Annotated in this window: 51 protein-coding genes (2 of these 51 only partly in view); 30 read left to right on the top strand and 21 right to left on the bottom strand. The window is 60.0% G+C overall.

What is annotated here, in order from left to right:
• On the top strand, nt 1-973 hold the 3' portion of the coding sequence (locus NL64_RS28360) for a sigma-54 interaction domain-containing protein (protein WP_034151373.1). 131 nt of this gene lie to the left of the window's left edge; only the last 973 of its 1104 coding nucleotides appear in the window; its start codon lies beyond the left edge, outside the window; the stop codon is at nt 971-973.
• Here the strand turns inward: NL64_RS28360 and NL64_RS28355 are convergent.
• The gene (locus NL64_RS28355; protein ID WP_034151372.1) at nt 970-1335 is read right to left on the bottom strand and encodes an antibiotic biosynthesis monooxygenase; all 366 of its coding nucleotides are present in this window, start codon (nt 1333-1335) and stop codon (nt 970-972) included. The two genes, NL64_RS28360 and NL64_RS28355, sit on opposite strands and share 4 nt — an antisense overlap.
• 95 nt (nt 1336-1430) lie before the next feature.
• Between NL64_RS28355 and soxR the strand changes: the two genes are divergently transcribed.
• The 10 genes from soxR to NL64_RS28305 all read left to right on the top strand — a co-directional run bounded on the left by soxR (nt 1431) and on the right by NL64_RS28305 (nt 9295).
• Nucleotides 1431-1892 (top strand): redox-sensitive transcriptional activator SoxR, encoded by a 462-nt coding sequence (gene soxR / locus NL64_RS28350; RefSeq protein ID WP_034151371.1) that lies wholly within the window; start codon nt 1431-1433, stop codon nt 1890-1892.
• Between the two features lie 329 nt (nt 1893-2221).
• Nucleotides 2222-2680 carry a VOC family protein gene (locus NL64_RS28345; RefSeq protein ID WP_034151370.1) on the top strand — a complete coding sequence of 153 codons (459 nt, stop codon included), beginning with the start codon at nt 2222-2224 and terminating at the stop codon, nt 2678-2680.
• 387 nt (nt 2681-3067) lie between these two features.
• Complete coding sequence (locus NL64_RS28340) at nt 3068-4267, top strand: PepSY-associated TM helix domain-containing protein (protein ID WP_034151369.1); 1200 nt, start codon at nt 3068-3070, stop codon at nt 4265-4267.
• Nucleotides 4264-4806, top strand: coding sequence for a hypothetical protein (locus NL64_RS28335; protein ID WP_034151368.1), 543 nt, complete (start codon nt 4264-4266; stop codon nt 4804-4806). The genes NL64_RS28340 and NL64_RS28335 overlap by 4 nt, the downstream gene beginning before the upstream one ends.
• The gene (locus NL64_RS28330; RefSeq protein ID WP_034151367.1) at nt 4803-5132 is read left to right on the top strand and encodes a hypothetical protein; all 330 of its coding nucleotides are present in this window, start codon (nt 4803-4805) and stop codon (nt 5130-5132) included. The genes NL64_RS28335 and NL64_RS28330 overlap by 4 nt, the downstream gene beginning before the upstream one ends.
• Entirely contained in the window at nt 5129-5701 is a 573-nt protein-coding gene (locus tag NL64_RS28325) for a DUF6162 family protein (RefSeq protein WP_034151366.1), read from the top strand. The genes NL64_RS28330 and NL64_RS28325 overlap by 4 nt, the downstream gene beginning before the upstream one ends.
• Before the next feature lie 35 nt (nt 5702-5736).
• The gene (locus NL64_RS28320) at nt 5737-6663 is read left to right on the top strand and encodes a metal ABC transporter substrate-binding protein (RefSeq protein ID WP_034151365.1); all 927 of its coding nucleotides are present in this window, start codon (nt 5737-5739) and stop codon (nt 6661-6663) included.
• Nucleotides 6660-7496: a metal ABC transporter ATP-binding protein gene (locus NL64_RS28315; RefSeq protein ID WP_034151364.1), complete on the top strand. Its 837-nt coding sequence runs from the start codon at nt 6660-6662 to the stop codon at nt 7494-7496. The genes NL64_RS28320 and NL64_RS28315 overlap by 4 nt, the downstream gene beginning before the upstream one ends.
• A complete protein-coding gene (locus NL64_RS28310) occupies nt 7496-8395 on the top strand; it encodes a metal ABC transporter permease (RefSeq protein WP_003226663.1) in 900 nt (299 codons plus the stop codon). Before NL64_RS28315 ends, NL64_RS28310 begins: the two co-directional genes overlap by 1 nt.
• Nucleotides 8396-9295: a metal ABC transporter substrate-binding protein gene (locus NL64_RS28305; RefSeq protein WP_034151363.1), complete on the top strand. Its 900-nt coding sequence runs from the start codon at nt 8396-8398 to the stop codon at nt 9293-9295. It abuts the gene before it with no gap.
• Nucleotides 9296-9598: 303 nt separating this feature from the next.
• Here NL64_RS28305 and NL64_RS28300 read toward each other — a convergent pair whose 3' ends face one another.
• The 5 genes from NL64_RS28300 to NL64_RS28280 all read right to left on the bottom strand — a co-directional run bounded on the left by NL64_RS28300 (nt 9599) and on the right by NL64_RS28280 (nt 14087).
• Nucleotides 9599-9823 (bottom strand): MbtH family protein, encoded by a 225-nt coding sequence (locus NL64_RS28300; protein WP_034151362.1) that lies wholly within the window; start codon nt 9821-9823, stop codon nt 9599-9601.
• 81 nt (nt 9824-9904) lie between these two features.
• Nucleotides 9905-11317: an aspartate aminotransferase family protein gene (locus NL64_RS28295; protein WP_034151361.1), complete on the bottom strand. Its 1413-nt coding sequence runs from the start codon at nt 11315-11317 to the stop codon at nt 9905-9907.
• 77 nt (nt 11318-11394) lie between these two features.
• A complete protein-coding gene (locus NL64_RS28290; RefSeq protein WP_034151360.1) occupies nt 11395-11880 on the bottom strand; it encodes a GNAT family N-acetyltransferase in 486 nt (161 codons plus the stop codon).
• A 204-nt stretch (nt 11881-12084) separates the two neighbouring features.
• Entirely contained in the window at nt 12085-13410 is a 1326-nt protein-coding gene (locus NL64_RS28285; protein WP_034151359.1) for an ATP-binding protein, read from the bottom strand.
• Complete coding sequence (locus NL64_RS28280) at nt 13407-14087, bottom strand: response regulator (protein WP_034151358.1); 681 nt, start codon at nt 14085-14087, stop codon at nt 13407-13409. The genes NL64_RS28285 and NL64_RS28280 overlap by 4 nt, the downstream gene beginning before the upstream one ends.
• A gap of 287 nt (nt 14088-14374) precedes the next feature.
• Between NL64_RS28280 and NL64_RS28275 the strand changes: the two genes are divergently transcribed.
• From NL64_RS28275 to dsbG, 4 genes are all read left to right on the top strand, one after another.
• Complete coding sequence (locus NL64_RS28275) at nt 14375-15070, top strand: hypothetical protein (protein WP_034151357.1); 696 nt, start codon at nt 14375-14377, stop codon at nt 15068-15070.
• Nucleotides 15071-15157: 87 nt separating this feature from the next.
• Complete coding sequence (dsbD, locus tag NL64_RS28270) at nt 15158-16894, top strand: protein-disulfide reductase DsbD (protein ID WP_034151356.1); 1737 nt, start codon at nt 15158-15160, stop codon at nt 16892-16894.
• Nucleotides 16894-17748 (top strand): TlpA disulfide reductase family protein, encoded by an 855-nt coding sequence (locus NL64_RS28265; RefSeq protein WP_034151355.1) that lies wholly within the window; start codon nt 16894-16896, stop codon nt 17746-17748. Before dsbD ends, NL64_RS28265 begins: the two co-directional genes overlap by 1 nt.
• Nucleotides 17724-18491 carry a thiol:disulfide interchange protein DsbG gene (gene dsbG, locus NL64_RS28260; protein WP_034151354.1) on the top strand — a complete coding sequence of 256 codons (768 nt, stop codon included), beginning with the start codon at nt 17724-17726 and terminating at the stop codon, nt 18489-18491. Before NL64_RS28265 ends, dsbG begins: the two co-directional genes overlap by 25 nt.
• A gap of 91 nt (nt 18492-18582) precedes the next feature.
• Here dsbG and NL64_RS28255 read toward each other — a convergent pair whose 3' ends face one another.
• Nucleotides 18583-19401: an alpha/beta fold hydrolase gene (locus NL64_RS28255; protein ID WP_034151353.1), complete on the bottom strand. Its 819-nt coding sequence runs from the start codon at nt 19399-19401 to the stop codon at nt 18583-18585.
• 137 nt (nt 19402-19538) lie between these two features.
• Complete coding sequence (locus NL64_RS28250) at nt 19539-32519, bottom strand: non-ribosomal peptide synthetase (protein ID WP_034151352.1); 12981 nt, start codon at nt 32517-32519, stop codon at nt 19539-19541.
• A gap of 372 nt (nt 32520-32891) precedes the next feature.
• Between NL64_RS28250 and NL64_RS28245 the strand changes: the two genes are divergently transcribed.
• On the top strand, nt 32892-33440 hold the full coding sequence (locus tag NL64_RS28245) for an RNA polymerase factor sigma-70 (protein ID WP_034151351.1): 549 nt from the start codon (nt 32892-32894) through the stop codon (nt 33438-33440).
• A gap of 97 nt (nt 33441-33537) precedes the next feature.
• Here NL64_RS28245 and NL64_RS28240 read toward each other — a convergent pair whose 3' ends face one another.
• The 3 genes from NL64_RS28240 to NL64_RS28230 all read right to left on the bottom strand — a co-directional run bounded on the left by NL64_RS28240 (nt 33538) and on the right by NL64_RS28230 (nt 36163).
• Nucleotides 33538-34551 carry a GNAT family N-acetyltransferase gene (locus NL64_RS28240; protein WP_034151350.1) on the bottom strand — a complete coding sequence of 338 codons (1014 nt, stop codon included), beginning with the start codon at nt 34549-34551 and terminating at the stop codon, nt 33538-33540.
• A 74-nt stretch (nt 34552-34625) separates the two neighbouring features.
• Nucleotides 34626-35444 (bottom strand): substrate-binding periplasmic protein, encoded by an 819-nt coding sequence (locus NL64_RS28235; protein WP_034151349.1) that lies wholly within the window; start codon nt 35442-35444, stop codon nt 34626-34628.
• A gap of 95 nt (nt 35445-35539) precedes the next feature.
• Nucleotides 35540-36163: a TetR/AcrR family transcriptional regulator gene (locus NL64_RS28230; RefSeq protein WP_034151348.1), complete on the bottom strand. Its 624-nt coding sequence runs from the start codon at nt 36161-36163 to the stop codon at nt 35540-35542.
• Nucleotides 36164-36341: 178 nt separating this feature from the next.
• On the opposite strand from NL64_RS28230, the gene NL64_RS28225 reads away from it, so the two are divergent.
• The 8 genes from NL64_RS28225 to NL64_RS28190 all read left to right on the top strand — a co-directional run bounded on the left by NL64_RS28225 (nt 36342) and on the right by NL64_RS28190 (nt 45662).
• Nucleotides 36342-38144 (top strand): acyclic terpene utilization AtuA family protein, encoded by a 1803-nt coding sequence (locus tag NL64_RS28225; protein WP_034151347.1) that lies wholly within the window; start codon nt 36342-36344, stop codon nt 38142-38144.
• 12 nt (nt 38145-38156) lie between these two features.
• Nucleotides 38157-39026 (top strand): SDR family oxidoreductase, encoded by an 870-nt coding sequence (locus NL64_RS28220; protein WP_034151346.1) that lies wholly within the window; start codon nt 38157-38159, stop codon nt 39024-39026.
• A 3-nt stretch (nt 39027-39029) separates the two neighbouring features.
• A complete protein-coding gene (gene atuC / locus NL64_RS28215) occupies nt 39030-40646 on the top strand; it encodes a geranyl-CoA carboxylase subunit beta (RefSeq protein ID WP_034151345.1) in 1617 nt (538 codons plus the stop codon).
• 25 nt (nt 40647-40671) lie between these two features.
• Nucleotides 40672-41829, top strand: a complete 1158-nt coding sequence (gene atuD / locus NL64_RS28210) for a citronellyl-CoA dehydrogenase (protein ID WP_034151344.1) — start codon at nt 40672-40674, stop codon at nt 41827-41829.
• Nucleotides 41826-42623 (top strand): enoyl-CoA hydratase/isomerase family protein, encoded by a 798-nt coding sequence (locus NL64_RS28205; protein ID WP_034151343.1) that lies wholly within the window; start codon nt 41826-41828, stop codon nt 42621-42623. The genes atuD and NL64_RS28205 overlap by 4 nt, the downstream gene beginning before the upstream one ends.
• A gap of 109 nt (nt 42624-42732) precedes the next feature.
• Complete coding sequence (locus tag NL64_RS28200; RefSeq protein ID WP_034151342.1) at nt 42733-44694, top strand: acetyl/propionyl/methylcrotonyl-CoA carboxylase subunit alpha; 1962 nt, start codon at nt 42733-42735, stop codon at nt 44692-44694.
• 71 nt (nt 44695-44765) lie between these two features.
• Nucleotides 44766-45308, top strand: coding sequence for an exonuclease domain-containing protein (locus NL64_RS28195; protein WP_034151341.1), 543 nt, complete (start codon nt 44766-44768; stop codon nt 45306-45308).
• Between the two features lie 69 nt (nt 45309-45377).
• Nucleotides 45378-45662: a pyrimidine/purine nucleoside phosphorylase gene (locus tag NL64_RS28190; RefSeq protein WP_034151340.1), complete on the top strand. Its 285-nt coding sequence runs from the start codon at nt 45378-45380 to the stop codon at nt 45660-45662.
• Nucleotides 45663-45732: 70 nt separating this feature from the next.
• Here the strand turns inward: NL64_RS28190 and NL64_RS28185 are convergent, their stop codons facing one another.
• Together NL64_RS28185 and NL64_RS28180 are read right to left on the bottom strand one after the other, a co-directional pair.
• The gene (locus NL64_RS28185) at nt 45733-46539 is read right to left on the bottom strand and encodes an MOSC domain-containing protein (protein ID WP_034151339.1); all 807 of its coding nucleotides are present in this window, start codon (nt 46537-46539) and stop codon (nt 45733-45735) included.
• Nucleotides 46540-46735: 196 nt separating this feature from the next.
• A complete protein-coding gene (locus tag NL64_RS28180) occupies nt 46736-47671 on the bottom strand; it encodes a chemotaxis protein CheV (protein ID WP_034151338.1) in 936 nt (311 codons plus the stop codon).
• Nucleotides 47672-48133: 462 nt separating this feature from the next.
• On the opposite strand from NL64_RS28180, the gene NL64_RS28175 reads away from it, so the two are divergent.
• The 3 genes from NL64_RS28175 to NL64_RS28165 all read left to right on the top strand — a co-directional run bounded on the left by NL64_RS28175 (nt 48134) and on the right by NL64_RS28165 (nt 50659).
• Nucleotides 48134-48604, top strand: coding sequence for a hypothetical protein (locus tag NL64_RS28175; protein ID WP_034151337.1), 471 nt, complete (start codon nt 48134-48136; stop codon nt 48602-48604).
• A gap of 508 nt (nt 48605-49112) precedes the next feature.
• Nucleotides 49113-50006 (top strand): sensor histidine kinase, encoded by an 894-nt coding sequence (locus NL64_RS28170; RefSeq protein ID WP_034151336.1) that lies wholly within the window; start codon nt 49113-49115, stop codon nt 50004-50006.
• Nucleotides 50003-50659 carry a response regulator gene (locus NL64_RS28165; protein WP_034151335.1) on the top strand — a complete coding sequence of 219 codons (657 nt, stop codon included), beginning with the start codon at nt 50003-50005 and terminating at the stop codon, nt 50657-50659. The genes NL64_RS28170 and NL64_RS28165 overlap by 4 nt, the downstream gene beginning before the upstream one ends.
• On the opposite strand, the gene yegS is transcribed toward NL64_RS28165, so the two are convergent.
• Nucleotides 50643-51560, bottom strand: coding sequence for a lipid kinase YegS (gene yegS, locus NL64_RS28160; protein WP_034151334.1), 918 nt, complete (start codon nt 51558-51560; stop codon nt 50643-50645). The genes NL64_RS28165 and yegS overlap by 17 nt on opposite strands.
• Nucleotides 51561-51787: 227 nt before the next feature.
• Here yegS and NL64_RS28155 point away from each other — a divergent pair, with 227 nt between their 5' ends.
• A complete protein-coding gene (locus tag NL64_RS28155) occupies nt 51788-52099 on the top strand; it encodes a hypothetical protein (protein WP_034151333.1) in 312 nt (103 codons plus the stop codon).
• A 60-nt stretch (nt 52100-52159) separates the two neighbouring features.
• Here NL64_RS28155 and NL64_RS28150 read toward each other — a convergent pair whose 3' ends face one another.
• Complete coding sequence (locus NL64_RS28150; RefSeq protein ID WP_034151332.1) at nt 52160-53386, bottom strand: molybdopterin molybdotransferase MoeA; 1227 nt, start codon at nt 53384-53386, stop codon at nt 52160-52162.
• Entirely contained in the window at nt 53370-53909 is a 540-nt protein-coding gene (gene moaB, locus NL64_RS28145; RefSeq protein ID WP_034151331.1) for a molybdenum cofactor biosynthesis protein B, read from the bottom strand. Before moaB ends, NL64_RS28150 begins: the two co-directional genes overlap by 17 nt.
• 81 nt (nt 53910-53990) lie before the next feature.
• Between moaB and mobA the strand changes: the two genes are divergently transcribed.
• Nucleotides 53991-54587 (top strand): molybdenum cofactor guanylyltransferase MobA, encoded by a 597-nt coding sequence (mobA, locus tag NL64_RS28140; protein WP_034151330.1) that lies wholly within the window; start codon nt 53991-53993, stop codon nt 54585-54587.
• An 83-nt stretch (nt 54588-54670) separates the two neighbouring features.
• Nucleotides 54671-54892, top strand: coding sequence for a YgdI/YgdR family lipoprotein (locus NL64_RS28135; protein ID WP_034151329.1), 222 nt, complete (start codon nt 54671-54673; stop codon nt 54890-54892).
• 81 nt (nt 54893-54973) lie between these two features.
• On the opposite strand, the gene NL64_RS28130 is transcribed toward NL64_RS28135, so the two are convergent.
• From NL64_RS28130 to NL64_RS28110, 5 genes are all read right to left on the bottom strand, one after another.
• Complete coding sequence (locus NL64_RS28130) at nt 54974-55255, bottom strand: hypothetical protein (protein ID WP_034151328.1); 282 nt, start codon at nt 55253-55255, stop codon at nt 54974-54976.
• A gap of 158 nt (nt 55256-55413) precedes the next feature.
• A complete protein-coding gene (locus NL64_RS28125) occupies nt 55414-56304 on the bottom strand; it encodes a pseudouridine synthase (RefSeq protein ID WP_034151327.1) in 891 nt (296 codons plus the stop codon).
• Nucleotides 56305-56375: 71 nt separating this feature from the next.
• Entirely contained in the window at nt 56376-56693 is a 318-nt protein-coding gene (locus NL64_RS28120; RefSeq protein WP_034151326.1) for a hypothetical protein, read from the bottom strand.
• 168 nt (nt 56694-56861) lie between these two features.
• Entirely contained in the window at nt 56862-57098 is a 237-nt protein-coding gene (locus NL64_RS28115) for a glutaredoxin family protein (protein ID WP_034151325.1), read from the bottom strand.
• A gap of 75 nt (nt 57099-57173) precedes the next feature.
• A protein-coding gene (locus tag NL64_RS28110) for an ammonium transporter (RefSeq protein WP_034151324.1) crosses the window boundary here: on the bottom strand, nt 57174-57671 show its final stretch. 711 nt of this gene lie beyond the right edge of the window; 498 of the gene's 1209 nt are visible here — the last part of the coding sequence; the start codon falls outside the window, past its right edge — the gene reads right to left on this strand; the stop codon is at nt 57174-57176.

The raw sequence follows: 57671 nt of genomic DNA, 5'->3' as shown, positions 1-57671 counted from the left end.
CGTGCTGATCATTGGCGAGACCGGCACCGGCAAAGAGTTGGTGGCGCGGCATATCCACAACCTCAGCGCTCGGCGCAACCGGCCGTTCGTGGCGGTGAACTGCGGTGCATTCTCCGAATCCCTGGTCGAGGCCGAGCTGTTCGGCCATGAAAAAGGCGCCTTCACCGGTGCCCTGAGCGCCAAGGCCGGCTGGTTCGAAGAGGCCGATGGCGGCACGTTGTTCCTCGATGAAATCGGCGATCTGCCGATGGCGATTCAGGTCAAATTGCTGCGGGTCTTGCAGGAGCGCGAAGTGGTGCGGTTGGGTTCGCGCAAGAGCATTCCGATTGATGTGCGGGTGTTGGCCGCGACCAACGTGCAGCTGGAAAAAGCCATCAACGCCGGGCATTTCCGCGAAGACCTGTACTACCGACTCGACGTGGTCAGCCTGGAGCTGAGCCCGTTGCGCGATCGCCCCGGCGACATCCTGCCGCTGACCCGCCACTTCATCGACGCCTACAGTCAGCGCCTGGGCTACGGCACCATCACCATCAGCAAAGAGGCCGAGCTGAAGCTGCGCAGCTACAGTTGGCCGGGCAACATCCGCGAGCTGGAAAACGTCATTCACCACACCTTGCTGATTTGCCGCAATGGCGTGATCGAACGCGACGACCTGCGCCTGTCAAACATGCGCATCGAGCGTCAGGACGACTACCACGCTCAGGTCGACGACTCCGCCGAGGCGCTGCTCGATCGAGCCTTTAAAAAGCTCTTCGAGGAACAGGCCGGCGCGCTGCATGAAAAAGTCGAAGACGCGCTGCTGCGCGCGGCCTATCGTTTCAGCCACTACAACCAGGTGCACACCGCTGCACTGCTGGGTTTGAGCCGCAACGTCACCCGCACACGCCTGATCAAGATCGGCGAACTGGCGGTGAACAAGCGCCGACCTACGGAAAACGTCCAGGGCGACCGCTTGATGCAGTTGTCGATTTAAGCCACCAGATTGCAGTGCAGCGCGCGATCGTGGCTGCGTTCCAGGCTGTGTAGCACCTGGAACGAGCCGAAGGTCACGGCTTTCGCCTGATGGGCACGAATCAACTGCCAAAAATCCTCCTCGCCGCTTTCAAAGCTCTGAAACGCGGCTTCCCCGGCCTCGCGGGTTTGCCATTGCAAGTAATTGAGCACCCGCCGGCCATCGTCACTGGCCTGGATGCTCGCACTGAGGAAACCGCTGTAGTGCTGGGCCAGACGCTCAGTCTGCCGGGACAGCGCCGACACCAGCGCCGGTTGCTGATGAGGCTCGATTTCGAATTCGATCAGTTGGGTGAAGCTGCGATATTTCTCTGAAGCTTGCATGAATTACCCCCACTTACCTGTAAGCCGAATCTTGCGATCCGAAGGCGTGCAGGGTAAAACCTCGAGCTAACTAGAGGTCAAGAGGCATTTTTCAAATGATCACCTCGGAAAATCTGCATCGAGAACTCAGCGTCGGCCAATTGGCCGAACGCAGCGGCGTTGCGGTAACCGCGCTGCACTTTTATGAATCCAAGGGTTTGATCAAAAGCAACCGCAATCAGGGCAACCAGCGGCGTTATCCACGGGAAGTGCTGCGACGTGTGGCGCTGATCAAGGTGGCTCAGCGTTTGGGCATTCCATTGGCGGAGATTGGCGAAGCACTGAAATCGTTGCCGGATAATCGCGCACCGACGGCGGCGGACTGGAAGGTGTTGTCGGCGCAATGGAGCCGGGATCTGGATGAGCGGATCAATCAGTTGACCCAGTTGCGGGACAAACTCAATGGCTGCATTGGTTGCGGGTGTTTGTCGATGGAGGCGTGTCCGTTGCGCAATTTTGGCGATGTGCTTGGGGAGCGTGGGCCGGGGGCGCGGCTTTTAGAGCCTGATCTGAAATAGGTGGTGTGGCTATCGCTGGCAAGCCAGCTCCTACAGGATTGCGTGATTTTCGAAACCCACACAAAACCTGTAGGAGCTGGCTTGCCAGCGATGGCGACTTATGTCACCCCAACATCAGAAACCCCGGTGCAACCTGCCCTTTATAGCGGGTCAGGATGAATTGACGCACGTCATCGGAATTCAACGCCTTGGCCAGTTTTTGCAGGGATCTTTTGGTGAACTTGGCGAGTGCCGAAAGTCAAAATCAAAAGATCGCAGCCTGCGGCAACTCCTACACTTGTTCGGCTGGAGAGCGATCTTCGTCTCACAACAATAAAAGGAGAACGATCATGAGCGTCAAACCCATTCCCGAGGGTTATCACAGCATTACCCCGTACCTGGGCATTGCAAAAGCTGCTGAAGCCATCGAGTTCTATAAAAAAGCCTTCGGCGCCATCGAAGTCATGCGCCTGTCCATGCCCGACGGCGGTATCGGCCACGCTGAACTGCGCATCGGCGATTGCCCGATCATGCTCGGCACGCCGTGCGATCAAGGGCCGTTGAGCAACCCGGACCAGTCGCCGTCCGTGGGTCTGCATCTGTATGTGACCGATGTGGACAAGTCCTATAAACAGGCGATCGACGCCGGGGGCACCCTGGTGTCGGAGGTCAAGGACCAGTTTTACGGTGACCGTTCCGGGACCTTGAAGGATCCCTACGGCCATCTGTGGTTTTTGGCCACGCGCAAGGAGGATCTGACTCAGGAACAGATTGAACAGCGGGCCAAGGAAATGTTTCAGCAGGGTTGAGGTAATCAGTGCCTGATCTGACGCCATCGCTGGCAAGCCAGCTCCCACAGGTATCCGATTGTTCATAGATGATGTGTACGCCAATAGTCCCTGTGGGAGCGGGCTTGCTGGCGATGTTCGTAAACGATAACGCGTGAGGATTGATCAAACGCGGGGGTCCCATCGCCAGCAAGCCGGCTCCTACAGGGTTGCGTTATCTGTGGCTTCCCGGAATTTACGGAACACGAAACATTTTCTTTCATATCCCCCTTCGGGATTTCACATGCTCATCCGTCTTATATAGATGCAGTCCTGTCGCGTAGGCAAAAGCCACGACCGGACTTTCGTCGACCTCATCGCTGCGAAGCCCGTAGCAGAGGCCTTCCCATCGAAACAAGACCCTTAATCATGTCGAAGAAATCCCGTTCAAAACTCTGGTTTCTGGTCCATAGCTGGCTGGCACTGCCAATCTGGTTTTTCGTGCTTATCGTCTGTGTGACCGGCACCCTGGCCGTGGTGAGCCAGGAAATCGTCTGGCTGGCCAACCCGCAAATGCGTGCCAGCCAGCCTTCGGACGATACGCCACGGCTCAACTACGACCAGATCGTCAGCGCGATCAAAAAGGCCGAGCCCGACATCATCATCGACAGCATCAGTCGTCCCGACGAGTCGCACTTTGCCCTGGACGTCAGGGTCAACTACCCCGACGGGCGTGAGCTGACGGTCTACGTCAACCCTTACACCGGCGCCATTCAAGGCCCCGCTCCGCAATTCAACTTCAAGGCGTTCACCCGCGCACTGCACGGCTGGTGGCTGGTGCCGTTCACCAATGGCTACAGCTGGGGCTGGTACCTGGTGTCGTTCCTCAGCCTGCCGCTGCTGGCCTCGTTGATCACCGGGCTGGTGGTTTACAAGCGCTTCTGGAAAGGTTTCTTGCGCCCGACCCTGCGCATTCGCCACGGCGCACGGATTTTCTGGGGTGATTTCCACCGTCTCAGCGGCATCTGGTCGATCTGGTTCATCGCGGTGATTTCCGTCACCAGTACCTGGTTCCTGATCGAAGCGTTCATGTTCGACAACCAGATCTCCATCTCCACCGCTCCGGTGGCGCTTGTGGTGCCCCGTGAAAACGTACCGCTCACCGCCGATGGTTCGGCGGCACCGATGATCAGCCTGGAAGCGGCGATCCGCGAAGCCAAGGAGCGCATTCCTGGTCTGGACGAAAGCTTTGTCAGCATGCCGGCCAACGCCTACAGCTATCTGTCGGTGGGTGGTCGCAGCTGGTATCCACTGATGTTCCAGACCGCCGAAATCAACCCGTACACCGGCGATGTTGCCGCCACGCGCCTGCTGTCGGATCGCTCGGGCCTTGAGTTCGTGACCGAATCCATGCGCCCGCTGCACACCGGAGATTTCGGCGGTCTGTGGATCAAGCTGATCTGGTTCTTCTTCGGCCTGCTGCTGAGCATGATGGTGCTCAGCGGCCTGTTGATCTGGACCAAGCGTACCGCCCTCGCTACGGCCAACGCCCTCAAGCGCAGCAACAAACGTCCACGCAACGAAAGCGCCCCGGTGACCAGCCGTGAAACCACGGAGGTCAGCCAATGAGCCTGTTCGCGGCGGAAAAACCGACTTCGAAACTCAGCCGTTTCTGGCACAAATGGCGCTTCCACATCAACGTCCTGCTGTTGCTGGTGCCGCTGGGTTTCATGCCTAAATACTTCGCCGACGCTGCGCTGTTTCGTGGGGATACCGGTTTGGGTGAACGGGAGATCGGTGAAGTGCAGGTCGGACCGTGGAGCGTGCGTCTTGCCGAACTGCGCAACGAAGCACCACGCCCCGATGGCCCGGCCGGCTACATGAAAAGCTTCAACGCCGCGCTGTGCAACAGCTGCCGCGATCAGGTCAAGGCGACTTACCTGCGCATCGGCAAACCGCGCAGCCTGCGAGCCGCCGGTGTGATTTTCTTTGGAACGCCGTACCGCATGGGCGCCATGTTGCCGATCCCGGAAAAGACCAAGGCCGACGCCGAACTGTGGATCACCATGGAAGGCTGGGACGGCTCCATGCATCAGGCATCCATTCCTCTGAGCCAGGCCTCCCCCGCCACCCTTGCCTGGCTGATCACTCAAGGAGGCAAACCATGATCAACGTTACTCGTCCTGTTAGCGCAGCGCTGCTGGTGCTCTGCACCGGTTTCAGCGCCAGCGCCCTGGCCCACAATCCGATGTGCGAATGCAAGGCGATCGACGCCGAGCAGATCAAATGCACCGGCGGTTTCTCCGACGGCAGCGGCGCACCGGGCGTGACCCTCGATGTGATCGGCTACGACGAAACCATTCTGGTTCCGGGCAAGCTCGGCAGCGATTCAACCCTGACCTTCAAAAAGCCCGGCGCCGAATTTTATGTGTTGTTCGATGCCGGCCCAGGCCACGTGGTCGAGATCGACCAAGCGGACATCGAAGCGCCATGAGTACGCCAACCACACAAGTTGTGCGCCCGGCCGGAGCCGGTCATGAAACCCTCTATGTGCTGCTGTTGTGCCTGATGATTCTGGCGGTGGCCGGTTCGGTGGTCGCCTGGCGCGGCGAGTCTCAGGAGGTGAGCAGCGTCAACAGCCATCAACTGGATGCCCGCCGCGACCTCAGCGCTTCCGAGCAAGGCATCTACGCCGATCTGCGGGTGACGCTGGACGAGATTCACTTGCTGCGCCAGGAACAGCAAACCCTGCCGACACCTCAAGCCCTCGCCGAGGAAGGCTTTGCGCCGTTCGCCCAGGACGCCAGTTCCGTAAGCCGAGGTAATCATGCCTGGCAATTGCTCGACGCCAAGGCGTATTTCGGCCATAGCGAGACGCCAGTCGTAGCGGGTTCGTTTCTGATGCGTTTGACCGCCGACGATGACGCGCCGGACGTCTGGCTCAACCGCAGCACTGACCTCAAAGCCCCGGCCGACCTCACTGACGCCGCGCTCGAAAGCGCTGGCTGGCAGCAGATCGTCGCGCAATTCGATGCCGGCGTGACCCGTCAGCACCGGCACTGAACCCTCGCCTTCACCCGAGAGAAGACCGCTTTCCCATGCCCATTTCATCTCTACGTTCTGTTCTGCGCCTGACGCTGGTCGGCTTGCTGGCCTGCCTGCTGACTCCCCTGGCCAGCGCCGACGAGGCCAAGCGCCTGCGCATCGGCATCACCCTGCACCCTTATTACAGCTACGTGGCCAACATCGTCGGCGACAAGGCCGAGGTGGTGCCGCTGATTCCGGCCGGCTTCAACCCCCACGCCTACGAGCCCCGCGCCGAAGACATCAAGCGCATCAGCGGCCTCGACGTGATCGTGCTCAACGGCGTCGGTCATGACGACTTCGCCGACCGCATGATCGCCGCCAGCGAAACGCCAAACGTGCCGGTGATCGAAGCCAACGAAAACGTACCACTGCTGGCCGCCACCGGGGTGGCCGCGCGCGGCGCCGGTAAAGTAGTGAACCCGCACACCTTCCTGTCGATCAGCGCCTCGATTGCCCAGGTCAACAACATCGCCCGGGAACTGGGCAAACTCGACCCGGCGAACGCCAAGACCTACACCGAAAACGCCCGCGCCTACGGCAAACGCCTGCGCAAGATGCGCGCCGATGCCCTGGCCAAACTGACCCAGGCGCCGAACGCCGAACTGCGCGTGGCCACAGTGCACGCGGCCTACGACTACCTGCTGCGCGAATTCGGCCTGGAGGTGACGGCGGTGGTCGAACCGGCCCACGGCATCGAGCCGAGCCCGAGCCAGCTGAAAAAAACCATCGACCAACTGCGTGAACTGGACGTGAAGGTGATCTTCTCGGAGATGGATTTCCCGTCCACCTACGTTGACACCATCCAGCGTGAATCCGGGGTGAAGCTGTACCCGCTGTCGCACATTTCCTACGGCGAATACACCGCCGACAAATACGAAAAGGAAATGACCGGCAACCTCAACACCGTGGTGCGGGCGATTCAGGAGTCCGGTGCATGACCGCAAAAGAAATCATCAGCGAATCCCCTGTTGGAGCGAGCCTGCTCGCGAAGGCGTCCGGTCCGGCGACATCTTCATTGAATGACATACCGCAATCGCGAGCAGGCTCGCTCCTACAGGGTTCGGGGCCGACGCTGGATTTTGCGCAGGTCAGCCTGACGCTGGGTCGCACGACAATCCTCGACAAGGTCACCTTTCAGGTCCAGCCAGGCAGCGTGCATGCGCTGGTCGGCCCGAATGGTGGCGGCAAGAGCTCCTTGATCAAGACCCTGCTCGGGCAGATGCCCCATCAGGGCCGTTTGAGCCTGCAATGGCCGGGCGAGCCGGGAACCATCGGCTACGTGCCGCAGGCACTGGAATTCGACCGTGGCCTGCCGATGACCGTCGACGATTTCATGGCCGCCATGTGCCAACGGCGCCCGGCCTTCCTCGGCTTGAGCAAGCATTACGCGGCGGCGATCGGCGAAGCGCTGGAGCGAGTCGGCATGCAGGACAAGCGCAAGCGGCGCATGGGTGCGTTGTCGGGCGGTGAGCGTCAGCGCGTATTACTGGCGCAAGGGCTGATCCCGACGCCGCAATTGCTGGTACTCGATGAGCCAATGTCGGCCCTTGATGAGGCCGGTATTCAGGTGTTCGAGCGCTTGCTCGGTGATTGGCGCGCGGCGGGCATTACCGTGCTGTGGATCGAGCACGATCTGGAAGCGGTCGGTCGGTTGGCCGATCACGTCACCGGGCTCAATCGTCGGGTGCTGTTCGACGCCACACCGCAACAGGCGCTGACCCCCGATCGTCTGCTGACGCTGTTTTCGACCCATCCACGGAGCCTTGCCTGATGAGTTACGAAGCCTTTCGTTTGATGGTTCAGGGCTGGGCCTCGTCGGGTTACCTGCCCGAGGCGCTGGCTTATGGATTCGTCGTCAATGCGTTGCTCGCCGGACTGCTGATCGGCCCGGTGCTCGGTGGATTGGGCACGCTCGTGGTGGTCAAGCGCTTCGCGTTTTTCTCCGAGGCAGTGGGTCACGCGGCGCTGACCGGTGTGGCCATCGGCATCCTGCTTGGCGAACCGTATACCGGGCCTTACGGCAGCCTGTTCGGCTACTGCCTGCTGTTCGGCATCTTGCTCAATTACCTGCGCAACCGTACCGGTCTGGCGCCGGACACCTTGATCGGCGTGTTTCTCTCGGTGTCGTTGGCGCTGGGTGCGAGCCTGTTGCTGATTCTGGCGGGCAAGATCAACGTGCATATTCTGGAAAACGTACTGTTCGGTTCGGTGTTGACGGTCAACGGCAATGACTTGCTGGTGCTGGCCATCGTCGGTTCGCTGGTGATGGCCCTGGCCCTGCCGTTGTACAACCGCATCATGCTCGCCAGTTTCAATCCGCAACTGGCGGCGGTGCGCGGTGTGGCGGTGAAGACGCTGGATTATTTGTTCGTGATTCTGGTGACGCTAATCACCGTCGCCGCCGTGAAAGTCATCGGTGCGATTCTGGTCGGCGCCCTGTTGGTGATCCCGGCAGCGGCCGCGCGTTTGCTCAGTCAATCGCTGAAGGGTTTCTTCTGGTGTTCGGTGTTGATCGCCACGGTGAGCACCTTGTGCGGGATTCTCGCGCCGATCGTCTTCGACCTGCCGATTCCGTCCGGTGCCGCGATCATTCTGGTGGCCGGTATCGCCTTCGCCCTGGCCGCCATTGCGCGCGGCGTCGTCCCCAGCCTGAAAGGGAACCTTGGATAAATGTCATTTTCTCTGCGTCAACTGACCCTGGCTGTGGCCCTGTGTGGTCTGGCCCACACTGCTTTCGCGGCAGACACCGCCAAACCGCTGCGCGTACTGGCGTCCTTGCCGATCACTTACGGGTTGGGCGAAGTGCTGCTCAAGGGCACCGATGTCAGCCTGGAACGTGCGGCACCGGCGAACTTGCCCGGCAGTCGGCAGACCGCTTACTTCACCGGCCGTGGTGCGCCGGCGCTGGCCAAACTCGCGACCGACGCTGATGCAGTGATCGGCCTGCGCTCGCTGTGGGCGGATGACCCGCTGTACCCGATCTCCCGACGCAGCAACATCCGCATCGTCGAAGTCGATGCCGCCCGCCCGGTGGACGGCGCCCTGCCCGGCATTGCCGTGCAACCGGGCAGCAAGGTCGATGGGTTGAACAGCCAGCCGTGGCTGGCCAGTAACAACATGGGGCGCATGGCGGACGTAATGGCGGCAGACCTGGTGCGTCTGGCGCCCAAGGCCAGGCCAGCGATCGAGGCCAATCTGGCGGCACTGAAACAGCGCCTGCTCAAACTCAGCGCCGACAGCGAGGCGCGTCTGGCGGCTGCCGACAATTTGAGTGTGATGAGCCTGAGCGATCATTTCGGCTACCTGATCGGCGGTCTCAATCTTGAGCTGGTTGGCCTGGATGCAAGACCGGATGCCGAGTGGACGCCTGAGGCGTTGAAGGGATTGGGGGCAACGCTCAAGGACAATGACGTCGCGGTGGTGTTGCACCATCGCCAGCCGTCGGATGCGCTGAAAGCGGTAATCGCCGAAGCCGGAAGTCGCTTGGTGGTGTTGAGCGTCGACACCGCTGATCCGGTGGCTGAGCTGGAGGGGAATGTGGATTTGGTGATCAGAGGCTTGAGTGGCTGATCATCACTTCCCCCCTGTAGGAGCTGCCGAAGGCTGCGATCTTTTGATCTTGCTCTAAAAAACAAATCAAAAGATCGCAGCCTCGTTTCACTCGTCAGCTCCTATAGGGGAAATTCGTACGAACCAGCGATCAGGCCACGCATTCCCTTGTAGGAGTCGGCTGGCGATGGCGGCCGTTCAGTCGACATCGCCGCGCCTGACTCGCCGCTATCGCCAGCAAGCCGGCTCCTACAAAGTTTACCGCTGGCCATGAAAAAACCCGCTGACCGTCACCAGTCCAGCGGGCTTTTTTTGCGTCGATGATTAGTGAGCGACAGCCTGCTCATCCATCTTGCGCCGCAAACTCAATGGCCGCATATCCGTCCAGGTTTCTTCGATGTAAGCCAGGCACTCTTTCTTCAGCCCGCTCTTGCCCACGGTGCGCCAGCCTTCAGGCACGGCTTTGTAGTCGGGCCAGATCGAGTATTGCTCTTCGTGGTTGACCACGACCTGAAATCGGATGTCCTCGCGGTCGAATACTGACGTCATGCTGTCTCTCCATCGTTGTAGGGTGGGCCGCACGCTGCGTACAGCCGCTATGTAGAAGGAACGTTTCGAGGGCCGGGAAATTTACAGATTGGCAGTAGCAGCGGCCATGGCCCGGCCGAAAATCTCCGCGACCCGGTCGATTTCCGCGGCGGTAATCACCAGCGGCGGCAGGAAGCGCACCACGGCGCCATGGCGGCCGCCCAGTTCGAGGATCAAGCCGCGCTTGAGGCATTCGCGCTGTACCAACGGCGCCAGGCGTGCAAACACCGGTGGATGGCCCAAGGCATCCGCAGCACCGTTTGGATCAACCAGCTCAACGCCGAGCATCAGCCCGCGACCGCGAATGTCGCCCAGTTGCGGGAAGTCCCGCTGCAAGATGCGCAGATGCTCGCTCAGGCGCTCGCCCATGGCCGCCGCGTGATCGCAAATCTTGTGTTCGATCAGGTAGCGCATCACCGCAGAACCGGCAGCCATGGCCATCTGATTGCCGCGGAACGTCCCGGCATGGGCGCCCGGCAACCAGGTGTCGAGCCAGTCGCGATACACCACCACCGCCAGCGGCAGGCTGCCGCCGATAGCTTTGGACATCACCACCACATCCGGAATGATCCCGGCATGCTCGAAGGCGAACATCTTGCCGGTGCGGGCAAAACCGCTCTGGATCTCGTCGACGATCAGCGCCACGCCGGCCTTTTCGGTGATTCGGCGCAAACCGCGCAACCAATCCAGATCAGCAGGTATGACCCCGCCCTCGCCCTGCACCACTTCAACAATCACCGCCGCTGGCAATTGCACGCCGGCCTCGGGGTCGTTGAGCAGGTTTTCCAGGTAATTCAGATTGGCCTTCACCCCTTGCGCACCGCCCAGTCCGAACGGGCAACGGTAATCGTAGGGATATGGCATGAACTGCACGCCGCTGCTGAGCAAGGCACCCAAAGGCTTTTTCGGCCCCAGGCTCCCCATCAGGCTCAACGCGCCCTGGCTCATGCCGTGGTAACCGCCCTGGAACGACAGCACGGTGCTGCGGCCAGTGGCGGTGCGCACCAGTTTCAGCGCCGCTTCCACGGCGTCGGTGCCGGTGGGGCCGCAGAACTGGATTTTCGCTTCAGCGGCCAGTGCCGGTGGCAGCAGGCCGAACAGGTCTTGAACGAATTGATCCTTGACCGGCGTGGTCAGGTCCAGGGTATGCAGCGGCAGTTCATCGCTCAGCACTTGCTGGATCGCTTCAATCACCACCGGATGGTTATGCCCCAGGGCCAAGGTCCCGGCGCCCGCCAGGCAATCAATAAACGTGCGGCCTTCGACGTCTTCGACATACAGCCCCTTGGCACGCTTGAGCGCCAGGGGGATGCGTCGCGGGTAGCTGCGGGCGTTGGATTCCTGCTGGCTCTGACGGGCGAGCAACGGCGATTCGTTGAATTGATAAAGCGTCTCGGCCGGTGCCGGAGTGTTCCGGACCGACTGATCTTCCATAAGGCTGGTAGCGACTGACATCTCTCGACCCCTCAATAAGGTTTTCCTGTTCTGGAAACGCATCAGGGCACCGGGGATTTAGACCCTCGATCGGCTTTCTATGAAGGCGGCACCAAGCCCTTGTGCATAGGGATGGCATGCAGCCCCGCGACCATGAAGGTTCGTGCACACGGCTCATAGCCCAGATGCCGATAAAAGGCTTCGCTGGTTTTGGTGCTGTTGAGTCGCGCCCGGCACAGGCCCCGTGCGATCAACCACCCTTCGAGGTCGTGCACCAGCGCCTGCCCGGCGCCTCGGCGAAACCACTCCGGTTGCACGTAACAGAACGCCAGCGCGCCGTTGGTCGCGGCCATGGCGACGCCAATTGGTTTGTCCTGCAGCAGGGCGATGTTCAGGTACAACCGCGGGTCGGTCAGCCACGGCTGGATGTGTTCGATGGTTTTGTTGTGGGTCCAGGTGGCGACGATGTGCGGATCGTTGCGATGGTCGAGCGCGCAGCCGACGCGAATGGAGCGTTCGATGATGCGGCTGATGATGCCGGCGTCGGCCGGGGTTGCCTTGCAGGTGTGTATGGGTTCGTCCATGGCGCTGTTACCTCAATCCATTGAGTGTGAGGAACGATAGTCGCGCGAGCTCTGGACGGCCAATGGAGAGACGTTACTTTTGATGTACACCAAAACCTGTGGGAGCGGGCTTGCCCGCGATGGCGGTGTAACAGTCAACATCAATATTGAATGTGACGGCCTCATCGCGGGCAAGCCCGCTCCCACAGGATCTTGTTGTGTTTTTCAAACCGATTGCAGCGGCAGGGTCAGTTCGACGCGCAAGCCATCCGGGCGGCTGTCGAAATGCAGGGTGCAGCCGCAGCGCTGGACGATGGCCTGAACAATCGCCAGGCCCAAGCCACACCCGGTGCTCTGGCCGTTGCGCCAGAAACGTTGGGTCAGGTGTTGCAGGTCGTCCTCGGCAATGCCCGGGCCATGATCGCGCACCACAAAGTGCGCACGGTTGCCGGTAGTTTGCAGGCTCAGTTCCACCGTTCCGTCGCCGGGTGTATGGCGCAGGGCGTTGTCCAGCAAGTTGCGCAGCGCAGCAATCGAAAGGACAGCGGGCATTTTCACCGGTGCGTGGGAGAACCTGTCCGGCACCGCAAACTTGATACGCTGGCGATCGCCACCGGCCGTATCCTGGATCGCCAGTCTGGCCACTTGCTCGGCACTGCATTGCACGCCGTCATCGAACGACAGACTGCCCTCGACCCGCGCCAGCAACAGCAATTGCTCAAGAGTCCGATGCAATCGGTCGGCGCCCTCCTCGGCCCGGGCCAGGGATTGATCCCGCGCTGCGCCGTCGGTCATGCGCGCCACTTGCAGGTGAGTCTTGATCGCGGTCAGCGGGCTGCGCAACTCATGGGCGGCGTCTCCGGTCAGGCGACGCTCGCGTTCAATGGTCTTGCCGATGCGCTGGAACAGCTGATTCTGCGTCTCCAGCAACGGTTGCAATTCGCTGGGTAATGGCTGGACCTGCAAGGGTTCCAGCGAATCGGGGCTGCGACGCATCAAGGCATCGCGCATGCGGTTGAGCGGCGCCAATCCCTGGCCGATGCCCAGCCACAGCAGGCACAGGCAACCGAGCAACGCCACACCCACCGGCACCGAGGCGGCCAGCAGGATCGACATGTTCAAGGCCTCGCGCTCGATTTGTCGATCGGCAGTGGTGATCCGCAGATCGCCCCTCGCCAGGGTGAAACTGCGCCACGGCGCGCCGTCGATCATCTGGTCGTGAAAGCCCATTTTCTCGGCTTCCAAAGTCTGGCCCGGATCACTGTGGCTACGGGCGAGGATTTCCCCGCGCAACGAACTGACCTGACAGGCCATGCCGCCGGGGATGTTCAGCTGTTCGGCACTGAAATGAGTGCCCTCGCCCTTGCTCGGCAACGGCGGCAATTGCTCCATCAACCCGGCGACCATCCGCGCCGACGCCACCAGGCGCTGGTCGAGAGAAAACATCATTTGATTGCGCAGGTCGCTGAGCATCCAGGCCGCCGCCAGCGCCCAGATCAGCGCAAACGCGGTGCCGAGCGTCAGGCTCAGGCGCAAACGCAAACTCATCACTTCGATTGATCTCCGCCGTCAGCCGGCCCCAGGCGATAGCCCAGACCGCGCACGGTCTCGACAATGCCGTTGCCGAGTTTGCGTCGCAGGTGATGGATGTGGACGTTGAGGGCGTTGCTTTCCAGTTCGTCGTTGAAACCGTAGACGCTGTCCTTGAGCTGCTCGGTGGACAACACCCGGCCACGGTTATGCAGCAAGGCCTGCAATAGCGATTGCTCGCGACGCGACAGGTCCACCGGTTGCCCGGCCAGGGTGGTTTCGCGGCTGCTTGGGTCGTAAGTCAGAGCGCCGTGTTCGATCAGGTTGACGCTGCGCCCCGCTACCCGACGCAACAGGGTGTGCAGGCGCGCAGCCAGTTCGCGCAGATCGAACGGCTTGAGCAGGTAATCGTCCGCGCCGGCCTGCAAGCCGTCGACGCGGTCAGTGACCGAATCCCGGGCGGTGAGGATCAGCACCGGCAGCTCAAGGCCGTTGTGGCGCAACTGCTGCAACAGCTTCAAACCGTCTTCATCGGGAAGGCCGAGGTCGAGCACCATGACGTCGAACTCCGCGACCTTGAGCATCGCCCGGGCAGCGGACGCCGTGGCGACGTGCTCCACGGTCAGGCCCTGGGCGGTCAGGCCGGCGACGATGCCACTGGCGATCAGCTCATCGTCTTCGCAAACGAGTACATGCATAGGGAGCTCCGCGGCAGGAAAACGTCAGTCAAGCAATCCAGGATTAAGGCTTAATTATGGCAAGTCGACAGGTAGCCGCAAAGGACTCGTTTCCAGGCTGAAGCGCTGATCGCCAGACAAACTGCTTACTGCAAAAAAACAAACTTCCATTTCCAAAACAGAAACATAGATATTGAAACAAATAACCCCTCCAATCCGCTTCCTAATAAACCTCATGTAGCGATACCTTTAAAACAAGAAAAACAAAGCCCCGCGCAACACTCATAAAAACCAAAAGGAATTAACCAATGTCAGGACTTCAAAACTTCGTAGCCGTCGACTGGCGCTCAGGCAAGGATAAAATTTACTTCTTCTTCAAAGACACCAATCGGTACTCACGATTTGATATCGCCTCCAACACGGTTGAAGACGGTTACCCCACCGACATCACATTTGATAATTGGGGAGCAGCGCATGTTGCACTAAAAAATCTGCGCTTCGGCTTTGCAGCTCCGGCGCTGGGAGGCTCCTGGGGTGGAGGGGACGATATTTTGTGGCTGTTTTATTACGACGGCGATACGCCTATGGTCTGCAAGTATGATCAGGATCGTGATACTACTGCGGGGTTTTATCGTCTTGAAAAATCCATTTGGCGCTCGTTAGTTCCGTACTTTGATAAAATCATTACCGGTACGTGGCGGGATACTTTTGCGCCGAAGAACAGATTTCATTTCTTGATGAATGACGGACACTACCTCATTTACAGCTTTACAGATAACACAATAAAACGGCTACCGATAACTTCTAACTCCTGGCCAGGCGTATCCCAATACAAAGATCGAATTATAACGGCGGTCCAAAACGACGCCCCCCTTCTTAGCACGTACTACTACATTTTTCTTACCAATAACGAATACATCAGATACAACCTCAAAAACTACAAAGCAGAGTCTGGCCCCATAAAAATCGATGATGAAAGCTGGCCCGGACTCCTGAGGAGTTGATGACGCAACGAGGTCAGGCGCGGTTAATCATTGGTTAATCGCCGCCCGCCATTGTGCACTTCACTTGCACAGGGATAAGGCCTACCCATGCGTCGACTGTTTTTGTTTTTTATTTTCTTGATCTCTGGGGTGGCCCAGGCTGGAGCGAATCCTTTCGAAACCAAACCTGATTTTTTGCCGGTGGAAAAAGCCTTTGTTTTCACCTCCGAGCGCCTCGAATCAGGTGAAACCCAGCTGTTCTGGCAGATTGCCGATGGCTATTACCTTTATCAGAAACGGTTGAAATTCGATGACTTGCCTGCCGACCAGCATCCCGTGCTGCCGGAAGGTGAAGCCCACAGCGACGAGTTTTTCGGTGAACAGCAGGTCTATCGCCAGGGCCTTGAACTGAAAATCCCGGCCGGTGCCAGCGGCCAGATCAAGGTGGGGTTCCAGGGCTGTGCCGATGCCGGTTTGTGTTATCCGCCGCAGACGCAAGTCGTGGATCTGGGTGGTAAAGCGGCCACCGCTGCGAGCAATGAAGCGCCGGACCAGGCGTTGGCCAGCGACTTGCAACAGCGGGCATTGGGTTGGAGCCTTATGGTGTTCTTCGGCCTCGGCCTGCTGCTGGCCTTTACCCCGTGCTCGCTGCCCATGCTGCCGATTCTGGCCGGGCTGATCGTCGGCAGCGGCGCCACGCCCAAGCGCGGTTTTGCCCTGGCCAGCAGCTATGTGGTGAGCATGGCGTTGGTGTATGCGGCGATGGGTGTGCTGGCGGCGTTGCTCGGGGCGAACCTGCAGGCACTGTTGCAGAACCCTTGGCTGCTCGGCAGTTTCGCGGCGATTTTCGTGTTGCTGGCGTTGCCGATGTTTGGCTTCTTCGAACTGCAACTGCCAGTGGCGGTGCGTGATCGTCTGGAAAACGTCTCGCGCAATCAACGCGGTGGCAGCCTGATCGGCGCTGGCGTGCTGGGCGCCTTGTCCGGTTTGCTGGTCGGCCCGTGCATGACCGCGCCACTGGCCGGCGCGCTGCTCTACATCGCGCAGAGCGGCAACGCACTGCACGGTGGGTTGATTCTGTTTGCCATGGGCATCGGCATCGGTGTGCCGTTGTTGCTGCTGGTGACCGTCGGCAATCGCTTCATGCCCAAGCCAGGTGCCTGGATGAACCTGGTCAAAGGCATTTTCGGTTTCCTGTTTCTCGCCACGGCGCTGCTGATGTTGCGCCCGGTACTGGATGAATCGCTGTGGGTCGGCTTGTGTGGTGCGTTGCTGTTGATCGCGGCCTACAGCGCCTGGAAACAGTCGGAAGGTTTCGGACGCATCGCGCATCTGTTCGGTGCCACCTCGCTGCTGCTGGGTTTGTGGGGCAGCCTGTTGATGATCGGCGCGGCGGGTGGCAGTGATGATTTGTTCAAGCCGTTGCAGGTGTTCCGCGCTTCCAGTTCGGCCGTCGCCGCCGAACCAGCGGGCCACGACGCCTTCACCACCATTAAGGACCCCGCCGTGCTGCAGCGGGAACTCGACGCGGCGCAAGCGCAGGGCCAGTGGGTGCTGCTGGACTATTACGCGGACTGGTGCGTGTCGTGCAAGGTCATGGAAAAACAGGTCTTCGGCGAAGCCAAAGTGCACGAAGCCCTCAGCGACGTGCGCTTGCTCCGACTCGACGTCACCACCGACAATGCCGCCAGCCGCGAACTGCTCGGCCGTTATAAAGTGCCGGGGCCACCGAGCCTGCTGTGGATCGGCGCCGACGGCAACGAGCGTCGCAGCCAGCGCATCACCGGCGAGGTCGATGCCGACACTTTCCTGCAACGCTGGACCACCACCCGAGATGCCCGTTAATGCTGACCTTCACCCTCGGCACCTTTGCCATCGCGCTTAACCATCTGCTGCTGATCAGTGCCTTGGCGCTGGCGACGTTCGTGGGTTGGCGGGTGGCCAAGCGCGGTGGCGAGAACCCCGAGTCGGCGCTGTTCAGTCTGTTTCTGATCGGCATGCTCGCGGCACGAATCAGTTTCGTCGCGATGTACTGGACGCACTATCGCAACGATCCGTGGCAGGTCATCGATCTGCGCGACGGTGGTTTCCTCGCCTGGCCGGGGGTGATCGCGCTGTTGCTCGCGACGCTGTACCGGGGCTGGCGTCGTCCGGGTTTGCGCCGCCCGCTGGGCTTTGGCGTGGTCAGCGGCCTGGCGTTCTGGTTGCTGGCGACCTTCTCACTGACGATTTATGAACAAGGCACGCGCCTGCCGGAAATCACCCTGCGCAATGCCGCCGGGCAAACTGTGCAACTGGCGGACTACAAGGGCGGCCCGTTGGTGATCAATCTATGGGCGACCTGGTGTCCGCCATGTCGCCGGGAAATGCCGGTGCTGGAAAACGCCCAGATGCAGCGCCCGGACCTGACCTTCCTGTTCGTCAATCAGGCCGAAAGCATGCAAAGCGTCGCTACCTTTCTGGAAACCCAGGGCTTGAGCCTGTCCAACGTGCTGTTCGACGGCAGCGGCCGTTTGGGCCAGGCCGTCGGTTCGATGGCCTTGCCGACTACGCTGTTCTACAACCCCGACGGTCGCCTGCTAGGCAGCCATTTGGGCGAACTGTCGCAAGCCAGCCTGGCTCGCGCACTGGAAAATTTCGACACCGCACCTGCCACTTCTTCAAGGAAACTGCCATGCCCCGCCTCCGCCACCTGCTGACCCTGACCCTGGGTGCCGCCCTGCTGCACCTGCCGTCGGTTCAGGCCGAAGAGCTGCCCGAGGCGATCAAGAAGATCGAAGCCAAGGGTGCAAAAATCGTCGGCCAGTTTGACGCTCCCGATGGCTTGCGCGGCTACGCGGCGCAATACCAGAATCGCGGCATGGCGCTGTACCTGACGCCGGATGGCAAGCACGTGCTGCTGGGCAATCTGTACGACGCCGACGGTAATGACCTGAGCAGCGCGCCGTTGCAGAAGCTGGTGTACGCGCCGATGGCCAAGGAAGTCTGGGGCAAGATGGAAGCGAGCAACTGGATCGCCGACGGCAAGAAGGATGCGCCGCGAGTCGTCTACATGTTCAGCGACCCGAACTGCCCTTACTGCAACATGTTCTGGGAACAGGCGCGGCCCTGGGTCAAGTCCGGCAAGGTGCAATTGCGGCACATCATGGTCGGCATCATCCGTGAAGACAGCCCCGGCAAATCCGCGGCGCTGCTGGCTGCCAAGGACCCACAAAAAGCCCTGGCGGATCACGAATCGGCCGGCAAAGGCAGTTCGCTCAAGGCCTTGAAAGAAGTGCCACCGGCGATTCAGGCCAAACTCGCAGCCAATATGCAGTTGATGGAAGACCTGGAGCTGCAAGCCACTCCGGCGATTTTCTATATGGATGACAAGGGCGAGTTGCAGCAACAGCAAGGGGCGCCGTCGCCGGACAAGTTGGCGAAGATTCTCGGGCCTAAATAAGCAAGATCAAAAGATCGCAGCCTGCGGCAGCTCCTACAAGGGTCACCGGTTCTGTAGGAGCTGCCGCAGGCTGCGATCTTTATCGTAAGCGCTACGCCGGATTACGCGCCGACAAAAATGACAGCAGCGCTTCAGTCACAAACTCCGGATTTTCCAGATTGGAAATATGCCCCGCCTCTGGCACCAGCACACACGGACAACCGATCAGCTCCGCCATTTCATGGGCTTCCGAAGGCGGCCGTGGCTTGTCCTGATCGCCGCACATCACCAGCGTCGTCGCGCCATTCAACTCACCCAGGCGCAGCAACAGATCATCCCGGCCAAAGGTAATCCGTCCCATCGGCACGATGCTTTCGCGCAATCTTTCCGCTGGCAGTGCAGCCAGTTTTGCGCGGAAGTCCTGATACAGCGCCGACTGCGGATCAATGCCCGGGCGGAAGAAGATCGGCACCACGATATCCAGCAGTTGCGGTGCAATCACGCCGCTCTCTTCAATCATCTTGAACAGCGAAAAGTAGTACTGCCGAGTCGCTTCCGGTTCGACTCCCACGTAGGTGTCCATCAACACCAGCCCGTTAAGCCGTTGCGGCGCCGACAGCGCCAGACGCACGCCCCACATGCCACCGACCGACAGGCCGACCAGGGTCACTCGATCGATATCCAGATGATCGAGCAGCGCCAATGCCTGACGCGCCACATCGTCCAGCGAGGTTGTTCCTTCGGGCAGCGCCCCGGATTCACCGTGGCCCCACAGGTCCAATGCAATCACCCGATACCGTTGCGACAACGCGGTTATCTGCGGTGTCCACATGGCCTGATCCCACAGATAACTGCCGGCCAGCAGGACTGCCGGGCCGCTGCCTTGATCGATGTAGTGAAGGGGTTGGCCGTCTATCATTACGAAGGGCATCGAGTGTCTCCGCCGGTGAAAAATGGAGCAGGAAGACTGAGTGGCTGACGGCGCGTAGTCAATCACACGATTGTATGCGTCTGTACAACCGCCATCGCTGGCAAGCCAGCGATGAGGCCGATACAAACACTAGAGAATCAAAGCCCTTCCAGCTCCGCCATCAAATCATTCAACCGATCCACCTTCTCCTCGGTGATCTCACTGGCCGCCAACCCATCGATGTACCCGGCCAATTCCTCCACCGTGCTGCATTCGAACATCGCCCGCAGCGGCACATCCCGTTGCAGGGTTTTCTGCACCCGCGAGGCGATTTGCGTAGCCAACAGCGAATGCCCGCCCAGTTCGAAGAAGTTGTCGCGCACGCCCACCCTCTCCACCTTCAAGACCTCAACCCAAATCGAGGCCAACGTCTGCTCCAGTTCATTACGCGGCGCCTGATAATCCTGGCTTTGCAATTGCCCGATTTCCAGCGCTGGCAGCGCCTTGCGGTCCAATTTTCCGTTGGTGTTGAGCGGCAGCTTGTCGAGCCACAGCCAGTGCAGCGGCACCATGTATTCCGGCAGTTCAGCGCGCAAACGTTGCTTGATCCGCTCCAGCCGTTCAGCCGGCTCCAGCGCTAAATCCGCCGCCACCAGATAGCCGACCAGATGCTTGCCGTTGATGCCCTCCTGCACGCCGACCGCCGCCTCGCGGACTTCCGGTTGTTCATGCAGGCGTGCTTCGATTTCCCCCAGTTCGATGCGGTAGCCGCGAATCTTCACCTGATGGTCGATGCGCCCGACGTATTCCAGCACGCCGTCACTGCGACGCCGGGCCAGGTCGCCGGTGCGATACAGACGATCCCCCGGCGCGCCGAACGGGTTCGGTACAAACACCTGCGCCGTGCGTAGCGGATCGCTGACATAACCACGCCCGACGCCAGTGCCCGCAACACACAACTCCCCTACGGCGCCCAGCGGCACCAGTTCCAAGGCACCGTCGAGCAGGTACAAACGGTTGTTGTCGGTCGGCGTGCCAATCGGCAAATAGCTGCCGCGCGTGGAAGCCATGTCGACGCGGAAGAACGCCACGTCATCCGAGCATTCCGCCGGGCCGTAGGCATTCACCAAGCCGATGTCCGGGTAACGCTGCAACCACTGATGCGCCAGTTCCGGTGGCATCGCTTCACCGGTCGGCAACATCCAGCGCAGGCCGTCGAGGCTCATGCGTTCCTGGGCGAGCATGCTCTGGATCAGCGACGGCACGCTTTCCAGCACGGTAATGCCCTTGTTCTGAACATGGGTCAGCAGGCCTTGCGGATCGTGGGCAATGCTGTTCGGCACGATGTCCACTCGCGCACCGAACAACGGTGCGGCGAGGAATTGCCAGACCGAAATATCGAAGCTTTGCGAAGCGGTCTGGGCGATCAAGTCGGCTTCGCTCAGGTTCAGGTACGGCACCTTGCTCAACTGGTTATTGAGCATGCCGCGCTGTTCGACCATCACACCCTTCGGCAAACCGGTGGAACCGGACGTATAGATCACGTAGGCCAGATTGTCCGGACCGCTGTAGACGCCGGGATTGACCACCGAGACCTCGCTCGCCTGCACCTCTTCCCAGACCAGCAACCGAGGTCGATTAGCGCAAGCGAACTCATCCAGCAACCCCAGCGCTTGCTCGTGACAGGCTCGGGTGCAGACCAGCAGCGGCGTGCGGCTCAAGTCGATGATGCGACTCAGGCGTTGGCTCGGCAGCCCCGGGTCCAGAGGCAGATATCCCGCACCCGCCTTGAAGCTGCCGATGATCATGCCGAGCAAATCAAGACTGCGTTCGGCCAGCAACGCCACCGGTTGATCCAGTCCGACACCCGCCGCAATCAGCGCATGACCGAGACGGTTGCTGCGCTGGTTCAGCTCAAGGTAGCTGTGTTGCTGATCCAGGCAACTGGCGGCGATTCGCTGTGGATGCTCGGCCACCTGAGCTTCAAACAATGAAACGTAGCTCTGTTCCAGCGGGTAAGCCTGTTCGCTCTGGTTGCAGCCGTGAATCAGGAAATCCTGCTCATCGGCACCCAGCAGTGGCAAGTCCGTCATGTCGCCATGGAAACCTTCGACCAGCGCCAACAGCAAGCGCTTGAACTCAGCGAGCATGCGCTCGACCGTGGACTCGTCGAAATATCGCTGGTCATAGGACAGGTGCAAGCCCAGGTCATCGCCGGGATAGCACACCGCCGTCAGCGGGAAATTGGTGTGAGTGCGGCCCGAATCCGACGTCGCGTTGAGGCTCTGCGCACGGTCGAGCACCGACACTTCCACCGGGGCGTTTTCGAACACGAACAGGCTGTCGAACAACGGCTGGCCCTTCGGCAATTCGCTGTGCTCCTGAATGCTCACCAGTGGCAAGTATTCGTACTCACGCAGCTGCATGTTGCTGTCGAGCAGTGCCGTCAGCCACTGGCGGACGCTGCAACGCTGATGGTCTTCCGGCATTTTCACCCGCAGCGCGATGCTGTTGATGAACAGGCCGACGGTGCGCTGCATCTCCGGCATGTCCACCGGACGCCCGGCCACCGTGACGCCGAACAGCACGTCGCGATCACCGCTCAAGCGCCGCAGGACCAAGGCCCACGCCGCTTGGGCGAAGGTGTTGATGGTCAGTTGATGAGCCTGAGCCAGTTCACGCAGTTGCGCGCCGTCACGGGCATCCAGTCGGGTGTAGCGGTCGCCGACGATCATGCCGCCGCTTTCGCCAGCGTGCTCGCGCAGGAACGGCCGATCACTCGGGATTGGCGTCGTCCGTTCAAAGCCTTGCAGATTGGTTTTCCACCACTGCCGCGCTTCGGCCAGGCTCTGGCGTTGCAGCCAGCCGATGTAGTCGCGATAACGCGGCGGCACGGCCAGTTGCGCCTCCCGGCCCTCGCCGAGGGCGCTGTAGATCTCGAAGAAATCGTTCATCAGCAGCGACCGGCACCAGGCATCGATGAGGATGTGGTGGTTGCTCATCATGAACCAGTAACGCGCCGCGCCAACCCGGATCAAACGCAGGTGGAACGGTGCCTGGTTGAGCAGATCGAACCCGGCCTCGCGCTCGCTTTTCAGCAGCACTTGCAGCTTCGGCTCTTGCTCATCTTCAGCGATTTCGCTCCAGTCGAGGTACTCGATCGGCGTACTGCCCGGCTTGTGGATAACTTGCAGCATGTCTTCGCCGACGTTCCAGCAGAACGAGGCGCGCAAGGCTTCGTGACGGGCGATCACCGCTTGCCAGGCCTGGGCGAAACGCTGCGGGTCGAGCTCGCTGTTGATGCGGTAACGGTCCTGCATGTAATAGAGGCCAGTGCCCGGTTCCAGAAGCGTATGCAGCAGCATGCCTTCCTGCATCGGCGTCAGCGGGTAGACGTCTTCGATGACGCTGGCCGCAACAGGCAGCGCATCCAGTTGAGTCTGGTTCAGCTGGGCCAGCGGGAAGTCCGACGGGGTCAGGCCACCGGCATCGTCGCGCAAGCAATGCTCGATCAGGCTGGTCAGCTCGCCCACGTAAGCTTCGGCCAATTCGTTGATAGTCTGCGGCTCGTAGCGTTCGGCGCTGAAGGTCCAGCGCAGCACCAGCTCACCGCCATAAACCTGGCTATCGACGCTCAGCTCGTTGGGCAGTGGTGCTTTCGGATCGTGTGCGGCACCGACCTGCTCATCCAGTGGACGGAACAGCGCCTCATTGCCGAAGTTCTGGTCGAACTGGCCGAGGTAGTTGAAGGTAATTGGCGCGACCGGCAACGCGGCCATGGACTGGCGGCACTGATCATCGGCGAGGTAGCGCAGCACGCCATAACCGAGTCCTTTGTGCGGCACGGCGCGCAGCTGTTCCTTGATTGCCTTGATCGAAGCACCCTGCTCGTTCTCTGGCGTCAACCGCAGTGGATAGGCGCTGGTGAACCAGCCGACGGTGCGGGTCAGATCGATCTCGTCGAACAGCGCCTCGCGGCCATGGCCTTCAAGTTGAATCAGCGCCGATTCGTGCCCGCTCCAGCGGCACAGCACACGGGCCAATGCGGTCAGCAGCAGGTCGTTGACTTGGGTGCGATAGGCACTCGGCGCCTGTTGCAGCAATTGACGGGTGCGCTCGCTGTCGAGACGCACGCTGACGGTTTGTGCATGGCGATTCTGCCGACCGCCCTCGGGACGATCACACGGCAATTCGGCGCTCGGCCCGGCCACTTGTGTCTGCCACCAGCTCAGTTCTTCGCGCAGCGATTCGCTACCGGCATACGCCTGCAAGCGTGCGGTCCAATCCTTGAAGGCGCTGGTTTTCGCCGGCAGTTTTACCGACTGCTGCGCGTTGAGTTGGCGATACACCGTTTGCAAGTCGTCCAACAGCACGCGCCAGGAAACGCCGTCCACCACCAAGTGGTGAATGGCGATGAACAACCGTTGCCGCCCTTCCGGGCCATCAACCAACAATGCGCGCATCAGCGGCCCTGCTTGTAGGTCGAGGTTGCGCTGGGCATCGGCGAACAGTGCCGCGCATTGGTCCATGGACGGAACCTGTACTTGCCACAGCACCGTCGCATCGGAAATTGCCTGATACTCGGCGCGCCATTGGCCATCAACTTCGCTGAAGCGCAGACGCAAGGCGTCGTGCTGTTCAAGCACCGCCAGCAGCGCTTGCTCCAGACGATGGGGCTCCAGCGCCACGGTCGGTTCCAGCAGCAACGCCTGGTTCCAGTGCTGGCGCTGCGGGATGTCGGTGTCGAAAAACCAGTGCTGGATCGGTGTCAGGCGCGACTCGCCGCTGAGCAAACCTTGCTCGGCCGTGACCTGTTCGGTGCGAGTCGCGATGGCGGCGAGGGTTTGCACGGTCTGGTGCTGGAACAAGTCGCGGGGGCTGAAGTGAATGCCCTGCTGCCGCGCACGGCTGACCACTTGAATCGACAGGATCGAGTCGCCGCCGAGTTCAAAGAAGTTGTCGTTGAGGCCGACCTGTTCGACGTTCAGCACCTCGCACCAGATCTGCGCCAACGTCAGTTCCAGCTCGTTGCTCGGCGCCACGTAGTGTTGACGGTTCAGCTCCGGGTCCGGCGCCGGCAAAGCGCGGCGGTCGAGTTTACCGTTGGCGGTCAACGGCATGCTCGCCAGCAGAATCAGGTGGGATGGCACCATGTAATCCGGCAACTGGGATTTGAGGTGCGTCTTGAGGGATTCTCGCAATGCGGCTTGTTGCGACTCGTCCTGTTCGGTGACGTCGCAAACCAGATAGCTCACCAGTTGTTTGCCGCTCGGTGCATCGAGCGCCAACACGACGGCCTCACGCACCGATTCATGCTCAAGCAAACGGGTTTCGATCTCGCCCAACTCGATACGGAAACCGCGAATCTTCACTTGATGGTCGATGCGACCGAGGTATTCCACCAAGCCATCGGCACACTGGCGCACCAGGTCGCCGGTGCGATACAGACGACCACCGTTGCTGGCGAATTGGTCAGCCACAAACCGCTCGGCAGTCATGCCGGGACGCTGGTGATAACCCTGGGCCAGACCCGCGCCGCCGACGTACAACTCACCCGTCGCGCCTTGCGGCACCAACGCCAGATCGGCGTCGAGAATGTACGCCACGCGATCACCGATGACGCTGCCGATCGGCACGCTGCCGGCGCCTTCTTCCAGCACTTCAGGCGCCAGACTGGCCAATGGCATGACCACGGTTTCGGTCGGGCCGTAGGCGTTGAAGAACAGGCTCGGTGTGAACACTGCGCGAATCCGTTGCAAGTGCTCGCCGGTCAGCGCTTCGCCGCCGGTGATGATCATGCGCACCGGCAGGATTTCGCTTTGCGTGGCCAGCCACTGCGCCAACTGGCTGCCGTAGCTTGGGGTGAAGCCGAGGATGTTGATGTGGTGGCGACGGATCAGGCCGCAGATTTCTTCGGCGTCCCATTGTCCTTGAGCACGCAGAACCACTTGGGCACCGCTCAACAGCGGCACCAACAGGCGCTCGGTGGCGGCGTCGAAGTTGATCGAATAAAAGTGCAGTTCGCAGTCGTCGGGGCGCATGCCGAAACGCTTGATCACCGCGCGGCAATGCATGGCGATTTCGCCGTGGGACACCACCACACCTTTCGGTTTTCCAGTGGAACCCGAGGTGTAGATCAGGTACGCCTGATGCTGCGGCAGGCTGATAAATGGCAGTTCGGTCGCCGGGTAGTTGGCCAGTTCGGCGGCGTCTTCTTCAAGGCACCAGCGGGCCACGCTTGCCGGCAATTCACCCAACGCATCGAACATCGCCGTATCGCTCAGCAGCAGACCAATGCCGCTGTCTTCGATCATGTAATGCAGCCGATCAAGCGGGTATTCCGGGTCCAATGGCACGTAGGCGCCGCCAGCCTTGAGGATCGCCAGCAGGCCGACGACCATTTCCAGCGAACGCTCAAGCGCCAGGCCAACGCGAACCTGCGGGCCCACGCCACGCTCGCGCAGCATCCACGCCAGGCGATTGGCACGGCTGTCGAGTTCGGCATAGCTCAGGGTTTGCCCGGCGAACGTCAGTGCCGGCGCATCGGGACGCGCCAGCGCCTGTTCGCTGAACAGGTGATGAATGCACTGGTCCAGGCAATGTTCACCCGGTTCGACGCCGAGGCTGTCGAGCAGGTTTTGCTGTTCCGTGGCTTCGAGCAACGGCAACTCACTGAGGCGCTGATGCGGATCGGCCAGCAGCGCTTCCAGCAGGTTGCGCCAGTGCCCGGCCATGCGTGCGATGCGCGGTTCGTCGAACAGATCGGTGCTGTAAGTCAGGCAGCAACCGAGGCGATGGTCGAGGTCGGTGACTTCCAGGTTGAGGTCGAACTTGGTCGCGCGAGCGTCGTTGGCCAGGTATTCGACGGTCATGTCGGCGAGTTTTCGGCTCTGCTGGAATTCCCAGCGCTGCACGTTGCACATCACCTGGAACAGCGGGTTGTAGGCGGCGCTGCGCGGTGGCTGCAAGGCTTCCACCAGATGATCGAACGGCAGGTCCTGATGGGACTGGCCTTCGATGACCGTGTGGCGCACCTGCTCCAACAATTCACCGACGCTCATCTGCCCGTCGAGCTGGCAGCGCAGCACTTGGGTGTTGAGGAACGCGCCGATCAGCCCTTCACTTTCCGGGCGAATGCGGTTGGCCACCGGGGCGCCGATGCGCAGGTCGGTCTGGCCGCTGTAGCGGTAAAGCAGCACAGCCAATGCGGCGGTCATGGTCATGAACAGGGTCAGACCGTTTTGCGCATTGAAGGCGCGGACCCGTGCGGCGAGGTCATCGCTCAGGTCGAAACGGAACAATTCGCCCTGATGACTTTGCACCGGCGGACGCGGACGGTCACCGGGCAGTTCCAGCAACGGATGTTCGCGGCCCAGTTGCGCGGTCCAGTAGTCGAGTTGGCGCTGACGCTCGCCGGACTCCAGCCACTGCCGCTGCCAGACGCTGTAATCGAGGTACTGCACCGGCAGCGGCTGCAACGGCGATTCGCGCTCATCGACAAACGCTTCGTAAAGCGCGCTGAGTTCCCGGGCGAAAATGTCCATCGCCCAGCCTTCGGTGACGATGTGGTGCAGGGTCAGCACCAGGTAATGTTCGTGCTCGGCGGTTTTGACCAGACAAGCGCGCAGCAGCGGCCCGGTTTCCAGATCGAACGGCTGGTGCGCTTCATCATCAGCCAGTTGCTGCACCCGTTGTTCGCGGGCGGCGGCGTCCAGCGCAGAGAAATCCTTCCAGTCCATGCGCACGCCGCTATCGGCGTGCACCTGCTGACGGGCCACGCCATTGACACTTGGGAACGTGGTGCGCAGGGTTTCGTGGCGCAGGATCAACGCTTGCAGCGCCGCGTCGAAACGCCCGACATCCAGCACCCCGCGCAGCCGCGCCATGCCGCCAACGTTGTAGGCCGGGCTGCCCGGCTCCATCTGCCAGAGGAACCACATGCGCTGCTGGGAATAAGACAGCGGCACTGGTTGGCTGCGGTCGACCTTTTCAATAGGTGGTTGCTTGTTGGTGCTGCCGCTGACCTGGATCAGGCGCACTTGTTCGGCGAAGGCGTCCAGTTCGCTGTTCTCGAACAGCGCACGCAATGGCAACTCGACGTCGCAGGCCTGGCGCGTGCGGGAGATGATTTGCGTGGCCAGCAACGAATGACCACCGAGGGCGAAGAAATCATCACGCAGGCCGACTTGCTCGAGGCCCAGCACTTCACGCCAGATGCCGGCGATTTGTTGCTCCAGCTCGGTGACCGGTTCGACGTGTTCGCGCACTTGCCACTGCGGTTCCGGCAAGGCGCGGCGGTCGAGTTTGCCGTTCGGGCTGAGGGGCATTTCGTCGAGGCGCATCAGCTGTGCCGGGACCATGTATTCCGGCAGTTCGTCTGCCAACGCGGTTTTCAGCCGTGTGGTTTGGGCGTCCTCGGATTCGTTGGAATCGGCGGTGTAGTAACCGATCAACTGACCACCCGCAGAGGTTTCGCGAACCAGCACCACCGCTTGCACTACGCCGTCCTGAGCCAACAGCCGAGCTTCGATTTCTTCCGGCTCCACACGGAAGCCACGCAGTTTGACCTGCTGATCGAGACGGCCGAGGTATTCGATTACGCCGTCGGCGGTCCAACGCGCACGGTCGCCGGTGCGGTACAGACGCGCGCCCCGCTCGCCCATGGGATCGACCACGAAACGTTCGGCGGTCAAGCCCGGACGGCCCAGATAACCACGGGCCAAACCGATGCCGCTGATGCACAACTCACCCGGCACCCCGGCCGGAACAGGATTGAGTTCGCTATCGAGTACACGGCAGACGACGTTACCCAGCGGACGGCCAATCGGCGAACGCTCGCCGTCGGCGGTCGTGCAGTGCCAATGGGTGACGTTGATCGCGGTTTCGGTCGGGCCGTAACGATTGTGCAGTTGCACGGCCGGCAGTTGTTCCAGCACGCGGTTGCGCAGTGCGGCGGGCAAGGCTTCGCCGCCGCAGAACACGCGGCGCAGGCTGGTACATTCGGCGCTGAGCGGTTCGTCGATGAACAACGAAAGCAGCGGCGGCACGAAGTGCAACGTGGTCACGCCGTATTGCTGAACCAACTGCGCGATGCGGTGTGGATCGCGGTGTTCACCGGGGCCGGCGATCAACAAGCGAGCACCGGTGATCAGCGGCCAGAAACACTCCCACACCGACACGTCGAAACTGATCGGTGCCTTTTGCATCAGCACGTCGGTTTCGTTCAGACAGTAAGTGTTTTGCATCCATTGCAGGCGCTCGGCGAGGGCGGCGTGGGTGTTGCCGACGCCTTTGGGCTGGCCGGTGGAACCGGAGGTGTAGATCACGTACGCCAGGTTATCGCCGTGCAGATGCAGGCCCGGCGTTTGGCTCGGCCAGCTCTCCAGATGCAGGGCGTCCATGGCGATCACGCTGACGCCGTCGGTGGCCGGCAGGCGATCGAGCAATTGGGTTTGGGTCAGCAGCAAATCGACGCCGCTGTCCTTGAGCATGTAGGCCAGGCGCTCGGCCGGGTAGTCCGGATCGAGAGGCACATAAGCGCCGCCAGCCTTGATGATCGCCAGCAGGCCGATGAGCAATTGCGGCGAACGCTCGGCAGCAATGGCCACGCACACGTCCGGACCAACGCCTTTGTCGCGCAGGTAATGGGCCAGGCGATTGGCCTGGGTGTGCAGTTCGGCGAAATCGAGGCTGCCGCCGTCCCACATCAGCGCAGTGCGTTCCGGGGTCTGGCGCGCTTGCTCGTTGAGCAGTTCGGGCAGCCATTGGCTGGCGGGTGTGCACGGTGCAATGGCCCAGTCAGCTTGCTGGTTGAACTCCGCTTCGGTCAGCAATTGCAGATCGCCGAGGGCGGTTTGCGGACGCTCGCAGACTTCGCGCAACAGGTTGCTGTAATGCCCGGCCAGACGCTCGATGGTCGCCCCGTCGAACAACTCGCTGGCGTAGTCGAAAGACAGACTCAAGCGACCGTTGCGATCTTCTTCACTGTGCAATTGCAGGTCGAACTTGGCTTCGCGACTGTGCCACGGCAACTCTTCGGCCAGCAGCCCCGGCAGGCGTTTCAAGGCGCTGAAGTCACGTTGCTGGTGGTTGAACATGACCTGGAACAGGCCCTGTTCACGCGCCTGCGGGAAGGCTTCGAGCAGTTGTTCGAACGGCAGATCCTGATGGGTTTGTGCGCCCAATGCGGCCTGACGGGTTTGCTCCAGTAACTCGGCAAATGGCAATCGCGAATCCACCTGCGCGCGCATCACCTGGGTGTTGATAAAGAAGCCGATCAGGCCTTGGGTTTCCAGGCGTGGACGGTTGGCGTTCGGCACCCCGATGCGGATGTCGCGTTGACCGCTGTAGTGATGCAACAGGGTCTGGAATGCAGCGAGCAGCAGCATGAAAGAGGTCGATTCATGGGTCTGGGCAGTCTGGCGAATGGCATCGCTCAGACTCGCGTCCAGCCGCACCGTGTGGCGTGCAGCGCGGTGCAGTTGCTGTGCTGAGCGCGGATGGTCGGTGGCCAGGCTCAGGGTCGGATGCTCATCGCCCAACTGCGCTTTCCAGTAGGCCAGTTGACGCTCGCCCTCCCCCTGCGCCAGCCATTGACGCTGCCAGCTGCCGTAGTCGGCGTACTGGGTCGGCAATGGCGCAAGCGTCGTTTGCTGCCCTTGAGAAGCCGCCGCGTACAGCCGGGAAAACTCGTCGATCAGCACATTCAGCGACCAGCCGTCAGCGATGATGTGATGCATCGTCACCAGCAGTTGATGGTCTTCGTCGTCGAGGCGCACCAGCGTCACCCACAGCAACGGACCTTTCTCCAGATCAAACTGGGTGCGCGCTTCGTCTTCGCGGATTTGCTGTGCGCGGGCTTCGCGTTCGGTCACCGGCAGGTCGCTGATGTCGATGCGTTGCAGGTTGAATTCAGCAACGGCATCGACCTGTTGCAACGCCACGCCGTCACGCTCGAAGAACCGCGTGCGCAAGGATTCGTGGCGCTCGATCAACTGCTGGAAGCTGCCGCGCAAGGCGTCTTCATCCAGCTCGCCGCGCAGGCGCAAGGCACCGGGAATGTTGTAGGCGCTGCTTTGCGGGTCCAGTTGCCAGGTGATCCACAGACGGTTTTGCGCCAGCGATTGCGGCATCGCTTCTGCACGCGACAGAATGGTGATTGAGCCTTGCGCCAGTCCGCCGTCCTTTTGTTGCCGGGCCACAACTTCGACGAATGCGCCGAGGGTTGGCGCTTCGAACAACAGGCGCAGGTTCAGCTCCAGGCCGAGCGCTTCACGCAAACGCGCCACCACCTGCGTTGCGGCGATGGAGTTGCCGCCAAGCAGAAAGTAGTGATCGTCGGCGCTGATGTGTTTGACGTTCAGCTGTTCGCACCAGATCTGCCCGATCAAGGTTTGCAGTTCAGTGCCCGATTCAGTGTTTGCAGTGCTTTCGGTAACCGTTGAAGGGAACACCGCATAGCTGTCGAGGCTTCCGTCGGCCATCCGATTACGGCATGCCGAGCGTTGCAATTTACCGCTGGAGGTCTTGGGTAACGCACCCGGATTGAGCAACACCACCACGCTCGGCGCTTCCTGATACGCCTCGGCCACGGCTTGGCGGATGACTTTGATCAGCGCTTCAGGTGGCAGGATTTTTTGCACGCTGCGGCTGATTTCCGCCGCGATGCCAATCCCTTCCTGACCGTCGATGTTGACCGCGAATGCGGCGATGCGACCTTTGCGCACCACTTCCACTTCGCGTTCGACCGTCTGCTCGATGTCCTGTGGATAAAGGTTATGACCGCGCACGATCAGCATGTCTTTCAGTCGTCCAGTGATGAACAGCTCGCCGTTGCGCATGAAACCCAGGTCACCGGTACGCAGCCAGGTTTGCCCGGCGTGCTGGACGAAGGTCTTGGCGGTCGCCTCGGGATTGCGCCAGTAGCCGAGTGCGATGCTCGGGCCGCTGGCCCAGACTTCGCCGACTGCGTTGTCATTGAGTTCGATGAGCGAAACCGGGTCGAAGATCAACACCGCGTGATCCGGCTGGCTGACGCCGCAGCTCATGATCGCGCTGCCCTCGCCCGCTTCGGCACGGTTTTGCGCCAAGGCTTGATCGTCGACGCGCAGGTTGCCAATCCCTTGACCGCGCGGAGTGCCGGCCACGAACAGCGTGGCTTCGGCCAGACCGTAAGAAGCCATGAAACTGTCTTCTCTGAAACCGCAACCGGCGAACTTCTCGGCGAAGCGTTCCAGAGTGTCGAGACGAATCGGTTCAGAGCCGGAATACGCCACACGCCAGCCGCTCAGGTCGAGGCGCTCCAGGGCCGATTCGCTGACCCGTTCGCTGCACAACCGGTAGGCAAAATCCGGTCCGCCACTGATGGTGCCGCCGTATTCGCTGATCGCTTCCAGCCAGCGCAATGGCCGGCCGAGGAAGTACGCCGGCGACATCAACACGCAAGGCACGCCGCTGAAAATCGGCTGCAACAAGCCACCGATCAAACCCATGTCGTGGTACAGCGGCAGCCAGCTGACGATCACGTCGTCGGGGTTCACATCGATGCCGAAACCGTGGCGGATCAGCAACTCATTGGCAACCAGGTTGCCGTGGCTGACTTGCACGCCTTTGGGCAACGCGGTGGAACCGGAGGTGTATTGCAGGAAGGCGATGTGATCATCTTGCAGGTCCGGCGCAACCCAGCAGTCGGCCAGCGCGCTGTCGAGGGTATCGACACACAGCAGCGGCGGCGCGCCTTCGATTTGCAGCAACGAATCGCGCAGACCGGCGCTGGTCAGCAACAGGCGCGGTTCGGCATCGCTGATGATCGACAGCAGACGCTCCTGGTGATGACGGCGCGTCGACTCCGGCGGATAGGCTGGCACCGCGATCACACCGGCATACAAGCAACCAAAGAACGCCGCGACGTAATCCGCACCGCTGGGAAACAGCAGCACTGCGCGATCGCCGAAATCAACCTCGGCCTGCAACGCGCCAGCAAACGTCCGCGCTCGCTGATCCAGCTCGCGATAGCTGAGCACCACAGCCTGTTCCCGGGTTTCGGCGAGAAAACGCAAGGCCACTCGATCCGGCGTCAGGGCCGCGCGGCGCTGGAGGGCTTGGACCAGTGTGCTGGGGAGTTCGAACGCGTCGGTCATGAGGTTTCCTGCCTGAATTCGGCTTGCAATTGGAATCGGTTTTGTTACGTCGCGCCCCATTCGAAGGCGCGCAGGACGCGGTCTTCGCCGACCACGCGAGGCATTGGCAATGCACTGGTATCCGGGGCTTGAGCCCGGAGCCATTCACCAATGAGAACGGATGACGTCTGCAAATAATTAGTCGCCCGGCTTGAGCGCCAACCGGGCCGGGCCGCGACAGCGTGTCGCAGTTCTCACTCTGCACCTTTACGGCGCATTAGTTCTCTTTCTCAATTGACAATCATTATCATTCAACCTAATTTGTCGCTCGATGTGTAGGGCAGCCACGGTCTCTTGCCGCCCCACTAACCTTTTGGCAGCAGGGTGATTTCCATGACGGAACAAGTCTCCACAAGCAGGTGCGATTCGCCGTTACTTCAGGCATTCGTCGACAATCGACTGATTCTGGTCAAGATTGCAGCCCGCATCACCGGCTGTCGCTCGCGTGCTGAAGATGTGGTGCAGGACGCGTTCTTCCGTCTGCAATCGGCGCCGCAGATCACCTCTTCATTCAAGGCTCAGCTCAGTTATCTGTTCCAGATCGTGCGCAACCTGGCGATCGATCACTACCGCAAGCAGGCACTGGAACAGAAGTATTCCGGGCCTGAAGAGGAAGGCCTGAACGTGGTGATCCAGGGTGCTTCGCCGGAAACGTCGCACATCAATTTTTCCACCCTGGAAAACATTGCCGACGCGCTGACGGAGCTGCCGAGCCGCACCCGTTATGCCTTCGAGATGTACCGACTGCACGGCGTTCCGCAGAAGGACATCGCCAAGGAACTTGGCGTCTCGCCGACCCTGGTGAACTTCATGATTCGTGATGCGCTGGTGCATTGCCGCAAGGTGTCGGGGCGTCGTGCGGATACTTTTGCCAATCGCTGATTGCGCGTTGTCCGTTTGAAAAGATCGCAGCCTTCGGCAGCTCCTACAGGGTTACGCAATCCCATGCAGGAGCTGCCGAAGGCTGCGATCTTTGCTTTCAGACCAACCCACACCGATCAAAAAACCGCTCACGCCCCAACACCATCAACGCGGCGCGTTTATGCGGGAAATCGAACTCTTTCTCACAGTGGAATCGCTGACTCTGCATGTGCCCGATCATCTTGCCGTTGTCAGCGCGAGGCTCGGCCACCACACGCTGGGTGCGCGCGTCATCCAGAAACAGGTAATGCACCAGCGCCGATAACCAGCTCGCCACCTTGTGCGGGCCACGGTGATTTTCCTCTCCCACCAGCATGTGAATGCCACGGTCGTAATCACCAGCCTCATAGAACGGTGCGATGCGATCTTCCTTGGCCCAGTAGGCTTCGAAATAGGCAAACGGCTGATCGTCGAAACAACCGATCAGCGTCAGGGTGTGCGGGTCGGCTTCGAGCTTGCTCAGGTACTCGCGATGCTGTTCGAGGCTGCCCTCTTCCTGCCAGAAACTGGCAACTCGCGGGCTGTTTTGCCAACGATTGAAACGCGCCAGGTCGAGGTCGATGTCCACGGTGCGCAGGGAAATCCAGGCCCCCAGCTGCGCATCGAAACGCCGATACACCTCGCCCCGTGGCTTGATCGGCCGCAGCGGATGACGCTTGCCACCGCTGATGACCATTTGCTGTGGATAACTGCCAGTCAGCGGCTGGCCCAGCCACGGCTGTGGCAATTGCCAGAACAAGGTGCGCTCGCAACGGTATTCGCCAACGGTTGGCGTGGGGATCAGCAATCCACTGAGCAAGGCTTCAGTCGGCGCTTGATCGAGTTTCCAGGTCAGGCGCTGGCAAGCCGGGTTACGGGCAAACAGCCAATAACAGGCGGCCCAGAGTGCCTTGCCGACAGGACAGACGAGGCGGTCCTCCAGCTGCACCTGCAACTCGGGGTCGCGGGTCAGCCGCAGCTGAATCAGCAACTGACCGTCCAGGTTGAGGCTCAACGCGCCCTCGGTTTCATCAGCGGTGAGACTGTTGCCTGTCGGTAACGCCAGGGCAGTCGGGTCATTCGGATTGGGCATGGTCGGGCTCACGATAATCGTCAACAGTTCAACGATGTGACGTGAGCCGAGGCGGAAAATTTAAGCGGCGCCGGTCAATTCGCGACCTGTGGCGAAATCTCTTCGTGCGGAACCGGCACCACCGCAATCTTGTACGGATCGAAAATCTTCAGCATCTGACCGTTGTCCCGCAGCCCTTGCAGCAACTTGCCGAACGCCTCGCCGCTGATCGGCGCCGTCGGGCGCAGGATCGCGTAGTGGTGATAAACCTGATCGATGCGCTCGGACGCCAGCAACTCGCTGGCGACTTTTTCGTTACGCAAAAAGTAATCGCTCAGGTAAGAGCGCGTAACCAGGGCGATGTCGGCGCGGCCACGCAGCACCATCAGCAGGTTGCTGTCATGGGAATAGGTCAGCGTGGCGTTGTAGTTTTGCGCGAGGTATTTGGGCTCGGCGTTGAAGTTGGCGAATTCGTAGTGGTAACCACTGAAGAGCGCCAGGCGCTTGCCTGCGAGGTCGGAGAAGTAGCTTTGCTTTCGTTCGGGCTGGCGTTGTGCGACAAAAATCTCGGCGTCTTCCAGCCCCATATCAACGTCGGTGTGAGGAATGGCTTCCCAACCCCAGGCGGGATTTTCGAAGATCGCCATGTCGATCCGGCCTTGCTTGAAGTCACCAAAACGCCGGGGAATGGAGGTGGGCACCAGCACGAATTGATAGTCGTTTTGCAAGGTATTGAGCGCTTCGACCAGTTGCGGCAGCAAGCCCGTATCGGCACCGGTTTCCGGGCGCACGGTGTACGGTGGAAAATGCGCGGCACCGATGCGCACCAGTTGTGCCGCCGGTGAAGGCACCATCCACAACGCCGCAAGCATCGCCAGCAAAAGCCGTGAAGCCGTCCGAATTGGCGAAGACATCAAAACAACCCACTCCCCAAAAATACTGCATCAATGCAATCAAGCTAGGCGGTTTCGCCCAGTTAGCCAGTTTCCTGCCGACCAACACAATCTAATTATTTTTCCTCCAGTACCAGGATCAGCGCCTCATCGGCCAATTGATCGAGGCTCATGCTGCCACCGGCGCGAAACCAGGTGGTGGTCCAGGACAGCGCCCCGGTGAGAAAACGCCGGGTGACGAACACATCACCACGGATGAAACCGGCGGTCTTGGCTTCGCCCAACACCTGCAGCCAGATGTCTTCATAGATGTCACGCAGCGCCAGAACCTTGGCCTGGCCGTCCTCGGACAGCGAACGCCATTCGTAGACCAGCACCGCCATGGCCTCGCCACTGCCGCCCATGATCGACTGCAATTCACAGCGGATCAGCGCCAGCACCCGCTCACGTACGTTGTTGGCATCGGCAATGGCTGCGCGCATCAACGCGGTGTTGTAGCGAATGGTTTCCTCCATCACCGCCCGCAGGATTTCGTCCTTGCTTTTGAAGTGATGGAAAATGCTCCCCGACTGAATGCCCACGGCACCCGCCAGATCGCGCACGGTGGTGCGCTCGAAGCCTTTATTGCGAAACAGGTGAGCCGCCACTTGCAGCAGCTTGCCGCGGGCGCTGTCCGGATCGGTCAACTGGCCGTTGTCGACCAATTCGCGCATGACCCTCAGGGCTTTTTGCTCGTCCACCCGTTCTCTCCTACAGTCGATCAATCCAATACGCCGATCACCGCTAAAACAGCGGGGTTTCGCGGGCAATTTAAGCTGGCAATGGCAACCAAGCAAGCGCTCGGGCAGAAGATATTTCAGCCGTTTACAAACCAAGCGCTTGCTTGGTAGTCTCGATGCACATCTGTCGGAGGTGGTTATGGAATTGACTGCGCCAAAAACAATTCGCATCGGATGCGCCAGCGCCTTCTGGGGCGATACCTCGACCGCCGCTGCGCAGCTGGTGGAAGGCGGACGCCTGGACTATCTGGTCTTCGATTACCTGGCCGAAATCACCCTGTCGATCATGGCCGGCGCACGGATGAAAGATCCCCAGGCCGGCTACGCCAGCGACTTCATTGAAGTCCTAACCCCCCTGCTCAGCCCACTCGCCGAACAAAAAATCCGTGTCATCAGCAATGCCGGTGGCGTCAACCCGCAAGCCTGCGCCGCCGCCCTGCAAGCGGCTTGCGACAAGGCCGGCGTCGCACTGAAGATCGCCGTGCTATTGGGCGACGACCTGCAACCGCAATTCAAACAACTGAGCACCCGCGGCATTCATGAAATGTTCAGCGGCGTTCCTCTGCCGCCGATGTGCGTTTCAACCAACGCCTACCTCGGTGCACCGGGCATCGTCGAAGCCCTGCGCCTCGGGGCGGATATCGTCATCACCGGGCGCGTGGTCGACAGCGCCGTGGTCAGCGCCGCACTGGTGCATGAGTTCGGCTGGTCGTGGCACGACTACGACAAACTGGCCCAGGCGGCGCTGGCCGGGCACATCATCGAATGTGGCGCCCAGTGCACCGGCGGCAACTTCACCGACTGGCGCGATGTGCCCGACTACGAACACATCGGTTTTCCCATCGTCGAAGTCAGCGCCGACAGCCAGTTTGTCGTGAGCAAACCCGAAGGTTCCGGCGGGCTGGTCACACCGCTGACGGTGGGCGAACAGATGCTCTATGAAATCGGCGATCCACGGGCCTATCTATTGCCTGATGTGGTCTGCGATTTCACCCAGGTCAAACTCGTGCAACAAGGCAAGAATGCGGTTCAGGTGCATGGCGCAAAAGGTTTGCCGCCGACGGATCAATACAAGGTCAGCGCCACCTACCCGGACGGTTTCCGTTGCACCGCCAGTTGCCTGATCGCCGGCATTGATGCGGTGGACAAGGCCCGCCGCGTCAGTGAAGCCATCATCAACAAGACCTCAGAGATCTTCACTCAACGTGGCTGGCCCCCTTACAGCGACGTGAACATCGAACTGCTCGGCAGCGAAGCCACTTACGGTCCCCACGGCCAACGCCAGGACAGCCGCGAAGTGGTGATCAAACTCGCCGTGCGTCATCCGAGCAAACAGGCACTGATCGTGTTTTCCCGAGAGATCGCCCAGGCCGCCACCGGCATGGCACCGGGGTTGACCGGGATTGTCGGGGGCCGGCCGACGGTGTATCCGCTGATCCGCTTGTTCTCGTTCCTGATCGACAAAAGCGCCTGCACGCTGGAAATTGACCTCATGGGCCAGCGCCAACCGTGCGCCCTGCCCGCCGTCGATGTGCTCGACAGCGCCGACCTGCCGGTGCCGTTCGAGCCACCCAAACCCGCAGGCCTGGCCGACGCCAGCGTGGCACTGGTGAAACTGGCGGTGGCGCGCTCGGGCGACAAGGGCAACCACAGCAACATCGGCGTCATGGCCCGCGACCCCGAATACCTGCCGTGGATCGCCGAAGCCTTGACCCCGGAAGTGATCGTCGACTGGATGAGCCATGTCCTCGATCCGATCCACGGACGTGTCGAGCGCTGGTATTTGCCCGCCACCCACAGCCTGAATTTCCTGCTGGAAAACGCCCTCGGCGGCGGCGGTGTCGCCAGCCTGCGCATTGATCCACAAGGCAAGGCGTTCGCCCAGCAACTGCTGGAGATTCAGATTCCGGTGCCGCAACGCATCGCCGACCAGGTCAACTAGAGGACTGCCGCCATGGCCTACGATTCGATTTTCAAAGCCAACCTGTTTGCCGGCCAAAACATCATCGTCACCGGCGGCGGCAGCGGCATCGGCCGTTGCACCGCACATGAACTGGCGGCCCTCGGCGCTCATGTTTTGCTGGTCGGACGCAAGGCCGACAAGCTGAAATCCGTCGCTGCCGAAATCGCCGAAGATGGCGGCAAGGCGGACTGGAGCACCTGCGATATCCGTGAGGAAGAAGCGGTGACCCATCTGGTCAGCGAACTGATCCGCAAGCACGGCCCGATCCATGGCCTGGTCAACAACGCTGGCGGGCAGTACCCCTCGCCTCTGGCCTCGATCAATCAGAAAGGTTTCGAAACCGTGATGCGCACCAATCTGGTGGGCGGTTTCCTGATGGCCCGTGAAGTGTTCAACCAGTCCATGAGCAAGCACGGCGGCGCCATCGTCAACATGCTTGCCGACATGTGGGGCGGCATGCCCGGCATGGGCCACTCCGGCGCGGCGCGTTCGGGCATGGACAACCTGACCAAGACCGCGGCTTTTGAGTGGGGTCATGCCGGGGTGCGAGTCAACGCCGTGGCGCCGGGCTGGGTTGCGTCCAGCGGCATGGACACCTACGAAGGTGCGTTCAAGGCGGTGATTCCGACCTTGCGTGAGCATGTGCCGCTCAAGCGCATCGGCACCGAATCAGAGGTCAGCGCGGCGATTGTTTTTTTGTTGAGCCCGGCAGCAGCGTTCATCAGCGGCAGCACCCTGCGCATTGATGGCGCCGCCAGTCTAGGCGGACGCGCCTGGCCGATTCACAAGGCCAAAAACAGCGAGTCGTACAACGGCTTTCACCGTGCGTACCTTCCGGACGTGCTCAAGGACAAGGAATAACCCATGCCGGTGATTCAGTCGCAACTCGATCCGCACAGCGAACAGTTCGCCCGCAATCGCGCGGCGATGCTGGTGGGTATCGAGCAAGTCCGAGCGCTCGAACAGAACCTGCTGAACAAGGCGGCCGAAGCCAAAGCGAAATTCGACAAACGCGGGCAACTGCTGCCCCGTGAGCGCCTCAATCTACTGCTGGACCCGGGCGCTCCGTTCCTCGAACTGGCCAGTCTGGCTGGCTATAAACTGCACGACGACAAGGACGGTAGCTCGGCCGGTGGCGGCCTGATCGCCGGGATCGGTTATGTGTCCGGCGTGCGATTGCTGGTGGTGGCGAACAACAGCGCGATCAAGGGCGGGACCATTTCCCCCAGCGGTTTGAAAAAATCCCTGCGCCTGCAACAGATCGCCATGGAAAACAAACTGCCGGTGATTACCCTTGCTGAAAGCGGTGGCGCCAATCTCAATTACGCCGCCGAGATTTTCGTCGAAGGCGCGCGCAGCTTTGCCAATCAGGCGCGGATGTCGGCCATGGGCTTGCCGCAGATCACTGTGGTTCATGGTTCGGCCACGGCGGGCGGTGCTTATCAGCCGGGATTGTCGGATTACGTCGTGGTGGTGCGCGGCAAGGCCAAGCTGTTTCTGGCCGGCCCGCCGTTACTGAAAGCAGCCACTGGTGAAGTCGCCACCGACGAAGAACTGGGCGGCGCCGAGATGCACGCGCAAACGGCCGGCACCGCCGAATACCTGGCCGAAAACGACGCCGACGGCGTGCGCCAGGCGCGAGAGATCGTCAGCATGCTGCCGTGGAACGACCAATTGCAGTGGCTGCCCGAGCGGCAATATGAAGAGCCGCTCTACCCCATCGATGAATTGCTGGGGCTGGTCCCGGACGATCCGAAAAAACCTTACGACGTGCGCGAAATCATCGCTCGCATTGCCGACGGCTCAAACTTTCTCGAATTCAAAGGCGAGTTCGATCAACAGACCATTTGCGGTCAACTGAAAATCCAGGGCCGTGCTTGCGGCTTCATAGGCAACAACGGCCCGATCACGCCAAAAGGTGCGAGCAAGGCGGCGCAGTTCATTCAGCTCTGCGACCAGAGCCAGACGCCCTTGCTGTTTTTCCACAACACCACCGGATTCATGGTCGGCACCGAATCGGAACAGCAAGGCGTGATCAAGCACGGCGCCAAGATGATCCAGGCGGTGGCCAATGCTCGGGTGCCGAAGCTGACCATCGTCGTCGGCGGTTCCTATGGCGCCGGCAACTACGCGATGTGCGGCCGTGGCCTCGACCCGCGCTTCATCTTCGCCTGGCCCAACAGCCGCACCGCCGTGATGGGCGGCGCGCAAGCGGGCAAAGTGCTGCGCATTGTCACCGAAGCCAAACAGGCCAAGGATGGCTTGGTGCCCGACCCGAAAATGCTCGACATGCTGGAGCAGGTCACCGCGCAGAAACTCGACAGCCAGTCCACGGCGCTGTATGGCAGTGCCAATCTGTGGGACGACGGCTTGATCGACCCGCGCGATACCCGGACCTTGCTCGGTTACTTGCTGGACATCTGCCACGAGGCCGAGGTGCGGCCGCTGCAAGCCAACAGTTTTGGTGTAGCCCGCTTCTAAGGGCGATCAGAGGAGAACAATAAGAATGATCTTCACCCAGGAACACGAAGCACTGCGCCGCACTGTCCGCCAATTCGTCGAGCACGAGATCAACCCGCACGTCGAGGAATGGGAAAAGGCCGGGCGTTTTCCCATTCACGAGATCTTCCGCAAGGCTGGCGACCTTGGCCTGTTGGGGATTTCCAAACCGGAAAAATTTGGCGGTATGGGGCTGGACTACAGCTACTCGATTGTCGCCGCCGAAGAGTTCGGCACCATTCATTGCGGCGGCATTCCGATGTCCATCGGCGTGCAGACCGACATGTGCACCCCGGCCCTCGCCCGTTTCGGCTCCGATGAACTGCGTGAGGAATTCCTGCGCCCGGCCATCAGCGGCGAGCAGGTCGGCTGCATCGGCGTCTCCGAAGTCGGCGCCGGTTCCGACGTGGCCGGTTTGAAAACCACCGCACGCAAGGACGGTGATGACTACGTAATCAACGGCAGCAAGATGTGGATCACCAACTCGCCGAGCGCCGACTTTATTTGCCTGCTGGCCAACACGTCGGACGACAAACCGCACATCAACAAGTCACTGATCATGGTGCCGATGAACACGCAGGGCATCAGCCTCAGCTCGCACCTGGACAAACTCGGCATGCGCAGTTCGGAAACCGCCCAGGTGTTTTTCGACAACGTGCGCGTGCCGCAGCGCAATCGCATCGGCCATGAAGGCGCGGGGTTCATGATGCAAATGCTGCAGTTCCAGGAGGAACGCCTGTTCGGCGCGGCGAACATGATCAAAGGGCTGGAGTATTGCGTCGACAGCACTATCGAATATTGCAAGGAGCGCAAAACCTTCGGTAGCGCGCTGATCGACAACCAGGTCATTCACTTCCGCCTGGCTGAACTGCAAACCGAAATCGAATGCCTGCGGGCGTTGGTCTATCAAGCGACCGAGCAATACATCAAAGGCCAGGACGTTACCCGCCTGGCCTCCATGGCCAAACTCAAGGCCGGAAGGCTGGGCCGCGAGGTCAGTGACAGTTGCCTGCAATATTGGGGCGGCATGGGCTTTATGTGGGACAACCCGGTGGCCCGCGCCTACCGCGACGTGCGGCTGGTGTCGATTGGCGGCGGCGCCGATGAAATCATGCTGGGGATCATCTGCAAACTCATGGGCATCCTGCCGGGGAAAAAGAAATGAGCGCCCTGCCGGTTTGCCAGACCTTGTTGCTCGAACCACATAACGGCGTGCTGCACATCACCCTCAATCGCCCGGAAAGCCGCAACGCCATGAGCTTGCAGATGGTCGCCGAACTGCGTGCGGTGCTGGCGGCCGTGCGCGATGACAGAAAGATTCGTGCCTTGGTGATCGGTGGTGCCGGTGGGCATTTCTGTGCCGGCGGCGACATCAAGGACATGGCCAACGCCCGCGCCCAAGGCCCGACCGCGTACCGCGAATTGAACCGAGCCTTCGGTGCCTTGCTGGAAGAAACGCAACACGCACCGCAAGTGGTGATCACCGTGCTGCAAGGCGCGGTGCTCGGTGGTGGTTTTGGCTTGGCGTGCGTCAGCGACATCGCCATGGCCGACCATCAGGCGCAATTCGGCATGCCGGAAACCAGTCTTGGCCTGCTGCCGGCGCAGATCGCGCCGTTCGTGGTGCAACGCATCGGCCTGACCCACGCCCGGCGACTGGCCCTGACCGCGGCCCGGTTCGACGGCACACAGGCGCGGCGGATGGGGTTGGTGCATTTTGTCGAGCACGACGCGCAAGCATTGGCCGAACGCCTGGATGAAGTGTTGGCTCATGTCTTGTGTTGCGCACCGGGGGCGAATGCGGCGACTAAGAAGTTGCTGCTGGCGAGTGCCGTGCAGCCGTCGAGCGACTTACTGGATCAAGCCGCCGAGTGGTTCAGTGACGCGGTGACCGGCGCCGAGGGCGTCGAGGGCACGATGGCGTTTGTGCAAAAACGCAAACCGGGGTGGGCTTCTTAAAAGCATCGCGAGCAGGCTCACTCCTACATTGGAATGCGTTTCAAATGTAGGAGCGAGCCTGCTCGCGATGAGGCCATCAAATTCAGCGCAATAACCCAGGGAACAGAACATGCCCGGATTCAGCAAGATCCTGATCGCCAACCGCGGTGAAATCGCCTGCCGCATCCAGCGCACCGCCCAGGCCCTCGGCTATCGCACGGTGGCGGTGTTCAGCGATGCCGACGCCGATGCCCTGCATGTGCAAATGGCCGACGAAGCCGTGAACATTGGCCCGGCCCCGGTGCAGCAGTCTTATCTGAACATCCCGGCAATCATCGAAGCCGCCAACCGCACTGGCGCGGACGCGATCCATCCCGGCTACGGCTTCCTCTCGGAAAACGCCGAATTCGCCCTCGCCTGCCAACACGCCGGCATCACCTTCATCGGCCCCAGCCCCGAAGCCATCGAACTGATGGGCAGCAAACGCCTGTCGAAAATCGCCATGCTCGACGCCGGTGTGCCCTGCATCAAAGGCTATCAAGGCGCCGAACAGGATGACGCGACCCTCAGCCGCGAAGCCGAACGCATCGGCTACCCGCTGATGATCAAGGCCAGTGCCGGCGGTGGTGGGCGCGGCATGCGGCTGGTACACAGCGCCAGTGATCTGCTGGAGCAGATTCGCACCGCACGCTCCGAAGCCCTGAACGGTTTTGGCAGCGCTGAGTTGATCCTCGAACAGGCGTTGATCGAACCTCGGCATGTCGAGGTGCAGTTGTTCGGCGATCAACATGGCAACTTGATCTACCTCGGCGAGCGTGATTGTTCGATCCAGCGCCGTCACCAGAAAGTCATCGAGGAAGCCCCGTGCCCGGTGATGACCGTAGAACTGCGCCAAGCCATGGGTGAAGCCGCGCTCAAGGCCGGGCGCGCGGTGAATTACGTCGGCGCGGGAACCGTTGAGTTTTTGCTGGATGCGCGCGGGCATTTTTACTTTCTGGAAATGAATACGCGCCTGCAAGTGGAACACCCGGTTACCGAACTGATTACCGGGCTGGATCTGGTGGCCTGGCAACTGAACATTGCCGAAGGACAGCCGCTACCGTTACGCCAGGATCAGGTGCAACTCAACGGGCATGCCATCGAAGTACGCTTGTATGCCGAAGACCCGACTCAAGGCTTCCTGCCACAAACCGGGCGCATCGATGCCTGGGAACCTGCAATCCAAAGCGGCGTGCGGATCGACCATGGACTGATCGAGGGACGGCACGTCAGCCCTTTCTACGACCCGATGCTGGGCAAGATCATCGCCCATGGTGCCACCCGCGAAGAAGCCCGACGCAAGCTGCTGCGAGCGGTGCAAGACAGCGTGCTGCTGGGGGTTCAGAGCAATCAGCGCCTGCTCGCCGGCCTGCTGCAACACCCACAGTTCATCCGTGGCGAGTTCAGCACCGGCTTCATCCAGCAGTATTTCGCCGACCATCCGAGCCTGCACCCGCATGTGCCCGGCGCCGAGGAACTGGCGATTGCTGCGGCCCTGTTCTACCAATCTTCCGCGCAGGCTCACCAAGGTCCGCTGAGCGGTTGGCGCAACAACGCCAGCGTGCCGCTACGGTATCGACTCGGCCTGGATGATGAGGAGTGGTTGGTGGAATTGAATGCTGCACCGGGTGAGCCGTACCGGATTGAAGTCGCCACCCGAAGCCTGGAACTGAAGATCATCGAGTGCGACGGACGCTTGGCAACTATCGAAATCGACGGCATTCGGCAGTGCCATGACTATCGCCAGGAGGACGGGCAACTCTGGCTATTCACCCGTCCGGGCAGCCTGCGACTGACGGATCGGACCCAGATGTTGGTCAGCAGCCAGGCCAGCGTCAGCTCCGGCACCCTCAAGGCGCCGATGGATGGGGCGATCGTCGATGTATTGGTCAGTGAAGGCAGCCAGGTCAGCAAAGGCCAACTGCTGGTGGTGCTGGAAGCGATGAAAATGGAACATCCGCTCAAGTCAGGCATCGACGGCGTGCTCAAGCGCTTGCAGGTACAGGTCGGCGATCAGGTGAAAAACCGTCAGATTCTGTTGGAGGTCGAATAAGCCGCTAGGCGGAACCGCCGGGTTTGGCTACGCTCAAACCCTATCAGCACGCGGATACCAGGAACCCGGCGATGCCTCACTGGCTGGTCATAGATCTGGAAGCCACCACCGATGAGGGTGGCTGGCCAGTAACTGAAATGGAAATCATCGAAATCGGCGCCACCCTGGTGGATCGTAAAGGGCGAGAAGTGGATCATTTCCAACGCTTCGTCCGACCGCTGCGTCGGCCCCTGCTCACGCCTTTTTGCCGGGAACTGACGCACATTACCCAAGCCAATATCGATGCGGCGCAGCCATTGAGCGAGGTCTGGGCCTCGTTTGAGCGTTGGCTGGGCCAACATCACACAGGCCTTGAAGGTTGGGTCAGTTGGGGCGATTACGATCGCAAACAATTGCTTCAGGAATGGCAACGCCTGCAACTCGACAGCGTCTTGAGCAATGTGCCGCACATGAACCTGAAACAGCGCTTTGCCAAGGTCCGGCGGCTGGAGCGTCCGCTGGGGCTCAACGGCGCCCTGCAACTGGCCGGGTTGCAGTTCACCGGCCAGCAACATCGGGCGCTCGAAGATGCGCGCAATACCGCACGGCTGTTGCCTCTGGTTCTGCCGCTTTAGACAGGTGACGACGCCTTGGGCCTTGTGCATACTGGCCGGCCCTTTTAAGCCCTTTTCGAGGAATCGCCCATGTTTAAAGTCAACGAGTACTTCGACGGCACCGTCAAGTCGATCGCCTTTGGCACCGCTGAAGGTCCTGCGACCATCGGCGTCATGGCTCCGGGCGAATACGAATTCGGCACCAGCCAGCGTGAAATCATGCACGTGGTGTCCGGCGCCCTGACTGTCAAACTGCCAGACGGCAACGACTGGGAAACCTTCGCCGCCGGCAGCCAGTTCAATGTGCCAGCCAACAGCAAGTTCCAGCTGAAAGTGGCCGTCGACACCGCTTACCTGTGCGAATACCGCGGCTAAAACCCTGGGGTTCACAGCGACAAAAAATGCCCGTGTGCAAAAACACGGGCATTTTTTTGTTCAGCGGTTTTTACTCAAGAATGGTGACCGGCATGCCTACTTCCAGCCAGCCATTACTGTCATTGACCAGATTTTGCCCAAACATCGCACCATCAGCCTCGGACCGATATTTCTGCAAGGTGGCGAACGGTTCGCGATCAGCGCTGCGTTCACCGGTCTGCGGGTCGATGGTGGTCAGAATGCAACGTGAGCACGGTTTGACTACGCGGAACTCGACATCGCCAATGCGAATGCGCTTCCAGCCATCCTCGGCAAACGCCTCGCTGCCTTCGATCACCAGGTTCGGCCGGAAGCGCAGCATCTCCAATGGTCGCCCGACCTTTTGCGACAGATCCTCCAGGGACGCCTGCCCGATCAGCAGCAACGGAAAACCATCCGCAAATGCGACCTGATCATCGTCCTTGCCATATCCGGCCTGTGTAGTCCGCGCACGATCAAGCGGCACTTGCACCAGCCTCGTCGGCTTGCCAATGAACGCACTGACCCAGGCAGCCGCCGCGTCACCGGCATCGGGGACACGTAACGTATCGCGCCAAATAGTGACACCACGCAATTCGGCATCGCTGGCAGGCAAGGCGATATCGAGCGGCGAGTGGCCGGGGGCGCTGAGGGTCAAGCCACCGGCGGCATTCCACAGCGCCGAGAGTTGACTCATTTCTGCCACCGCGCGCTGAGTCAGGAAACGCCCGCTGGCCTCGTCCACCAGCATCCAGCGTCGATCCCCGTCCAGCCCGAGCTTATCGAGAGTGACCTGCTGAAGGGTCTCGCCCTTGCCGGATTTCAACGGATAACGATAAAGCGCGCTCAGACGCAGCATGGCCAGCTCCCTGGGAGGCAAAAACGCCACCCTATACGAGCTTGATTGCTGAATCAAAGGCTGAAGACAGAAGCGCTTGCTCGCCGGGGAAAGCGTCCTCACGGACTCAACCTGTAGGAGCCGGCTCGCTGGCGATAGCGATCTTACGGACGCCATCGCCGGCAAGCCGGCTCCTACAGGTGGTTTCTGGTCATGATCAGGCCGGCACGGCGTCGAGCATCAGGCGCTGGCGCACCACGTCGACGAGTTTGTCCGGCTGGAACTTGGAGAGGAAATTGTCGCAGCCGACCTTCTTCACCATCGAGTCGTTGAAGCTGCCGGACAATGACGTGTGCAACACCACATACAGGCCGCGCAGACGCGGATCGTTTCGGATTTCGGTGGTCAGGCGGTAGCCGTCCATTTCCGGCATTTCGGCGTCGGTGAACACCATCAGCAACTTGTCGGTCATGTTCACGCCGGTATCGGCCCAGGCCTTGAGCATGTTCAATGCCTTCAAGCCATCACTGGCGATGTGCATTTTCACGCCCAGCTGTCCGAGGGTGTCGCGCAATTGCGCGAGGGCCACATTGGAGTCATCCACCAGTAGCACCTCGCGACCACGGGCACGCTCCAGCACCGGATCGTCGAGTTTGTCGCGGGAAACCTTGGCGTTGTACGGGACGATTTCAGCCAGGACTTTTTCGACGTCGATGATTTCCACCAACTGATCGTCGACCTTGCTGATGGCCGTCAGGTAATGCTGGCGACCAGCGCTGGTCGGCGGCGGCAGAATCGCTTCCCAGTTCATGTTGACGATGCGGTCCACGCCACCGACCAGGAACGCCTGCACCGAACGGTTGTACTCCGTGACGATAATCGTGCTGTTGGGACCGGGTATCAGCGGACGCATGCCGATGGCCTGGGACAAATCGATCACCGGCAAGGTCTGCCCACGCAGGTTGACGACGCCGCAGACGAACGGATGGCGCTGAGGCATCAGGGTCAACTTCGGCAGTTGCAAAACTTCCTGAACTTTAAACACGTTGATCGCGAACAATTGCCGCCCGGCCAGCCTGAACATGAGAATTTCCAGGCGATTCTCACCCACCAATTGCGTACGTTGGTCTACCGTATCGAGAATGCCGGCCATTAATGACTCCTGCTCTTGTTCTGATGAATTCGCTAATAGAGGGATATCGGCTGTTTTTGCCGGAGCTTGACCCCAAGCAAAATGCGATGCTCCAGCATTGATGTCACATTAACATCATGCTTTACTGGCGATGTAATTTCATCTGCTACATTCTCTGTGGCGCGACCACAGTCTTCGCGTTAAGTTCCGCTGCATAAGGGTTTCCCTTACCCACAATCAGGCCCAACCTGATATTCGCAATATCCAATAGCCATTAATGTGACGCCATTCTCATTGCATGAATGGAGTCAGGCTTTTGTGTGCGATCGCAGGTAAGTGGCCATCCACCTTCTCAAACTCCTCAGCCCGCATTCATGCAGGCCGGAGCGCGGTCTCGCGACGAAACGGTTACGTCGGGACGCAGATCGTCCTCGTCGACACACACGACATTCCCTCATTAGTCATGACGTTGTGGAGATAAGCATGCCGAACAATCGTAATGAATGGGCAAAGCGGGTCCCCGAGTTTCTCGTCGAGGCCGAAACACTCCTGGCCAAAACCGAGGAATGCCTGAGTCATTTGCAACTGATCAGCAATGACAAGGACGCCATCGATTGCATGCTCAGCACCCTGCTCAAGCTCGCCAACAAGGCAGACGCTCTCGCGCTGGCGGCGGTTTCCGAGTTTTCCCTGCACATTCATGGCCTGTTGAACCACGCGCAGAATCACATGGACCTGCACGATGAAGCCCTGAATGCGCTGAAAGATTGCCTGACATTGATTGCATGGCAACTTGAGCTTATCGATCAGGAAACCGGCCAGCTGAGCCTCGACGAAAGTGAACAGACCACACTGATCGAAGCCTTTGCCTTCCAGGTCGGACAAAGCCAGTTTCAGCCACCGGTTAATTCCAGACCATTCACACTTGTTTCCTACGCAGAGCGGCAGGCTTAAATCCGCAGAGCGGAGTCGTAGCGCATAATTTTACTGCGATGACTGCTTAAAAATTTGAGTCCACGTATGTCGTTATTGAATATTTCATACCTATTCACGACAACTCTAAACAAATAACTATTCCCCTCGATAGCTGGACTACCCGCCTTGCCTAGGGTGTTGCCTGGTATTAACAGCCAATATACCTACGCACATCCGACTCTTCCCGGCGACAACAACGCCACTTTTCCCTTTATGGAACTAACGTCCAAAACGTCTTGATTCCTGACTTAATGGACATCTATCACAAGCGCGACCAACGGTATCTTAGGTGCTATCATGCCGCCCATTAGTTGACGTCAATTAATGGCAATGTGATTGTCAGGGCTGCGACCCGATCAAGTTCCAGGCTGGATTTCTCATACAGAAGTGCGTCCCGTTGAAGTCGATGCCCAACACTACAAAACATAGGCCTGTCAGCCAGAATGACCGGTCTGCCCGCAGCGAACATCCATTGGCTCCATCCGCTATGTACGCCAGTCTCAAGTCCATCGCCAAGTGGCCACCCTCCCGAGAAAACGCCCGACGGTTCACCCTATTGCTGTGCGCCTGTGCAACGCTTGGCAGCTTGCTGGTCTACAGCCTGTCCACCACCCTGCCTCTGAGTCTGTTGATACTCGACATCGCGGCGTTGAGCTGTGTCTGGGTGCAGTACTGCCTGTCACGCAAGTCAATCAAATTTCAGCCCCAGGAACTGGCCGATCGCTTGCTGCAAGTCCAGGAAAACGAACGCCATCGACTCAGTCGAGAACTCCATGACGACATCGGTCAATTGCTGACCGCTGCCAAACTGCAAAGTGATTGGCTCAAACGCCGAATGCCGGAAGAGCTCCAGGAACAATGCACGGTGCTTTGCGACACGCTGGAAGAAACTCTCACCAAAGTTCGTGATGTTTCGGCCATCCTCAATCCCAGGCAGCTGGCCAGTCTTGGGCTGGAGGCGAGCCTGCGTGCGCATTTGCTCAAGACACTCGCCAATACCCCCGTGCACTGGAGCCTGGAATGCCATCAGCGTCTGACCGGTATTCCCGAAGAAATGGCAGTGGCGGCCTTTCGAATTACTCAGGAAGCCGTCACCAACATGCTGCGGCATGCCGAAGCGAAAAACCTGCTGGTTTGCCTGCAGCGTTTACCAAAAGGCCTGTCACTGCTGATCAGTGACGACGGCCAGGGGTTTTCGCCCGCCACCGACCCCGGCCGCGAGGGGCAACGCGGAATGGCCGGGATGTCGGAACGCATCAATCAACTGGGTGGCACCCTGACCGTCACCAGCGAACCTGGCAAAGGCACACAAATCGAAGCCCTCTTCCCCTGGGCGCCTCGCGCGTTCGAGCGGGCCAGTACGAATAAGGTTATGCATTGACTTGTAACTTACTTCTGGTGGATGACCACTCGCTGATCAGGGCTGGCGTGCGCGCCCTGGTGATGGACCTTCCTGGGTACGCGGTTATTGGCGAGGCCAATGACGGCTCGCAATTACTCGCGATGGTTGAGCATTTGTCCCCGGACATTGTGCTGCTGGATATTTCCATGAAGCAAACCGGTGGCCTCGAGGCCTTGACGCAACTCAAGCGAATTCGCCCGCAGAGCAAGGTGCTGATCCTGTCGATGCACACCGACCCCGCACTCATCATGCAGGCGCTGGAATCCGGGGCCCATGGCTATCTGCTCAAGGACACCACGGCCACCGAACTGGAACATGCACTGGAAGCCTTGCGTAACAATGAACGCTACCTGAGCCCGGCCATCGCCCATACCGTTATTACCCAAGCGCTCACCCGGCAAAAAAACCAGCCGGAGTCTGCTGACTCGCATAACCTCACTGCTCGTCAGCTGGAAATCCTTCGACTGATCGTTCGCGGCAAATCCACCCGGGAAATCGCCAACGGCCTGGGCCTGAGCGTCAAGACTGTCGAAACCCACCGCTCGCAGATCATGAAACGCTTGCAGATTTTCGATGTGGCTGGCCTGGTGCTGTTCGCGGTTCGTGAGCAGATCATCAGTCTGGACGACTGACAGGTTGAGTCGTGCTTAACAGCGGCGATTGCTCAGGCAGATGCACCAGCAATGCTGCCGGTCGCGCCGAGAAACGCAGGCTGTCACCTTCCAGCGGTTCGCCATCGAGATTGATGTAAAGACCTTCGGCCACCTTGATTTCAACCCATGGCAACCGCGCCCGCACGAACATATTGTCGATGCCAAAGCCATCAGCCAGCAGGTTTTTCAAGGTACCCACTACCTCCTGCGGGGCCGGCAAAATACTGATATCGAGCAAACCGTCGTCAGCCAGTGCCTGCGGACACAACACATGACCGCCACCCGCCTGCCGGCCATTGCCGATACCCAAGGCCAGCAACTCGCCACTCCACTGAAAGTCCGGACCGTGTAACTCGCCATACGCTGCGTGCAACTCGCTGAAGCGTGTGAGGCCGGTAAACAGATAAGCCGCGCCACCGAGCACCTTTTTCAAGTCCTCGGAAGTGTTAGCCGTGACTTGACTGCCAAATCCGCCGGTGGCCATGTTCAGGAATATCTGCCCGCCAACCTCTCCCAGGTCGATGGCGCTAGGCGCTACGTCCAATAAATCCAGTGCCTCGGCAGGCTCCAGCGGAACACCGGCAGCGCGCGCAAAATCGTTGGCGGTTCCCAGTGGCATCAACACCAGGCTGGCCTGCTTCGATTGCGCAGCGATGGCTTCGGCGATATCACGCACGGTGCCATCGCCACCGCCAGCGATGATCCGACTGTATCCTGCTGCCAACGCCTCATCCACCAACCGCTGTGCGTCGCCGGCCTCCCAAGTCACGCGAACGGCCAGCTCCCAACCTTTTTCGCGCTTGCTTTCAACAGCAGCACGAACCTCCTCGTTTAGCGCCTGCTTGCCATGCAAAATCAATAGCGCCTTGCGTTCGCTCATTATTGTCGCTCCCGGATTTGAATGGCCTACGGGAGATGTTGACCTCGTTGCACCCGATAAAAGTCGCTTGAAATTTGAATTATTTCCAGCTGGACGCTGTTGCGTCCTACACGGCAGGATTTTTCTTACAAAACGTGAGGAATCGGCTCAATTGACCAAAAAGTGTGATTGGTACACTTTGGTGCCCACGGTTTTCAGTCATCAGCAGGACAACACAAGGACGTGCCATGCAAAGCCATGACCTCAGGCTACCGGTGTTTCCGGTCGTACCGCTCGCAGAGAAACGGGCCACTCAACCGGCCGAACTCAAAAACAGTGCAAAACCCAATGGAGAAGTTGATATGGAACCTCGCGTCGTAGAGTTGGAAACACACCTCAAGTACATCCGCCGTGACATGGAAGAAGTTCGCAGCGACGTCAAAACCATCAAACACCGACTTGCCTATTCCGCAGGGGGAACCGCCGTCGTTCTTGGGCTACTGGGCTGGATCGCCAATAGTCGCTTCGACCAGCTCGTGACACTGCTCCTGGCTCACTGATCAGTCATGAACGCAAAACCCGGTTCACGCCGGGCTTGCGTGACATGACGGCTACCCGTTTCAACCCAGGACTTCGCTCAGCGGAATGAAGTAAACACTGTCACCCGCGACCAGCGTGCGATCCTCCAACACTTCAACCAATCCATCAGCCCAAGCAGCGCTACGCAGCACACCGGAACTTTGATTTTTGTAGATGATGGCCCGGCCATTTTCCAGACGACCGCGCAAGTACTCGCGTCGATTCCCGGCTTTCTGCCAGTCAAACCCTGCCGGTACTTTTACTTTCAGCGGTTCGACCTCTCTGACACCCTGACGACGCAAGAGATAAGGCCGAGTCAACAAGGCAAAAGTCACCAGAGTCGATGCCGGATTGCCAGGCAAGCCAATCACCGGAACACCGCGAAAGTGTCCGAATGTCAGCGGTTTCCCAGGTTTGATGGCGAGTTTCCACAAGGCCAGCTCACCCTCTTCCCGCAAGGCTATGCCGAGAAAGTCGGCCTCTCCGACCGACACACCACCGGTCGAAAGGATCAGGTCGACATCCTTCAGTTCGCCGAGGCGCGTGCGAGTAGTACCCAAGTCATCCGGAAGAATTCCGGCATCGACCACTTCACAGCCCAAACGCTGTAACCAACTGCACAGCAAAACGCGGTTGCTGTTGTAGATTTGCCCCGGCCCAAGGGTTTGTCCCGGTTCAATCAATTCATCCCCGGTCGACAGAACCGCAACGCGAACCTTGCGGATCACGTCCAGCTCGGCGCAACCCAGTGAGGCCGCCAGACCTTGTTCGATCGGGCCCAAACGCGTACCAGCAGGCAGAATCACTTCACCGACAGTGGTCTCCTGGCCTTGTGGTCGGATGTTTTGCCCAAGGACCATGGCTTCGGTGAAACGCACTCGCTCATCCGGCTGGACTTCGGCGTTTTCCTGCATCTCAACGCAATCGGCACCGGCAGGCACCGGCGCCCCGGTGAAGATTCGTGCGCAAGTGCCCGGCTTCAAGGGGTCAGGCGCCTGGCCGGCGAAGATCTTCTGACTGACGACCAAAGGCTCTCCAGTCCAGTCAGCCAAACGCAAGGCATACCCGTCCATGGCGCTATTGGGCCACGGCGGCAGATCCAGCGTCGATACCAGGTCTTCGGCCAGCACACGGCCCTGTACCTGCGCCAACGGCAAGCGCTCACGCTCAACAATCCGTGAGGTATCTGCCATTTCCAGCAGACGTGCCAGCGCCACTTCGACCGGCATCAGGCTGCCGGTCTTGCCCGGCTTACCCGCGGGATTCACAGGGTGCCGCCTGTTTCAGATGAGTCACGAAATTGCATGGCCGATGGCGCGAATCCAGTTGTTCGGAAAGAATTCCGTCCCAACCGGTGCGCACAGCATTGGTCGAACCCGGCAAGCAGCAGACCAGCGTGCCATTGGCCAGACCGGCCAGAGCGCGGGATTGAACCGTCGAGGTGCCGATGTCTGCCACCGAGATCTGCCGGAACAGTTCACCAAAACCATCGACTTGCTTGTCGAGCAGGCAGGTCACCGCTTCCGGAGTGCTGTCGCGCCCGGTAAAACCGGTACCGCCAGTGATCAGCACCACCTGCACGACTTCGTCAGCAATCCAGTTGGCAACTTGCGCGCGGATTTTGTAGAGATCATCTTTAAGCAACACCCGGGCAGCCAAGTTATGGCCCGCAGCGGTCAGGCGGTCGACGAAGACCTGGCCTGAGGTATCGGTTTCCAGGGTACGGGTGTCGCTGACCGTCAACACCGCGATATTGAGCGGTGCAAAAGGTACATCAGCCTTGGCTTTCATAGGCTCGTCCAGTTGTATGAGAAACAGCCCGGTGTTATATCACAGCGCCCCGTTTTTTCGCCGCCCCCATGGAGACTTGCCATGACCTCAAATACAGACTTGCCACCCTGCTCCATTCTGCTCCTGGCAGGCGGTCGCGGCCAACGAATGGGTGGTCAGGACAAAGGTTTGCTGGAATGGCACGGTGAGCCGTTAATTGCCCATCTGCATCGCAAGACGCGGCCACTGAGCGATGACCTGATCATCTCGTGTAACCGAAATTTGGAAAAGTACGCGCCGTACGCCGATCAATTGGTTCACGACGACGAAGGTGACTTTCCGGGGCCGCTGGCCGGTATTCGTGCCGGCCTGAAAGCTGCTCGTCATACGCACCTGCTGGTCTTGCCCTGTGATGTGCCGCGCATCGATGCCGCCTTGCTCAGCAGCATGCGCGAAGCCGCCAGCCAGCATCCCGACACACCATTGATGCTGCGCCACGACGATCACTGGGAACCGTTGCTGTGCGTCATTCCCGTGGCACTTAGCGCTGAATTCGAAACTGCCTGGAACGATGGCGAGCGAAGCCCGGGTCGACTCATGCGCAAACTGGGTGCGACTGGCTTGCAATGCCCTGACAACGACCCCCGTCTGGCGAACCTTAATACTCCGGAATTGTTGAGCACGCACTACACTATGTAAGACTGAAAGAACCCAAGGAACTTGCACGCGCGGTTTACGTCTCAAGCTCCGTAACCAAAAGAATTAATTTCGGAGACACACCCATGACACAACGGACCCTGGCCACTTTCATGCTCGCACTGGGCCTTGCTACCCTCGCCGGTTGCGCATCGCCAACGGTGATCACCTTGAATGACGGTCGCGAAATCCAGGCCGTCGACACGCCAAGCTACGATCAGGATTCAGGCTTCTACGAATTCGAACAACTGGATGGCAAACAGACCCGCATCAACAAGGATCAGGTTCGTACCGTCAAAGAGTTGTAATCTTCGCGGTTTACACCAGAGACATAAAAATGCCCCGACATGTCGGGGCATTTTTGTATCTGGAATCTGTAAACGTTGAGCTTATGGGTTTGGTTCTTTGGCCAGTTTATCCACGCGTGTCAGTCCTTGCGTGGCTTCAGTAATGCATTTTTCATCATCATTGCCCGCCCGAGAGGCTTCAGCGCTGGCCTGTAACCGTTTGATTTCTGCGGTGGCGTCTGCGGAAGTAGCTGGCAGGCTGGTGACTTTGTCCTTGAGCTCCTGCAGCTTGATGGTGCAGAGGTCGTGTTGTTGCGAGGCGAATACAGGAGAAGCCAACATGGCAGCGCAAATGAACATTCCAGCGAAAGCGATACGTTTCATGGATGTCTCCTTGAACGGAAGGTCTCGGAACTGCCGAACGAAATGAAGCCGTCCCGAGGTTGAAAGCCACGTTCGCGAGGCCTGTTCAAGTGACTCTAAAACAGTCCATAAATTCGAACTTTTTTGCCAGGCCAACTAAACAAAACGCCGTTTGATCATCACCACTGCAGGGTTATCGCGCTCTCGAACTCTCTTTCCTGCCCCGTGACCGGATCAACAAACTTCAAGCCTTGCGCCAACAGTTTCAACGGATTGGCGTAGTCATCCTCCACATCCTTGAGCACCTGTGGATAAAACGGGTCGTTGCAGATGCTGGCACCCAAGGCTGTCATGTGCACACGCAACTGATGCTTCTTGCCCGTCACCGGATAAAGCGCGTAACGCCAAAGGTCACCGTTCTTTTCCCTGACCTCGACAGCCGTCTCGGTGTTGCTCGCACCCGGTCCTTCCTGCATGCGGAAGAAAGGCTCGCCATCGACAAGCCGGCTCTTGTGAACCAGTGGAAAAGTCAGTTCAGGCAAAGCCCGCGCAATCGCCTCGTAGCGCTTTTCGATTTGTCGCGTAGGAAACAACGACTGATAGGCCGAACGGCTCTGAGGGTTGGCCGAAAACAGCACAAGGCCCGCCGTATGCCGGTCAATGCGATGCAGCGGCACCAAGTGCGGGTTATCGAGTCGATGGATAAGGCGGCGCAACAAGGTCTGTTCGACGTATTCACCTGCCGGGGTCACGGGTAAAAAATGTGGTTTGTCTGCCACGACCAGATGTTCGTCCGCGTACAGAATCGACTCAATTACCGGGATCGGCTTTTCATCCGGCACTTCACGAAAATAATGTATCCGCAGACCTTCCTTGTAGGGCAGATCAAGGGCAATCGGCGCGCCCTGTGCGTCGAGAACCCGACCGCGAGCAATTCTGTCCAGCCATTGTTCACGACCGATGGCGCTGAAGTGCTCGCACAGGCAATCGAAAACGGTCTGCCACGGGCCAGGTGGCAAGTAAAGCGTGCTGGCCTGGCTGTGTGCGGCAGAAAACGATGAAGTGGACATACAAAAGCTCTTACCCTGAATGCAGAGCGGCATTATCCAACAGCGGCGGAAACGAACCTAGCGGAGAATCCTCAAGCGGGTATCTGTGCGCGCGCTGCCGCTTCCGTGTACTCCTTGAGCCAGCGCAGCACATCGACCGCTTCCCAGCGGCCCGGGTCATACAGCGCATACAACAAACCCTGATAACCCACGACATCCAGCTGTCGGTGATAGCCTGCGCGCTGAAACAAGGCTTCGATTTCAGCAAAGCAGGTATTGAAATGCAGTTTATTGAAGGGCGTTTTTCCTTCCGTCACCAAGCCATCCAGGCGCAATTCGGCGACAGCCTCGCGTACCACGTCCACAGACATCCGGTTCACGCTGCTTTTCAATTGTTCGACATTGACCACGATTCATCCCTCTGACGCCCGGACTTGCCCGCTCAAACCCAAAAACCAGCGGCGGCAAGGCAGCAATCCGAATAACTGTATGCGCATACAGTATCCGAATCGCATCACTTAAGCCAAGGGGATCAATCGTAAAGTGCGACGGGCGGATCGCGCTCATTGCAAAAACTGTTAGCGCAGGAACGCAACCACTTCGTCGGCGCTGAAGGGCCAGCCCAGCTCAGCCCCCGTATCAACCCGGCGCAAGACCGGAATTCGCAGGCTGTAGGCTTCGAACCATGTTTCGTCCTCGGCAATGTCCACCAGCTCCACCAGCAAGCCGCGCTCGACAAACTCCATCAACATGGCTTCGGCTACTTCGCAGAGATGGCACCCAAGCGTGCCGAACAGCTGACATTCAGGAAGCATGAGCGCTCTTCCAAAAAAATTGTGTGCCTATTCTAGGCCTGCCCCGAAATGCCGTCGAGCCAATGAGACACGCCGCTAATCCTGACTGACGGCGCCGATCTTGTGCACCGACAAGTCTGCGCCGTAATACTCTTCTTCCTGACTCAGGCGCAGACCATGAAACGCCTTGATCACGCCGTAAACCGCGAAGCCACCGGCCAGCGCCACGACCACGCCCAATGCAGTACCGATCAACTGACTGACCAGACTCACTCCGCCCAATCCACCCAACGCGCTCTGACCGAAAATGCCACAGGCAATTCCGCCCCATGCGCCACACAGACCATGCAGCGGCCAGACACCCAGCACATCGTCGATATGCCACTTGCCTTGAGCGGCAGTAAAGCACCAGACAAATAGCGCGCCCGCGATGGCACCGGTGGCCAATGCGCCCACGGGGTGCATCAGGTCGGAACCGGCGCAGATCGCCACGAGCCCGGCCAGTGGGCCGTTATGCAGAAAACCCGGGTCGTTGCGCCCGACGATCAATGCCGACACCGTTCCGCCGACCATGGCCATCAACGAGTTCACCGC

Origin of the sequence: Pseudomonas fluorescens (assembly GCF_000802965.1) — a bacterium.
Lineage (GTDB): Bacteria > Pseudomonadota > Gammaproteobacteria > Pseudomonadales > Pseudomonadaceae > Aquipseudomonas > Aquipseudomonas fluorescens_A.
The sequence above is the reverse complement of the archived record's forward strand: the minus strand, read 5'-3'. Positions and strand labels throughout refer to the sequence as shown.

What these genes read in the sequence shown, in the direction of transcription:
- NL64_RS28355 (WP_034151372.1), bottom strand. Translation starts at nt 1,335, where the DNA reads ATGCAAGCTTCAGAGAAATATCGCAGCTTCACCCAACTGATCGAATTC.
- soxR (WP_034151371.1), top strand. Translation starts at nt 1,431, where the DNA reads ATGATCACCTCGGAAAATCTGCATCGAGAACTCAGCGTCGGCCAATTG.
- NL64_RS28345 (WP_034151370.1), top strand. Translation starts at nt 2,222, where the DNA reads ATGAGCGTCAAACCCATTCCCGAGGGTTATCACAGCATTACCCCGTAC.
- NL64_RS28340 (WP_034151369.1), top strand. Translation starts at nt 3,068, where the DNA reads ATGTCGAAGAAATCCCGTTCAAAACTCTGGTTTCTGGTCCATAGCTGG.
- NL64_RS28335 (WP_034151368.1), top strand. Translation starts at nt 4,264, where the DNA reads ATGAGCCTGTTCGCGGCGGAAAAACCGACTTCGAAACTCAGCCGTTTC.
- NL64_RS28330 (WP_034151367.1), top strand. Translation starts at nt 4,803, where the DNA reads ATGATCAACGTTACTCGTCCTGTTAGCGCAGCGCTGCTGGTGCTCTGC.
- NL64_RS28325 (WP_034151366.1), top strand. Translation starts at nt 5,129, where the DNA reads ATGAGTACGCCAACCACACAAGTTGTGCGCCCGGCCGGAGCCGGTCAT.
- NL64_RS28320 (WP_034151365.1), top strand. Translation starts at nt 5,737, where the DNA reads ATGCCCATTTCATCTCTACGTTCTGTTCTGCGCCTGACGCTGGTCGGC.
- NL64_RS28315 (WP_034151364.1), top strand. Translation starts at nt 6,660, where the DNA reads ATGACCGCAAAAGAAATCATCAGCGAATCCCCTGTTGGAGCGAGCCTG.
- NL64_RS28310 (WP_003226663.1), top strand. Translation starts at nt 7,496, where the DNA reads ATGAGTTACGAAGCCTTTCGTTTGATGGTTCAGGGCTGGGCCTCGTCG.
- NL64_RS28305 (WP_034151363.1), top strand. Translation starts at nt 8,396, where the DNA reads ATGTCATTTTCTCTGCGTCAACTGACCCTGGCTGTGGCCCTGTGTGGT.
- NL64_RS28300 (WP_034151362.1), bottom strand. Translation starts at nt 9,823, where the DNA reads ATGACGTCAGTATTCGACCGCGAGGACATCCGATTTCAGGTCGTGGTC.
- NL64_RS28295 (WP_034151361.1), bottom strand. Translation starts at nt 11,317, where the DNA reads ATGTCAGTCGCTACCAGCCTTATGGAAGATCAGTCGGTCCGGAACACT.
- NL64_RS28290 (WP_034151360.1), bottom strand. Translation starts at nt 11,880, where the DNA reads ATGGACGAACCCATACACACCTGCAAGGCAACCCCGGCCGACGCCGGC.
- NL64_RS28280 (WP_034151358.1), bottom strand. Translation starts at nt 14,087, where the DNA reads ATGCATGTACTCGTTTGCGAAGACGATGAGCTGATCGCCAGTGGCATC.
- NL64_RS28275 (WP_034151357.1), top strand. Translation starts at nt 14,375, where the DNA reads ATGTCAGGACTTCAAAACTTCGTAGCCGTCGACTGGCGCTCAGGCAAG.
- dsbD (WP_034151356.1), top strand. Translation starts at nt 15,158, where the DNA reads ATGCGTCGACTGTTTTTGTTTTTTATTTTCTTGATCTCTGGGGTGGCC.
- NL64_RS28265 (WP_034151355.1), top strand. Translation starts at nt 16,894, where the DNA reads ATGCTGACCTTCACCCTCGGCACCTTTGCCATCGCGCTTAACCATCTG.
- dsbG (WP_034151354.1), top strand. Translation starts at nt 17,724, where the DNA reads ATGCCCCGCCTCCGCCACCTGCTGACCCTGACCCTGGGTGCCGCCCTG.
- NL64_RS28255 (WP_034151353.1), bottom strand. Translation starts at nt 19,401, where the DNA reads ATGCCCTTCGTAATGATAGACGGCCAACCCCTTCACTACATCGATCAA.
- NL64_RS28250 (WP_034151352.1), bottom strand. Translation starts at nt 32,519, where the DNA reads ATGACCGACGCGTTCGAACTCCCCAGCACACTGGTCCAAGCCCTCCAG.
- NL64_RS28245 (WP_034151351.1), top strand. Translation starts at nt 32,892, where the DNA reads ATGACGGAACAAGTCTCCACAAGCAGGTGCGATTCGCCGTTACTTCAG.
- NL64_RS28240 (WP_034151350.1), bottom strand. Translation starts at nt 34,551, where the DNA reads ATGCCCAATCCGAATGACCCGACTGCCCTGGCGTTACCGACAGGCAAC.
- NL64_RS28235 (WP_034151349.1), bottom strand. Translation starts at nt 35,444, where the DNA reads ATGTCTTCGCCAATTCGGACGGCTTCACGGCTTTTGCTGGCGATGCTT.
- NL64_RS28225 (WP_034151347.1), top strand. Translation starts at nt 36,342, where the DNA reads ATGGAATTGACTGCGCCAAAAACAATTCGCATCGGATGCGCCAGCGCC.
- NL64_RS28220 (WP_034151346.1), top strand. Translation starts at nt 38,157, where the DNA reads ATGGCCTACGATTCGATTTTCAAAGCCAACCTGTTTGCCGGCCAAAAC.
- atuC (WP_034151345.1), top strand. Translation starts at nt 39,030, where the DNA reads ATGCCGGTGATTCAGTCGCAACTCGATCCGCACAGCGAACAGTTCGCC.
- atuD (WP_034151344.1), top strand. Translation starts at nt 40,672, where the DNA reads ATGATCTTCACCCAGGAACACGAAGCACTGCGCCGCACTGTCCGCCAA.
- NL64_RS28205 (WP_034151343.1), top strand. Translation starts at nt 41,826, where the DNA reads ATGAGCGCCCTGCCGGTTTGCCAGACCTTGTTGCTCGAACCACATAAC.
- NL64_RS28200 (WP_034151342.1), top strand. Translation starts at nt 42,733, where the DNA reads ATGCCCGGATTCAGCAAGATCCTGATCGCCAACCGCGGTGAAATCGCC.
- NL64_RS28195 (WP_034151341.1), top strand. Translation starts at nt 44,766, where the DNA reads ATGCCTCACTGGCTGGTCATAGATCTGGAAGCCACCACCGATGAGGGT.
- NL64_RS28190 (WP_034151340.1), top strand. Translation starts at nt 45,378, where the DNA reads ATGTTTAAAGTCAACGAGTACTTCGACGGCACCGTCAAGTCGATCGCC.
- NL64_RS28185 (WP_034151339.1), bottom strand. Translation starts at nt 46,539, where the DNA reads ATGCTGCGTCTGAGCGCGCTTTATCGTTATCCGTTGAAATCCGGCAAG.
- NL64_RS28180 (WP_034151338.1), bottom strand. Translation starts at nt 47,671, where the DNA reads ATGGCCGGCATTCTCGATACGGTAGACCAACGTACGCAATTGGTGGGT.
- NL64_RS28175 (WP_034151337.1), top strand. Translation starts at nt 48,134, where the DNA reads ATGCCGAACAATCGTAATGAATGGGCAAAGCGGGTCCCCGAGTTTCTC.
- NL64_RS28170 (WP_034151336.1), top strand. Translation starts at nt 49,113, where the DNA reads ATGTACGCCAGTCTCAAGTCCATCGCCAAGTGGCCACCCTCCCGAGAA.
- yegS (WP_034151334.1), bottom strand. Translation starts at nt 51,560, where the DNA reads ATGAGCGAACGCAAGGCGCTATTGATTTTGCATGGCAAGCAGGCGCTA.
- NL64_RS28155 (WP_034151333.1), top strand. Translation starts at nt 51,788, where the DNA reads ATGCAAAGCCATGACCTCAGGCTACCGGTGTTTCCGGTCGTACCGCTC.
- moaB (WP_034151331.1), bottom strand. Translation starts at nt 53,909, where the DNA reads ATGAAAGCCAAGGCTGATGTACCTTTTGCACCGCTCAATATCGCGGTG.
- mobA (WP_034151330.1), top strand. Translation starts at nt 53,991, where the DNA reads ATGACCTCAAATACAGACTTGCCACCCTGCTCCATTCTGCTCCTGGCA.
- NL64_RS28135 (WP_034151329.1), top strand. Translation starts at nt 54,671, where the DNA reads ATGACACAACGGACCCTGGCCACTTTCATGCTCGCACTGGGCCTTGCT.
- NL64_RS28130 (WP_034151328.1), bottom strand. Translation starts at nt 55,255, where the DNA reads ATGAAACGTATCGCTTTCGCTGGAATGTTCATTTGCGCTGCCATGTTG.
- NL64_RS28125 (WP_034151327.1), bottom strand. Translation starts at nt 56,304, where the DNA reads ATGTCCACTTCATCGTTTTCTGCCGCACACAGCCAGGCCAGCACGCTT.
- NL64_RS28115 (WP_034151325.1), bottom strand. Translation starts at nt 57,098, where the DNA reads ATGCTTCCTGAATGTCAGCTGTTCGGCACGCTTGGGTGCCATCTCTGC.